This window comes from Bacillus massilinigeriensis, assembly GCF_900111815.1.
Taxonomy (GTDB): Bacteria; Bacillota; Bacilli; order Bacillales; family Cytobacillaceae; genus Mesobacillus_C; species Mesobacillus_C mediterraneensis.
In genome coordinates this window covers 1-57,671 of sequence record NZ_LT630016.1, presented here as the reverse complement: position 1 = coordinate 57,671, position 57,671 = coordinate 1, and the positions used below count along the sequence as shown (strand labels likewise).

53 protein-coding genes and 3 pseudogenes are annotated in these 57,671 nt (G+C 46.7%); 41 read left to right on the top strand and 15 right to left on the bottom strand.

Features of this window, described 5'->3' with window-relative positions; translation table 11 throughout:
- Positions 1 to 144: 144 nt before the first annotated feature.
- Positions 145 to 1,338 carry an MFS transporter gene (locus BQ5796_RS16535; RefSeq protein WP_071461468.1) on the top strand — a complete coding sequence of 398 codons (1,194 nt, stop codon included), beginning with the start codon at positions 145 to 147 and terminating at the stop codon, positions 1,336 to 1,338.
- Positions 1,339 to 1,876: 538 nt separating this feature from the next.
- Entirely contained in the window at positions 1,877 to 2,785 is a 909-nt protein-coding gene (locus tag BQ5796_RS16530) for an NAD(P)/FAD-dependent oxidoreductase (protein WP_071461467.1), read from the top strand.
- 358 nt (positions 2,786 to 3,143) lie between these two features.
- Here BQ5796_RS16530 and BQ5796_RS16525 read toward each other — a convergent pair.
- Positions 3,144 to 3,878, bottom strand: a pseudogene (locus tag BQ5796_RS16525) (transposase); the annotation flags it as partial.
- A gap of 206 nt (positions 3,879 to 4,084) precedes the next feature.
- Entirely contained in the window at positions 4,085 to 5,617 is a 1,533-nt protein-coding gene (locus BQ5796_RS16520; protein ID WP_071461528.1) for an FAD-dependent oxidoreductase, read from the bottom strand.
- 213 nt (positions 5,618 to 5,830) lie between these two features.
- Here BQ5796_RS16520 and BQ5796_RS17750 point away from each other — a divergent pair.
- Both BQ5796_RS17750 and ybaK read left to right on the top strand, forming a co-directional pair.
- A pseudogene (locus BQ5796_RS17750) lies at positions 5,831 to 5,996 on the top strand (UDP-glucose 6-dehydrogenase); the annotation flags it as partial.
- A gap of 251 nt (positions 5,997 to 6,247) precedes the next feature.
- A complete protein-coding gene (ybaK, locus tag BQ5796_RS16515; protein WP_071461466.1) occupies positions 6,248 to 6,724 on the top strand; it encodes a Cys-tRNA(Pro) deacylase in 477 nt (158 codons plus the stop codon).
- Between the two features lie 661 nt (positions 6,725 to 7,385).
- Here the strand turns inward: ybaK and BQ5796_RS16510 are convergent.
- On the bottom strand, positions 7,386 to 7,565 hold the full coding sequence (locus tag BQ5796_RS16510; protein WP_071461465.1) for a hypothetical protein: 180 nt from the start codon (positions 7,563 to 7,565) through the stop codon (positions 7,386 to 7,388).
- A 145-nt stretch (positions 7,566 to 7,710) separates the two neighbouring features.
- Between BQ5796_RS16510 and BQ5796_RS16505 the strand changes: the two genes are divergently transcribed.
- The 3 genes from BQ5796_RS16505 (at position 7,711) to ltrA (ending at position 11,266) form a co-directional block, all read left to right on the top strand.
- Complete coding sequence (locus tag BQ5796_RS16505; RefSeq protein ID WP_071461464.1) at positions 7,711 to 8,817, top strand: PRK06851 family protein; 1,107 nt, start codon at positions 7,711 to 7,713, stop codon at positions 8,815 to 8,817.
- 58 nt (positions 8,818 to 8,875) lie between these two features.
- Positions 8,876 to 9,412, top strand: a complete 537-nt coding sequence (locus tag BQ5796_RS16500) for a hypothetical protein (protein WP_428839326.1) — start codon at positions 8,876 to 8,878, stop codon at positions 9,410 to 9,412.
- A gap of 591 nt (positions 9,413 to 10,003) precedes the next feature.
- On the top strand, positions 10,004 to 11,266 hold the full coding sequence (gene ltrA, locus BQ5796_RS16495; protein ID WP_071461463.1) for a group II intron reverse transcriptase/maturase: 1,263 nt from the start codon (positions 10,004 to 10,006) through the stop codon (positions 11,264 to 11,266).
- Positions 11,267 to 11,343: 77 nt separating this feature from the next.
- On the opposite strand, the gene BQ5796_RS16490 is transcribed toward ltrA, so the two are convergent.
- Entirely contained in the window at positions 11,344 to 12,705 is a 1,362-nt protein-coding gene (locus tag BQ5796_RS16490; RefSeq protein ID WP_071461462.1) for a YjiH family protein, read from the bottom strand.
- Positions 12,706 to 13,120: 415 nt separating this feature from the next.
- Here BQ5796_RS16490 and BQ5796_RS17745 point away from each other — a divergent pair, with 415 nt between their 5' ends.
- On the top strand, positions 13,121 to 14,224 hold the full coding sequence (locus tag BQ5796_RS17745) for an SH3 domain-containing protein (RefSeq protein ID WP_083413204.1): 1,104 nt from the start codon (positions 13,121 to 13,123) through the stop codon (positions 14,222 to 14,224).
- Positions 14,225 to 14,370: 146 nt separating this feature from the next.
- Positions 14,371 to 15,270, top strand: a complete 900-nt coding sequence (locus tag BQ5796_RS16480) for a Cof-type HAD-IIB family hydrolase (protein ID WP_346190303.1) — start codon at positions 14,371 to 14,373, stop codon at positions 15,268 to 15,270.
- A gap of 120 nt (positions 15,271 to 15,390) precedes the next feature.
- On the opposite strand, the gene bshB2 is transcribed toward BQ5796_RS16480, so the two are convergent.
- Both bshB2 and BQ5796_RS16470 read right to left on the bottom strand, forming a co-directional pair.
- The gene (gene bshB2 / locus BQ5796_RS16475; RefSeq protein ID WP_071461461.1) at positions 15,391 to 16,056 is read right to left on the bottom strand and encodes a bacillithiol biosynthesis deacetylase BshB2; all 666 of its coding nucleotides are present in this window, start codon (positions 16,054 to 16,056) and stop codon (positions 15,391 to 15,393) included.
- Positions 16,057 to 16,089: 33 nt separating this feature from the next.
- A complete protein-coding gene (locus BQ5796_RS16470) occupies positions 16,090 to 16,437 on the bottom strand; it encodes a YojF family protein (protein WP_071461460.1) in 348 nt (115 codons plus the stop codon).
- A gap of 258 nt (positions 16,438 to 16,695) precedes the next feature.
- On the opposite strand from BQ5796_RS16470, the gene BQ5796_RS16465 reads away from it, so the two are divergent.
- The 5 genes from BQ5796_RS16465 to BQ5796_RS16445 all read left to right on the top strand — a co-directional run bounded on the left by BQ5796_RS16465 (position 16,696) and on the right by BQ5796_RS16445 (position 21,915).
- Positions 16,696 to 17,058, top strand: coding sequence for a DUF2512 family protein (locus BQ5796_RS16465; protein ID WP_071461459.1), 363 nt, complete (start codon positions 16,696 to 16,698; stop codon positions 17,056 to 17,058).
- Positions 17,059 to 17,549: 491 nt separating this feature from the next.
- Positions 17,550 to 18,821 carry a kynureninase gene (gene kynU, locus BQ5796_RS16460; protein ID WP_071461458.1) on the top strand — a complete coding sequence of 424 codons (1,272 nt, stop codon included), beginning with the start codon at positions 17,550 to 17,552 and terminating at the stop codon, positions 18,819 to 18,821.
- A gap of 23 nt (positions 18,822 to 18,844) precedes the next feature.
- Entirely contained in the window at positions 18,845 to 19,474 is a 630-nt protein-coding gene (gene kynB, locus BQ5796_RS16455; RefSeq protein ID WP_071461457.1) for an arylformamidase, read from the top strand.
- 64 nt (positions 19,475 to 19,538) lie between these two features.
- Entirely contained in the window at positions 19,539 to 20,387 is an 849-nt protein-coding gene (kynA, locus tag BQ5796_RS16450) for a tryptophan 2,3-dioxygenase (RefSeq protein WP_071461456.1), read from the top strand.
- Between the two features lie 184 nt (positions 20,388 to 20,571).
- The gene (locus tag BQ5796_RS16445; protein WP_071461455.1) at positions 20,572 to 21,915 is read left to right on the top strand and encodes a sodium-dependent transporter; all 1,344 of its coding nucleotides are present in this window, start codon (positions 20,572 to 20,574) and stop codon (positions 21,913 to 21,915) included.
- 166 nt (positions 21,916 to 22,081) lie between these two features.
- Here BQ5796_RS16445 and pdxK read toward each other — a convergent pair whose 3' ends face one another.
- The gene (pdxK, locus tag BQ5796_RS16440; RefSeq protein ID WP_071461524.1) at positions 22,082 to 22,894 is read right to left on the bottom strand and encodes a pyridoxine/pyridoxal/pyridoxamine kinase; all 813 of its coding nucleotides are present in this window, start codon (positions 22,892 to 22,894) and stop codon (positions 22,082 to 22,084) included.
- Between the two features lie 577 nt (positions 22,895 to 23,471).
- Here pdxK and fdhD point away from each other — a divergent pair.
- The 12 genes and pseudogenes from fdhD to BQ5796_RS16380 all read left to right on the top strand — a co-directional run bounded on the left by fdhD (position 23,472) and on the right by BQ5796_RS16380 (position 35,671).
- The gene (fdhD, locus tag BQ5796_RS16435) at positions 23,472 to 24,230 is read left to right on the top strand and encodes a formate dehydrogenase accessory sulfurtransferase FdhD (protein WP_071461454.1); all 759 of its coding nucleotides are present in this window, start codon (positions 23,472 to 23,474) and stop codon (positions 24,228 to 24,230) included.
- A 72-nt stretch (positions 24,231 to 24,302) separates the two neighbouring features.
- Positions 24,303 to 24,875 carry a twin-arginine translocation signal domain-containing protein gene (locus tag BQ5796_RS18910; protein ID WP_071461453.1) on the top strand — a complete coding sequence of 191 codons (573 nt, stop codon included), beginning with the start codon at positions 24,303 to 24,305 and terminating at the stop codon, positions 24,873 to 24,875.
- 12 nt (positions 24,876 to 24,887) lie between these two features.
- Positions 24,888 to 27,290, top strand: a pseudogene (fdnG, locus tag BQ5796_RS16425) (formate dehydrogenase-N subunit alpha); the annotation flags it as partial.
- A complete protein-coding gene (locus BQ5796_RS16420) occupies positions 27,290 to 28,102 on the top strand; it encodes a 4Fe-4S dicluster domain-containing protein (protein WP_071461451.1) in 813 nt (270 codons plus the stop codon). The pseudogene fdnG and the gene BQ5796_RS16420, both read left to right, overlap by 1 nt.
- Positions 28,095 to 28,808, top strand: coding sequence for a formate dehydrogenase subunit gamma (locus BQ5796_RS16415; protein WP_071461450.1), 714 nt, complete (start codon positions 28,095 to 28,097; stop codon positions 28,806 to 28,808). The genes BQ5796_RS16420 and BQ5796_RS16415 overlap by 8 nt, the downstream gene beginning before the upstream one ends.
- Before the next feature lie 149 nt (positions 28,809 to 28,957).
- Positions 28,958 to 29,767 carry a formate dehydrogenase accessory protein FdhE gene (locus BQ5796_RS16410; protein WP_071461449.1) on the top strand — a complete coding sequence of 270 codons (810 nt, stop codon included), beginning with the start codon at positions 28,958 to 28,960 and terminating at the stop codon, positions 29,765 to 29,767.
- Positions 29,768 to 29,922: 155 nt separating this feature from the next.
- Positions 29,923 to 30,522: a molybdenum cofactor guanylyltransferase gene (gene mobA, locus BQ5796_RS16405; RefSeq protein WP_071461448.1), complete on the top strand. Its 600-nt coding sequence runs from the start codon at positions 29,923 to 29,925 to the stop codon at positions 30,520 to 30,522.
- A 173-nt stretch (positions 30,523 to 30,695) separates the two neighbouring features.
- Positions 30,696 to 31,928 (top strand): molybdopterin molybdotransferase MoeA, encoded by a 1,233-nt coding sequence (locus BQ5796_RS16400; RefSeq protein WP_071461447.1) that lies wholly within the window; start codon positions 30,696 to 30,698, stop codon positions 31,926 to 31,928.
- 13 nt (positions 31,929 to 31,941) lie between these two features.
- The gene (locus tag BQ5796_RS16395) at positions 31,942 to 33,861 is read left to right on the top strand and encodes a molybdopterin biosynthesis protein (protein ID WP_071461446.1); all 1,920 of its coding nucleotides are present in this window, start codon (positions 31,942 to 31,944) and stop codon (positions 33,859 to 33,861) included.
- Positions 33,862 to 33,880: 19 nt separating this feature from the next.
- Positions 33,881 to 34,345, top strand: coding sequence for a molybdenum cofactor biosynthesis protein MoaE (locus BQ5796_RS16390; RefSeq protein ID WP_071461445.1), 465 nt, complete (start codon positions 33,881 to 33,883; stop codon positions 34,343 to 34,345).
- Entirely contained in the window at positions 34,338 to 34,571 is a 234-nt protein-coding gene (gene moaD, locus BQ5796_RS16385) for a molybdopterin converting factor subunit 1 (RefSeq protein WP_071461444.1), read from the top strand. Before BQ5796_RS16390 ends, moaD begins: the two co-directional genes overlap by 8 nt.
- Before the next feature lie 80 nt (positions 34,572 to 34,651).
- On the top strand, positions 34,652 to 35,671 hold the full coding sequence (locus BQ5796_RS16380) for a thiazole biosynthesis adenylyltransferase ThiF (RefSeq protein ID WP_071461443.1): 1,020 nt from the start codon (positions 34,652 to 34,654) through the stop codon (positions 35,669 to 35,671).
- Between the two features lie 678 nt (positions 35,672 to 36,349).
- On the opposite strand, the gene BQ5796_RS16375 is transcribed toward BQ5796_RS16380, so the two are convergent.
- Positions 36,350 to 36,679: a YflT domain-containing protein gene (locus BQ5796_RS16375; protein WP_071461442.1), complete on the bottom strand. Its 330-nt coding sequence runs from the start codon at positions 36,677 to 36,679 to the stop codon at positions 36,350 to 36,352.
- A gap of 138 nt (positions 36,680 to 36,817) precedes the next feature.
- Between BQ5796_RS16375 and BQ5796_RS16370 the strand changes: the two genes are divergently transcribed.
- The 3 genes from BQ5796_RS16370 (at position 36,818) to BQ5796_RS16360 (ending at position 38,282) form a co-directional block, all read left to right on the top strand.
- Entirely contained in the window at positions 36,818 to 37,492 is a 675-nt protein-coding gene (locus BQ5796_RS16370; protein WP_071461441.1) for a uracil-DNA glycosylase, read from the top strand.
- Positions 37,493 to 37,582: 90 nt separating this feature from the next.
- Positions 37,583 to 37,888, top strand: coding sequence for a YwdI family protein (locus tag BQ5796_RS16365; RefSeq protein WP_071461440.1), 306 nt, complete (start codon positions 37,583 to 37,585; stop codon positions 37,886 to 37,888).
- A 22-nt stretch (positions 37,889 to 37,910) separates the two neighbouring features.
- The gene (locus BQ5796_RS16360; RefSeq protein ID WP_071461439.1) at positions 37,911 to 38,282 is read left to right on the top strand and encodes a DUF423 domain-containing protein; all 372 of its coding nucleotides are present in this window, start codon (positions 37,911 to 37,913) and stop codon (positions 38,280 to 38,282) included.
- Between the two features lie 459 nt (positions 38,283 to 38,741).
- On the opposite strand, the gene BQ5796_RS16355 is transcribed toward BQ5796_RS16360, so the two are convergent.
- From BQ5796_RS16355 to hemQ, 3 genes are all read right to left on the bottom strand, one after another.
- Positions 38,742 to 40,259, bottom strand: coding sequence for an MDR family MFS transporter (locus BQ5796_RS16355; protein ID WP_071461438.1), 1,518 nt, complete (start codon positions 40,257 to 40,259; stop codon positions 38,742 to 38,744).
- A 286-nt stretch (positions 40,260 to 40,545) separates the two neighbouring features.
- The gene (gene gerQ, locus BQ5796_RS16350) at positions 40,546 to 41,100 is read right to left on the bottom strand and encodes a spore coat protein GerQ (protein ID WP_071461437.1); all 555 of its coding nucleotides are present in this window, start codon (positions 41,098 to 41,100) and stop codon (positions 40,546 to 40,548) included.
- A gap of 182 nt (positions 41,101 to 41,282) precedes the next feature.
- Positions 41,283 to 42,026, bottom strand: a complete 744-nt coding sequence (gene hemQ, locus BQ5796_RS16345; protein WP_071461436.1) for a hydrogen peroxide-dependent heme synthase — start codon at positions 42,024 to 42,026, stop codon at positions 41,283 to 41,285.
- A 252-nt stretch (positions 42,027 to 42,278) separates the two neighbouring features.
- On the opposite strand from hemQ, the gene pta reads away from it, so the two are divergent.
- Positions 42,279 to 43,256 carry a phosphate acetyltransferase gene (pta, locus tag BQ5796_RS16340; protein ID WP_071461435.1) on the top strand — a complete coding sequence of 326 codons (978 nt, stop codon included), beginning with the start codon at positions 42,279 to 42,281 and terminating at the stop codon, positions 43,254 to 43,256.
- 119 nt (positions 43,257 to 43,375) lie between these two features.
- Positions 43,376 to 44,206, top strand: coding sequence for an octanoyl-[GcvH]:protein N-octanoyltransferase (lipL, locus tag BQ5796_RS16335; protein WP_071461434.1), 831 nt, complete (start codon positions 43,376 to 43,378; stop codon positions 44,204 to 44,206).
- 148 nt (positions 44,207 to 44,354) lie between these two features.
- On the opposite strand, the gene BQ5796_RS18890 is transcribed toward lipL, so the two are convergent.
- Positions 44,355 to 45,353 (bottom strand): RsfA family transcriptional regulator, encoded by a 999-nt coding sequence (locus tag BQ5796_RS18890; RefSeq protein ID WP_428839325.1) that lies wholly within the window; start codon positions 45,351 to 45,353, stop codon positions 44,355 to 44,357.
- Between the two features lie 215 nt (positions 45,354 to 45,568).
- On the opposite strand from BQ5796_RS18890, the gene BQ5796_RS16325 reads away from it, so the two are divergent.
- The 3 genes from BQ5796_RS16325 (at position 45,569) to BQ5796_RS16315 (ending at position 47,898) form a co-directional block, all read left to right on the top strand.
- Positions 45,569 to 45,790, top strand: a complete 222-nt coding sequence (locus tag BQ5796_RS16325; RefSeq protein WP_071461433.1) for a YuzB family protein — start codon at positions 45,569 to 45,571, stop codon at positions 45,788 to 45,790.
- A gap of 211 nt (positions 45,791 to 46,001) precedes the next feature.
- Positions 46,002 to 47,297, top strand: a complete 1,296-nt coding sequence (locus tag BQ5796_RS16320; protein ID WP_071461432.1) for an HD domain-containing protein — start codon at positions 46,002 to 46,004, stop codon at positions 47,295 to 47,297.
- A 94-nt stretch (positions 47,298 to 47,391) separates the two neighbouring features.
- Positions 47,392 to 47,898 (top strand): YwgA family protein, encoded by a 507-nt coding sequence (locus BQ5796_RS16315; RefSeq protein WP_071461431.1) that lies wholly within the window; start codon positions 47,392 to 47,394, stop codon positions 47,896 to 47,898.
- On the opposite strand, the gene BQ5796_RS16310 is transcribed toward BQ5796_RS16315, so the two are convergent.
- A complete protein-coding gene (locus BQ5796_RS16310; RefSeq protein ID WP_071461430.1) occupies positions 47,895 to 48,107 on the bottom strand; it encodes a hypothetical protein in 213 nt (70 codons plus the stop codon). The two genes, BQ5796_RS16315 and BQ5796_RS16310, sit on opposite strands and share 4 nt — an antisense overlap.
- A 644-nt stretch (positions 48,108 to 48,751) precedes the next feature.
- Complete coding sequence (locus BQ5796_RS16305) at positions 48,752 to 48,937, bottom strand: 2-hydroxymuconate tautomerase (RefSeq protein WP_071461429.1); 186 nt, start codon at positions 48,935 to 48,937, stop codon at positions 48,752 to 48,754.
- A 181-nt stretch (positions 48,938 to 49,118) separates the two neighbouring features.
- Between BQ5796_RS16305 and BQ5796_RS16300 the strand changes: the two genes are divergently transcribed.
- Both BQ5796_RS16300 and BQ5796_RS16295 read left to right on the top strand, forming a co-directional pair.
- Positions 49,119 to 49,748 (top strand): site-2 protease family protein, encoded by a 630-nt coding sequence (locus tag BQ5796_RS16300; protein ID WP_071461428.1) that lies wholly within the window; start codon positions 49,119 to 49,121, stop codon positions 49,746 to 49,748.
- Between the two features lie 17 nt (positions 49,749 to 49,765).
- Complete coding sequence (locus BQ5796_RS16295) at positions 49,766 to 50,278, top strand: YwhD family protein (RefSeq protein ID WP_071461427.1); 513 nt, start codon at positions 49,766 to 49,768, stop codon at positions 50,276 to 50,278.
- 145 nt (positions 50,279 to 50,423) lie between these two features.
- On the opposite strand, the gene BQ5796_RS16290 is transcribed toward BQ5796_RS16295, so the two are convergent.
- On the bottom strand, positions 50,424 to 52,502 hold the full coding sequence (locus BQ5796_RS16290) for a transglycosylase domain-containing protein (protein ID WP_071461426.1): 2,079 nt from the start codon (positions 52,500 to 52,502) through the stop codon (positions 50,424 to 50,426).
- A gap of 736 nt (positions 52,503 to 53,238) precedes the next feature.
- On the opposite strand from BQ5796_RS16290, the gene speE reads away from it, so the two are divergent.
- The 5 genes from speE to BQ5796_RS16265 form a co-directional block, all read left to right on the top strand.
- Positions 53,239 to 54,066, top strand: coding sequence for a spermidine synthase (gene speE / locus BQ5796_RS16285; protein ID WP_071461425.1), 828 nt, complete (start codon positions 53,239 to 53,241; stop codon positions 54,064 to 54,066).
- Between the two features lie 29 nt (positions 54,067 to 54,095).
- On the top strand, positions 54,096 to 54,968 hold the full coding sequence (gene speB / locus BQ5796_RS16280; protein ID WP_071461424.1) for an agmatinase: 873 nt from the start codon (positions 54,096 to 54,098) through the stop codon (positions 54,966 to 54,968).
- A gap of 59 nt (positions 54,969 to 55,027) precedes the next feature.
- Positions 55,028 to 55,441 (top strand): YwiB family protein, encoded by a 414-nt coding sequence (locus BQ5796_RS16275; protein WP_083413203.1) that lies wholly within the window; start codon positions 55,028 to 55,030, stop codon positions 55,439 to 55,441.
- 178 nt (positions 55,442 to 55,619) lie between these two features.
- Positions 55,620 to 55,820, top strand: a complete 201-nt coding sequence (locus BQ5796_RS16270) for a hypothetical protein (protein WP_071461423.1) — start codon at positions 55,620 to 55,622, stop codon at positions 55,818 to 55,820.
- A 268-nt stretch (positions 55,821 to 56,088) separates the two neighbouring features.
- Positions 56,089 to 57,671, top strand: a 1,583-nt coding sequence (locus BQ5796_RS16265) for an RHS repeat-associated core domain-containing protein (protein ID WP_234969408.1), incomplete at its 3' end; no start/stop codon positions are given.

Sequence of the window (57,671 nt, the reverse complement as noted above, 5' to 3'; positions counted from 1 at the left end):
TATTCTGCAGAAGTTAAGAGGAGCTTTTTCGATAAAAGAATGACAAGTGTCAAGACAAGTGTTAGAATACTATTTGCAGTTTAAAGCAGGTATAAAAGAAGAAATATAGAACAGAGATAAAAAACCTGCGAGGGGGTTGTTTGGATGGGAGACGGAAAGGCGATTTCGGACAAGAAGCTGCTTGGCGTTGCCGGAATGGGATGGATGTTTGACGCAATGGACGTTGGTATGCTGGCATTCATCATTGCGGCGCTTCAGGCTGACTGGGGTTTGTCCGTCAAAGAAATGGGCTGGATCGGCAGCGTCAATTCCATCGGCATGGCTGTGGGGGCGCTTGTCTTCGGATTGATGGCAGACCGAGTTGGCCGGAAAAACGTGTTCATGATTACCTTGCTGTTGTTTTCAATCGGCAGCGGAGTCTCTGCGTTTGCCGGTTCGCTCGCCGTGTTTCTGGCGCTTCGCTTTATCATTGGAATGGGACTTGGCGGAGAGCTGCCAGTGGCATCCACGCTCGTCTCGGAAAGCGTGTCCGCAGATAGGCGCGGCCGGGTTGTTGTGCTGCTGGAAAGCTTTTGGGCGTTTGGCTGGCTGCTTGCAGCGTTGATTTCGTACTTTATCATTCCGGAATACGGCTGGAAATGGGCGCTTTTGATTAGCACGCTGCCGGCATTTTATGCGATTTACCTTCGGATCAGCCTGCCTGATTCGCCAAAGTTTCTCGCCGTAAAGAAAGTGGAACGAGGCTCAATTTGGAGTGTTTGGTCGAAAGAGCATGCGAAAAAAACTGCTGTGCTATGGGTGCTTTGGTTTTGCGTTGTTTTTTCCTATTATGGTATGTTTCTTTGGCTGCCAAGCGTGATGGTGATGAAAGGATTCAGCATGATCAAGAGTTTTGAGTATGTGCTCATCATGACGCTCGCCCAGCTGCCGGGCTATTTCACAGCAGCATGGCTCATCGAGAAAGCCGGCCGGAAGTTTGTCCTTGTCACGTATCTTGCGGGAACGGCATTGAGCGCATATTTTTTCGGGTCGGCAGATGCGCTTTGGCTGCTCATCACATCAGGCATCTTCCTCTCCTTCTTTAATCTTGGCGCATGGGGAGCGCTGTACGCGTACACGCCTGAGCAATATCCGACAAGCATTCGCGGAACAGGTGCAGGGATGGCTGCATCCTTCGGCAGAATCGGCGGAATTCTCGGTCCGCTGCTCGTACCCTATTTGATGGCGAACGATGTCAGTATTGGGATGATATTCATGATTTTCACCATCTCCATCCTCATTGGGGTGGCAGCTGTCCTCATCTGGGGAACGGAAACGAAAAATACAGAACTAGCATAATCCAAAGAAAAGTCGAGGTTGCCACAGGCAAACCTGGGCTTTTTTATCATGTGGTGTCGTTATCTGACTGAAAAAAAACTTGTCTCCCGCCAGGATGTGATAGACTTGGCGCTCTACTGTCATGTACACTCCTGTCAGAATATTTAAAAATCATTATTCTGCATTTGGACATGTTGGTGCAAACAAAAATAGGGGGTATTGACACTGTTAGGAAAGGCAATAAAGAAGATACGGCCTTTGTTCTCCCTTCTGCCCTATCCTTTCACTGTTTGACTCTATCGCACTTGGTGTTAAAAGATTCATTAAGAAATTCATATCCTATTAGGTATTTAGCGCATAAATGCAAGAGTGTTTATTTATTAATCGAAGAGTCTAAAAAGATTACAACTATTTGCTTTAAAGGGAAGTAAATCAAAGTCGACTGATCTAATAAAAGGGTGGCTTATTACACTATTAGAGCGGTATGGTGATTACCCTTCCTGAATAAGGGAACTATCTATCATAGGTAGTTTTTTTTACAAAAAGGAGGAACTGGATATTGAGATATGACACGGTGATCGTCGGCGGTGGAATTGCAGGATTGCAGGCTGCAATCCAGCTTGGGCGCTATCAATATAAAGTGCTTGTGATTGATGATGGTGATGGCCGCTCGGCGATTTGCCATAACTATCATAATATCCTCGGTTATCCTAACGGAATTAGCGGGCCGGAGCTTCTTCGCCTTGGTCGAGAGCAGGCTGGCGTGCTTGGAGTGGAGTTCGTGGAGGACACTGCTGTTTCAGTGGAAAAGCGGGAAAGCGATTTTGTCATTGAAACGAAAGAAGGTCAGCGTTACGAATGCAGGCGCCTGCTCTTGGCGACAGGGGTGATGGACCGGATTCCGCCATGGCCTGAACTTAGGCCTTGCCTTGGAAACAGCGTGTATGTTTGTCCTGACTGCGATGGCTATGAAATCTCCGGGAAGAAAACGATTGTCCTAGGGTCCGGCAATCCGGGCGCAAATATGGCAAGAATTCTTAGCTTCTGGTCAAAAGATATTATCTTTGTGAACCATGAAGGTAGAGAGGTGGACAGCGATGTGCGCCGGCGGCTCGATGAAAAAGGAATTCGCTATGTAGAGGAGCTGATTGATCGTATTTTAGCAGATGATACGGCCTTTCAGGGCGTTTTGCTGAAAAGTGGCGAGAAAGTGGAGGCTGAACGGGGCTTCGTTGCATTCGGCGGCAATGAGGTCAAGTCGCAGCTTGCTGAAGGGCTTGGTGTCGATTTGCATACGAACAAGCATATCCTTGCTGACCCACGCACGAAAATGACGAATATCGAGCATGTCTGGGCGGCAGGTGACATTCTTGCCCACTCCGAGCAAGTGACAATAGCCATGGGGGACGGCTCCCAGGCAGGCATCTGGATTCACAAGTCACTAGTTAAGGAAGACAAAGGGGAATAGGGCTGGTTTTTTAGAAGGATTAAGGTTGAGTTTTTCCCCAATTTGTATTTTTGGTAAAATTACCGGATTTTTTGGTCGAATCATCGAAAAACTTGGTCGAATTGTTGTGATTCTTGGTCGAATAACGTTATTTCTCGAGAGATTGCATTATTCCCAGATGCCGATAGTCAAGATTCCCAAGATATTATCCTGTTTATTGGAAAATTTCCCAATCGTTGAATAAAAAAACGGCCCTCGGGCCGTTTTCAGCTTGTGGAGAAAGGCACCTTTATTTCTTCCACAGGCTTTTTTATTTTAATTCCATTTAGCTTTTTTACTGTTTAATATCTCCTTTTCATAAAAAAACAAAGATCGCCACTCACTTTCCTAGCCTTGCTAGGTGTGTGACGATCTTTTTTATATTCTGGCACGCTGCAGTGAGTAGGACCTGCTCACTCGCATTGTGCAATCCCCGTAACCGGCAATAGCGAAGCCCATGCAGTTCTTTTGAATCTGCGAAGCTTCGCTCTACTTTTTCTTTTCTGAACTTATAAAGCATCTTTCCAGAGAGGGAGAGCCTGTTTTGACGAACCTTCTCCTTGAATTCTTCCCACACATGGCGCGTAACGATCTTTTGTGTATTCCTTGATCGGGTACACTCCTTTAGGAGGGGGCATTCGGAACATCTCTTTGGATCTGACTTATATTCACGGTAACCTTCTCTTGTCGTTGTACGATAAACTAACTCCTGTCCATTTGGACAAATGTAAACATCTTTCTCTTTATGATAGGTAAACTTCCATTTAGGAAAAAGTCCTTTTGTCGGCTGGTATCTACGATGGGCGATCACTCCAAAAACCTTACGGTCATGAAGTCCTTTACAAATTGGATTTGTTAAATATCCTGAGTCGAGTGCCACTGCTTCTACCTTAAATCCAAAACGATCCATCTGACGGTCAAGCCTAGAAAGATAAGGGACAGAGTCATGGACATTTCCCGGAGTAACATAAGCATCAGTAATGATATTGAACTTCATATCGGTTGTTCGATGATCAAGATAACAGAACATCTCCTGCTTATTTTCCCTGGACATGAAGCCACAATCTGGATCGGTTGTANTGGGGAACCAAATCCTCAATTAAAACAAATTCTGCTTCTCCTTGTAATTCCCTTTTCGGTTTGAACATCGCATCCACCATCCTAAGTGTCATATTAATAATATTATATCAAATTAACGCGGTGAATGGTTAAAGAAATCGGATAAAAATTAGGCTGTCGAGAGTTTCTCGACAGCCTGAAAACGGCCCTCGGGCCGTTTTTTCATTCCTCTGATAGCTTTTTCAGCGGCAATTCTGCCGGACCTTCCATGACATCTCCTTTATAAGAGAAACGGGAGCCATGGCATGGGCAGTCCCAACTGCGTTCGTCGGTGTTCCAGTTCAGTTCGCAGCCCATATGCGTGCAAGTAGTGTCAACAAGATGGAGGACCCCATCCTTATCGCGATAGGCGCCGGCGCGCTTGCCATCTACTGTCACTGCTGCTCCTTCATCTTTGCCAAGGCTATCCGGATCAGCGGTTGGGCGGTCGAGCTTCCCTTTGATCAAATCTTTTGCCACCCCAGCATTGAACGAGATAAATTGCAATACATCAGGATCTGCGTGGAATCGCTGTGGTTCGAACATTTCAGCATATGGGTTGTCCCTGCCGACAATTCGGTCTGCCAGCATCATGGCGGCATTTGTCCCGTTTGTCATTCCCCATTTTCGGTAGCCTGTCGCAACGAAAATGTTGTCCGTTGATGAGGAATACTTGCCGACGAATGGAACCTTATCAAGCGTAATCGGGTCCTGCGCCGACCAGCGATACGGGATGCTTTTGACACCGAAGTTTTTTTCAGCAAAATCGACAATCGCTTCGTAATATGAATGCGTGTTTTCTTTCTTCCCTGTATCGTGGCTGTCACCGCCAAAAATAATGACTTTTTCACCGTTATAATGAGCCGACCTCATCGAACGTGAAGGAGTTTCCGCATTGATAAACATCCCACCCGGGAACTCTTTCTCCGTCTGAATTGCCATCGCGTATGAGCGGCTCCAGTACATTCTGCTGAAGTAAAAACCTTTCAGGTCATAAAAAGGAGTGTGAGATGCAATGATCATTTGCTGGCATGCTACTCTATGATCGTCCCTTGTCGTGATGACTGGGCGATTTCCTTCTTCCATATCGACAGCTGTTGTGTGTTCATAAATCTGCCCGCCCAACCGCGTGATTTCCTCAACAAGATGCTTCAAGTATCGTAGTGGATGAAATTGCATTTGGTCCTTCATGATAATTGCGGCCTTCGCCTCGACTGGAATCGGAATCTTAGAAACGTACTCCCCAGCAATCCCAAGCTTTTCATATGCCTTGAATTCGTCCATGAGCTGCTGCAGCTTGCTGCCGGAATTCGTATAAATATACGCATCCTCTTCGGAATAATCGCAATCAATGTTGTTGTTTTTAATCAGGTCCTTCATGTATTGCAGTGCATTATGGTTCGCTTGGTAATAGAGCTTGGCTTTTTCCTCGCCGAAGTGGTTAATCAGTTCATCATAAATGATGCTATGCTGCGCGGTCGCTTTCGCTGTTGTATGGCCTGTCGTTCCGTTCAATATAACTCCTGCTTCGAGCAAGACCACCTTCACGCCTTCCTTAGCCAATAGGTAAGCGGCTGTAATCCCGGTAATTCCTCCGCCAACGATGGCTACTTCTGTTTCAAGGTCCTCGGAAAGCTTTGGGAAAGACGGGAGATCAGCTGTCCCGCGCCAGAACGGCTCAGGAAATTGGGGCATCCTTTTATTGTTTTCCTTCATCAATGCATCCTCCTCCAAAATTACTACTCCTGTTAATTTTTACTGATTCGGTGAAAAAATGTATCTCGGACAAAATATCCTGCTCCTTTCACCTTTACCCGGCACTGGCCGATTTATTCAACGGAACTCCCTAGTGGGTTTCTTTTTCCAAAGGAATTTGCTGTTGTTGATGGTAAAATGATAAAAAAGAACGTAAAGAAGGGACAGACATAATTGAACATCACAGTTGCGGGGAAAGGGTACGTCGGCCTAGTGACAGGGGTTTGCTTTGCTGAAGTGGGCCATCGGGTAAGTTTGCTACGATACCGAGGATGGAAAAATAAACCTGCTCAAGGTTGGGCGCAGTCCGATATATGAGCCTGGACTCAAGGAAATGCTGAAACAGATTTGGGGAAAGGCTAGTGTATGCTGTTTCTTCAGAAGAAGCATTGCATGGAGCTGAAATGGCGTTCCTTGTAACAGAGGGGCCTGAAATTGCGGGTCTTACCCTCGAGAGCTATAAGATGTGGATATAATAGCCAGTGCTTTTTGATGGGCGAAACTGCTACACGCCGGTGCTGCTGAGAAGGCAGGTCTCACGTACATCTCCGTTGGCAGGAGAGCGATTATTCAAGAGAAGGAGAGAGAAGAATGGCTGCAAAAACCAATGCAATGAGGCTGCTCGACCAGAAATCGATCCAGTACGAGCTGCTGACTTATGATAACAAGGATGGAAAAATCGACGGCGTCTCCGTTGCGGCAAAAATCGGCCGGCCTGCGGAAACGGTGTATAAGACACTTGTGGCAACGTCAGGCGGAAAGGAAATCTATGTGTTCATCATCCCGGTTGCTGCAGAACTTGACTTGAAAAAGGCATCACAAGCAGCAGGGGAGAAGAAAGTAGAAATGCTGCCCGTCAAAGATATTCAAAAATTTACCGGCTATGTGCGCGGCGGCTGCTCCCCACTCGGCATGAAAAAAAGCTATCGAACCTTCATAGACAAGAGTGCGGGAGAACTAACAGAAATGATCGTCAGCGCAGGGAAAATTGGGCTCCAAATTGCGCTTGCCCCTGTAGATTTAGTACAGGCAGCAGAAGCTGAACTGGCAGAATTGGTGAAAAACTAATATTGGTGTTGGGAAAAGCCTGGATGCTTATCTAGGCTTTTTTATTGGCGAGGACCGGAGTGGAGTGGGGTATCAGGAGTGCCTGGACATGGAATCAAGCATGGTCGGGACGGGATCACCGAGTTGGTGAGAGAATCAACTATTCGGGGAGAGAGATCAACCAAGTTTCGTAGAGAATCAACCACGAGTTGCGAGTTATCCACCATCTTGCTGCGAAAATCAACCACTTTTGGGGAGAAATCAACCAACAATACAATGTTATCAACCAAACGCAGCCGTGGCGCGATTTCCGTGGACGATCCTCCCTCCTCTAGGGCACGTACCCATTAAAAAAAGTCGCTAAGAGAGCTATGTTCCTCGAATCAAGCGACAATGTTGAATGTTAAGCTTCTAATCTAGTACCTCTTTCTCTCCGTGGAGGGCGGAATCAATCAACATGTTGATAGAATCAACCACGAGTTGCGAGTTATCCACCATCTTGCTGCGAAAATCAACCCCTTTTGGGGAGAAATCAACCAACTTCGCGCAGTTATCAACCAACCACAGCTACGGCGCGTTTTCCGTGGACACTCCTCCCTCCGCCAGGGCACGTACCCATGAAAAAAAGTCGCTAAGAGAGCTATGTTCCTCGAATCAAGCGACAATGTTGAATGTCAGGCTTCTAATCTAGTACCTCTTTCTCTCCGTGGAGGGCGGAATCAATCAACATGTTGATAGAATCAACCACGAGTTGCGAGTTATCCACCATCTTGCGGCGGAAATCAACCACTTTTGGGGAGAAATCAACCAACAATACAAAGTTATCAACCAAACGCAGCCGTGGCGCGTTTTCCGTGGACACTCCTCCCTCCTCCAGGGCACGTACCCATTAAAATAGTGGCATTTCCTACAAATTAAAAAATGGGCATTCACCCAGCGGGGAGCTGCAGCATAAATTGAACTGAAGCGAAAAAGCCGCCGGCTGGCGGACGGAGGGAGTGTCCTGTATGACAGGAAAAGTGCTGAATTATTTTGCAGGCGGCAACACGGCGCGGGGGTTCTATAGCTTGTATGATTCCAATCTGGCGGGACTTGACCGTGTTTTTATCCTTAAAGGGGGACCAGGAACTGGCAAGAGTTCTTTGATGAAGCGGCTTGGCAAGCAGTGGAATGCCAAAGGCTACAATCTGGAGTATCTCCACTGTGCCTCGGACAATGACTCAATTGACGGCCTTATCATCCGCGAGCTTGGCTTCGGAATCGTCGACGGAACAGCGCCGCATATTATTGAGCCTAGAGTACCGGGGGCAGTTGAGCAATATATCAATCTTGGAGAGGCTTGGGATGCAGCCAAGCTAAGGGAAAAGCGAAAGGAAATTGAGGGTCTCTCAACTCAGATCAGCCGAGCATTCTCGGACGCGTATGCCTGTTTTGCTGAGGCACTCAAAATCCATGATGAATGGGAAAGATTTTATATCGAAAACATGGATTTCAAGGCAGCGAATGCACTGACAGAAGAGCTGCTAGCAGCTTTTTTTGGAAAAAAAGAATTGGAAAAAAAGTCTACAGTCCGCCACCGCTTCCTCGGTGCTGCAACCCCGATGGGTGCAGTTGATTTTGTTCCAAACCTGACAGAGGGACTTGCGAAGCGATACTTAATTAAAGGAAGGCCGGGTTCTGGCAAGTCAACGATGCTGAAAAAGATTGCATCTGAAGCGGAACGGCGCGGCTTTGACGCCGAGGTTTATCATTGTGGATTTGATCCAAACAGTCTCGATATGGTGATTGTGCGGGAGCTTGGTTTCGCAATTTTTGACAGCACCGCGCCTCATGAGTACTATCCTGATCGGGAAAGTGACGAAATCATCGACATGTATTCTCGGACCATTGCACCGGGTACCGATGAGCTGTATGAAGAAGAGATCGATTCTGTTGGTAAAAGGTATAAAGCAAAGATGGCGGAGGCTACTTCCTTTTTAGCGAAGGCGAACAGCCTGCATGATGATCTGGAAGATATATATGTGGAAGCAATGGACTTTCTTCTTGTTGAAAAGATGGCTGAAAAGATACATGAGGAGCTTGCAGCAAAGGCTGCCTCGTTAAAACATTCATAGGCTAAGCACCAAAAAATCAAGGGGTGCATATCTTACAGCGAGAGAAGACAGAAAGGGGATGCTCTTTGTGAATTACTATCCTTATCCGTACAACGGCCAGTATCCAGCCGACGCGGATTCTATGGAAAATATGTATACGACTGGTGAAAATTATTACGATAATTATTTGGATCCATATGGCGAGGCATATATGGATCCTTATGGCTACCAGGGTGAAGTGTTTCCTGGACAGCCGCCAGGGCAAGGTGGGGGATTTCCGGGTGGAGGAGGCTTCCCAGGAGGCTTCCCAGGAGGATTTCCGGGTGGAGGAGGCTTCCCAGGAGGGGGCCAAGGTGGAGGACCGCCATCTTCGCCACCGCCAGGGTATGTACCACAGTTTGCTTCTTCGCCATCACTCTATGCGGTTGACCCGGGCGGAATTAGACGCTGTCTCTACCGTTTCACCTATGTTTGGCTCAACAACGGGAATAGCTTTTGGTACTACCCGACCTTTGTCGGCCGCAGATCGGTTGCTGGCTATCGTTGGAGACGCCGCAGCGGATGGGTATACTTTGGAATTGACCTGAACCGAATCCGTTCCTTCCAATGTCAATAACAGAAAGAAGAGCTGGTCTCCTTTGGGGAACCAGCTCTATTTTGTGTGCCCGGCATGGGTACAGGCTCTAAGGTGAAAGTCCTGAACAGTGAAGGCAGTAGTAGCTGTAGCTCAAGACAAGGGTATAAGGGGCGACCCTTATATCTGAAGGAAGTCGGCGGCAAACTTCCGCTCCGAGGAACACGAACCTCATATAAGGCTAGGTGGCATTGGGTGAGTCTGCAAAACAAGACAAAGCCCTTACTGCCGAAGGTGCCACAGAGTAAATGAGGCGGAGACGTGGAAGGAAAGTCTGTACTCTTACCCGGGGAGAACCTGTCGGAATGCCGTACTCATGCGGTAAGCCTATCCGTGAGGGTAGGTTGAACGGCAGGCGTCAGCAGAAGCCATAGTACTTGTCCGCTTAAGAGGATAAGGAAGGGCTGAACCAGTTATGGAAAATAGGGGCTAGGCGAATCTTGCCATTCAGTGAAACAGAAAACAGAGAAACCTGTCTATTGAAAGAAATGGTGAATCCATGGGGGTCAATAGGACAGGGTGGAGAATGGAAGAACACAAACAGAAACCCTATTTACGCAGGAGGTTATATCAATGTTAATGGAACGAATCCTGTCACGGGAAAATCTACTTAACGCGATTAAAAGAGTAGAAAAGAACAAGGGAAAGCATGGAGTGGACGGAATGCCCGTCACCGCTCTGCGCGCACATATCGTGGATAACTGGAGCGAACTGCGCAAATCCCTTGCCGAGGGAACCTATGTCCCTTCCCCCGTCCGTCGAGTCGAAATCCCGAAACCAGACGGCAAAGGGAAAAGGAAATTAGGAATCCCGACCGTGACGGACCGTTTCATTCAACAGGCAATAACCCAGGTGCTTACCAGAATGTACGACCCAGGCTTTTCTGAAAGTAGTTTTGGGTTCCGGCCGAACAGGCGGGCGCACCAGGCAGTCAAACTAGCGCAAAGCTACATGGAAGAAGGATATAGATGGGTGGTAGACATTGACCTCGAAAAGTTCTTCGATAAGGTTAACCACGACAGGTTAATGAGTAAATTAGCCGGGAGAATAGAGGATAAATCCTTACTCCGTTTGATTCGACGATTCCTAACCGCGGGTGTTATGGAAGGCGGACTTCTCAGTCCGAACCAGGAAGGCACTCCGCAAGGAGGACCATTAAGCCCCCTCCTGTCCAATATAGTCCTGGATGAATTGGATAAGGAATTAGAGCGCAGAGGACACAGGTTTGTCAGGTATGCGGATGATTGCAACATCTATGTGAAATCCAAAAGGGCTGGAGAAAGAGTAATGAGAGCAATGACTCATTTTATAGAGGGGAAGCTTAAGCTGAAGGTGAACAAGGAGAAAAGTGCCGTAGACCGACCGTGGAAGAGAAAATTTCTCGGCTTCAGTTTCACAAGCAACCTAAAACCGAAGGTGAGAATATCACCTCAAGCAATAAAACGGTTTAAGGATAAAGCTAGGAAATTGACTAGCAGGCGAAGTTCAATCTCTATGGAGACAAGGATTCATATCCTAAATGAATATCTAGTGGGGTGGGTCAACTATTACCACCTGGCTGATACCCGGTCAGTAATTGTTAGCCTGGAAGGCTGGCTAAATCGAAGAATGCGAATGATTAGGTGGAAGGAATGGAAACTTCCTCGAACCAAAGTCAGGAAACTCATCGAACTGGGTGTACCAAGAGGAAAAGCTTACGAATGGGGAAATACGAGGAAAGCCTATTGGAGAATATCCAAGAGCCCAATTCTTCATAAAACCCTAGGGAAAGCCTACTGGCTTTCCCTAGGGTTAAAAAGTATTTCTGCAAGATATGACATACAGCGTCAGACATAACTGGAACCGCCGTATACGGAACCGTACGTACGGTGGTGTGAGAGGGACGGAGGTTAGTCACCTCCCCCTATCTCTATTTAAAAAAGAAAATGGGCAACGAGCACGATGACTGGCAGCGTAATCAAGGTTCTGAGAAGGAAAATGACGAAAAGTTCCCAGAATTTAATCGGAATTTTCGAACCGAGCAGCAGCCCGCCAACTTCCGACATGTAGATCAGCTGAGTAACAGAAACACAAGCAACGACGAATCGAGTCAGCTCACTGTTGATATCTGCACCCATGAGCGACGGAAGGAACATATCGGCAAAGCCGACCATCATGGTCTCAGATGCAGCTGCTGCTTCCGGCACTTGAAGAAGCTGCAGCAGCGGAATGAATGGAACGCCTAGCCATTGGAAAAATGGGGTGTATTCTGCGACGATTAGTGCTAGTGTTCCGAGCGCCATGACAATCGGTGCGACGCCCATCCACATATCGAGTACATTTTTTGTGCCGGATGCGAAAAAGTCTTTTGCACCTTTATTTTTTCCAGCCTTGTCTAACGCTTGGACAAGTCCCCACTTGAAAGGAGTAAATCCTGGTGGGATATTGTCTTCCGAGTAGTCTTCAGATTTTTTATTATAGTAAGAGTCTTCCTTGCGAGAAAGCGGTGGAATTCGCGGAAGCACGATTGCCGCAATAATTCCTGACAGGAGCACGGTTAAATAGAACGGCACAAACATATTCCCAAGTTTTACAGTATTAATGACTACGAGACAGAAGGTAATCGAGACGACGGAAAAAGAAGTTCCAATGATGATTGCTTCCCGCTTCGTATAGAAGCCTTCTTCGTATTGCTTGCTAGTTAAAAGAACTCCGATGGTTCCGTCACCAAGCCAAGAGGCCATGCAGTCTACAGAAGAGCGTCCTGGCAGTCGGAATATCGGGCGCATAACTTTCGCAAGGAGTGTTCCGCATAGCTCAAGCAGGCCGAAATCCAAAAGAAGCGGCAAAAGCAGACCAGCCAGCAGAAAGACGGAAAACAATATCGGGAGGAGGCTATTAAGCAGCAAACCGCCTGTAGCGTCCGACCAAATTTGTTTCGGACCTATTTTAAATAATGCACAGACGGCAAAAACCGCTCCGATCAAACGCGCGATAATCCAGACAGGAGAAACGTCAAATAAATTTTTCAGAAAAGTATTTCTATTTAATATTTGTGGACGCATTACTTTTGCTGCCAACGTTCCAATTAAGGTTAAGCAAACGATTGCGGTCATGATTTCCGGCAAATACGGCTCAAGGCCTTTTTGGATCATTCCTGATAAAACCGCGATTGGAATCGTGATATCTCCTTTGTACATTACGGGAGCCATAAACAGGAATAGGCCGAGAAAGGACGGTATGGCAAAGATAAAAAAGGTTCCAAGAGACTTCTTCTTCACTAAGACTGGTTCCAAGTAAATTCACCCTTTAAGTTACATATTTATAAGTAGTTTTTAATTTTAATTCAAAACAGTAAATTTGCCAACCCTTTTTTATTAAGGGTTTGATTCAATGTGATGAATTCGTTGGTGAAAAATTATACTTCTATAGTGAAAGGCTCTTTTTTAAAAGGCGGCATGGTTAGCTCCATGTGCGTTCTTATTCCAGTCACTCGGCTGTAATAAGACGATGACAGCTATGTATAACGAATGCATATGATGATAGGGTAATTTTTAAGCGTAACCTTAAAAGAGAGCGAACTTATGGGAGGTTTCAAAATACGGAGTCTCTTTTTTATTATTTAAAATCTTTACGCTCCTAAATCTTCAATATATTAGGTGAAAAAGCCGATAAAGTTAAGGGGAGTTAAATTTAGAGGAGTGGAAAGGTATGAATAACAAGCTTCGGACAATGTTGGTTAAACTAGCTGTGGCTTTGATGTTGGTGCAGGTATTAGGAGAAACCCCGTTGCTTCAAGCAACTGAGGTGGAAGCGGCATCAGTAGAATATGTCACTACTGACAATTTGAACTTGAGAGCCGGCGCGTCAACAAAAACTAGTATTTTGACTACTATACCAAAGGGAAAAAGAGTTAGATATATTTCTCAATCTGGTTCATGGTTCAAGGTCGCTTATGGAAATAGAACAGGATTTGTAAGTTCGGTTTATCTAAGAAAAGTGGCGGTAAGTGTTGTCGAATATCAAACAACGGATAACTTAAACATGAGAACGGGCGCTTCAACGAAACATCGAATTTTGATTACCATTCCACGCGGGGAAAGAGTTAAATTTATTTCAAGCTACGGTATTTGGTATAAGGTTTCCTATAAAAATAGAACAGGATTTGTAAGTTCTGCTTTTTTGAAAAAGCCGGGAACCGCTCCAGGTCAAGTTGCTGATCCGAAACCTGCTACCATGATGAATGTTCCAGTGATAAGGCAAAGACCAATGCTCCCATCCGGCTGCGAAGCGGTAGCGCTGACGATGGCATTGAATTACTATGGTGTGAGAGTGGATATGAGAACGATTGCAAGGCAAATGCCATACGATAAAACTGCTTTGATAAGAAACAAAGATTGGTCCATCCGGGTTTGGGGAGACCCAGAAGTAGGCTATGTTGGGAATCCATTTGGAACAGGTTTCACCATTAACCCGAACCCGTTGAAAAGAGTAGCGGACAAATATCGGAAGGGAAATCTCGCTCTTTATGGGAAAGACTTCAGGGTGATTGAAGACTATGTAAGGAAAAGAAAACCAACACTTGTGTGGTTCACTATCAACTATCAAATGCCAAAAAACCGCACATGGAAAACATCTAAAGGTAAAACCATCTATGCCCCTAGACCGCTTCATTGTATCGTGGTAACGGGTGTAGATAACAACTATGTATATTTCAATGACAGTGAATCTGGTGGGAAAAATGTAAAAGTGGCAAAGAGCCAATTTATCAAAGTCTACAATGCCATGGGCAGAAGAGCATTAGTTGTAAACTAGAAGAATATATTTTAAGACTCCTTATTAAAGGGGTTTTCTTTCTTTTGTTTAGCTGGATTGGTTTTGATTAGTGGTGGAATGATGCAATTAGAATAAGGAATGGAGCGTAGAGGTGGAATGCTAGTCAATGCGAAAAAGGGATAGATATGGTAAAATGCTGGAATACGATATGGCGAATGGATGGTGTGAAAATAATGAAAGTAATTGCCAGCGATATGGATGGGACTTTGCTTACCCCTGCACAGGAAGTAACAGCAGAGAACAAGGCAGCAATATTAGAGGCCCAATCGAAGGGCGTGGAAGTCGTGATTGCAACGGGCCGCTCTTATGAGGAGGCACGGTATGTGTTGGACAAGGCTGGGATTGAGTGCCCAATTATTTGCGCGAATGGTGCGGAGGTGCGTTCAAAAGAGGGGATCGTGCTTGAGGCGAATCCATTGAGCGATCAGGAAGCGCGGGAGGCAGCGGCGTTGCTGTTGCAAAATGGTGTCTATTTCGAGGTGTACACGAATAAAGGGACATATACGAATGATGAAGATAAGGCTGTGACGATTATTGCGGACATTATCTTTAGCGCGAACCCCGAGATTCCGATGGAGAAAGTGATGAAAGGCGCTAAGCAGCGGGTCGAAGCAGGGCTTGTACATAAGGTGGAAGATTACGAAGACTTATTTGAGCACTCGGAGTACAAGATTTATAAACTGCTTGGATTTTCATTTGATCGAAAAGCGCTAGGTGCGGCACATGACCAAGTAGGTGCACTTGTAGGGCTTGAGGTCACTTCCTCTGGAAGGGAAAACATCGAGATTACGAGCAGGCATGCGCAAAAAGGAATTGCGCTGGAGGCATTTGTGAAAGGGATGGGCTACTCCTTAGAGGAGACAATGGCCATCGGCGATAATTTCAATGACGCCTCGATGCTTCGAATTGCAGGCAAGAGTGTGGCCATGGGCAATGCGGCAGAAGAAATCAAAGCAATGTGCGATGAAATCACCGGAACGAATGAAGAAAGCGGTGTCAGCAAGGCAATACGTGCAGTGCTGTAATAGAGTGGATTAGTGCAACAGTGAATCAATGAAGCAATGAATCAGTGAATCAGTGAATCGTGCCTGACCCCCAGCGCGGTAACGCGTTACCGCGCTGGGGGTCAGGCACTGTTTAGTGCGTTAATGCTTGTATGTCCAGAATCGCTCGATGTTTAGCCAAGCCAAGGCTTGGGGATCCTTTTGTTTCAGTTTCTCTCCGAGTTCTGCCACCATGAGTTCTGTTTGGGAACGGTGGGCACGGATGGCGTCCAGTTTGATATCAGCGACTGCGCTAATATCATGGATAGTATCCGGCTCGCCGAGCTCTTCTTTAGTATTTTTCGAAAATGCGACGCAATGCAGTTTAGTGCGTTGAGCTTCCGGTATTTTTCCTACTGCTCTAACGACTGCTTCTCCTGTTGCTTCATGGTCTGGATGGACTGAATATCCAGGGTAGAAAGTAATGATAAGAGAAGGATTTAATTCTTGAATCAGGGAGCTGATTTCATCAGTCAATTTATCCGGATCCTCAAATTCAACCGTCTTATCTCTGTATCCGAGCATGCGCAAATCGGAAATTCCAAGCACTCTTGCCGCTTCTCGAAGTTCATGCTTTCTGATAGCGGGAAGGGTTTCTCTATTGGCAAAAGGGGGATTTCCCATGTTCCTGCCCATCTCGCCGAGTGTCAGGCAAGCATATGTGACGGGAGTACCCATATTCACATGCGAAGCAATCGTGCCAGAGACGCCGAATGCTTCGTCATCCGGATGCGGGAACACCACTAATACATGACTTTCTTTCTCCATTATTGATGATCTCCTTTCGATCTTGCGATAGGCTTATTGAAATGGCGTTTCGCTGATTTCTAGCGCTACCGCAAGCCTGCCTTCGAAATCGTGGCCAGCTAGCAGCAGTCTTCCTTTGCTGTCTATTTCGTAATGGGTAATTCCCTCTGCGTACACCCAGCCTAGCGGAATCTTCAAACCTGTACGGAATGGCCCGATTCCTGTTATTTTAGCTCGCTCGTATACCACCTTTGCATTACGGATATAGGCACCGGAAGAGAAAAAAGCTTCGTTCTTATGTGATGCATATGCCCCGTTCGTCGTTTCAAGATGAATATATACTTCTTTATTTTGGAAGCTGTCTAAAGCTTCCTGTACAGCCTCTAAATTGACTGGATCCATCTTTCTTCCTCCTTCTAAAGCCCGGTACTGATCATGAGTTTCCAACATACAATGAAAAGAAAAGATAAATCCATTTTACTAAAATAGGAGACTAAAAGCGAAGGGAAAGCTTTTGGACACTACCAAACAAAAGCGTGCCTGACCCCCGGCGATTCACCGCGGTGAATCACTGGGGGTCAGGCACGCGTTCAGTCGAGTGCGACAATGGGTTTACTTTTCTTTTTTTGGTGGAATGATATTGGCAAAGGAGGAGAAATAATGGAACATTTTAAAGCATTCGCGATCAAGGGTGTTATGACACTCGTCGTTCTGTATCTCGTCTTAGGTCTCGGCTTCGCTGCCAGCCCCGGCGACTTGCTGGTCATCACCATGTTGCTTGGATTGCTTTCCTATATTGCGGGCGACCTGATGATCCTCCCGAAAACAAGCAACCTGACCGCAACCGCAGCAGATTTTCTATTAGCATTCTTTATGATTTGGGGACTTGGAATGATCCTTTTTGAAAATACAAACTCCCTGTTAGCGGGCTCTCTGTTTGCCGCATTCCTTATCGCCATGGGAGAATGGTTCTTCCATAGTTATATGGCAGACAAAGTGCTCCATATAAATCGTAAAATATAGAATAAATCGATCCGAATGAGTGAAGGAGCAATCCTTCACTTTTTATATATGTCTATGCAGTAATTTTCTCTTCTTGGAACGATGAGTTTATTTTACAGAGAAATAGGTACGAAGTCTAACGTCTCCTCGTGTTCCGGGTACAGGTGGCCCACCTTGCGGGAACTTGAGCCATTTCCGCTGAAAATCTTCCCCTCGGCACCTGTTTAATAATAGCAATCCAATAGTGTTTATGGATGAAACCGCTAATCCCAATGGGCAATAATTTAATCGTGATAGTACCTCTTTTCCGATGAAAAAAGGATGTTATGTTTTTTACCCGTTACATTAGAATGATAAACCTAAAAATCCTTATTAATATAAAAAAATTATGATAAAAATGAGAGAGGGATTTGTTGAGATTGCCTAAATAGCTGATTTCCGTTTCTGGACAGGCTCCTTAGCGGTCCGCTATAATCTTTTTACAAATAATAATTTTCTGAAAGGTTGATATGATGGTTTTTTCATTGGAATATGCACGAAAGCTGGATAGCCAAGATTCACTAGCGTCCTACCGGGAGGAGTTTTATTTAAAAGAAGAGCGAATATACCTTGACGGGAACTCTCTAGGACTCTTATCAAAGCGCGCAGAGAAAGCGCTTCTAGAACTGCTGGATTCGTGGAAAACTTATGGTATTGATGGCTGGACCGAAGGGGTGCATCCATGGTTTTATCTTGCTGAAAAGCTTGGTAAGGAGCTTGCGCCGATTGTAGGGGCAGGGCAGGAGGAAGTGATTGCAACGGGATCAACGACGGCAAATTTACATCAGCTTGTCGCAACATTTTATAAACCGGAGGGCAGCAAGACGAAGATACTTGCTGATGAACTAAACTTTCCAAGTGATATTTACGCCCTCCAGAGCCAGCTTAGGATAAAAGGGTTAGACCCTGACGAACATCTTGTTAGAGTGGCGAGCAAGGACGGACATATGTTAGATGAAAAAGATATCATCGCTGCAATGACGGACGAGATTGCGCTTATCGTTCTCCCGTCTGTCCTGTACCGGAGCGGGCAGATTCTTGATATGAAATTGCTGACAGAGGAAGCACACAAGCGCGGAATTCTCATTGGATTTGACCTTTGCCATTCCATTGGTTCAATTCCGCATCGTTTGAGCGAATGGGGCATTGATTTTGCTTTTTGGTGCAATTATAAGCATTTGAATGGCGGACCGGGAGCGACTGGTGGCTTGTTCGTAAACCGCCGGCATTTCGGAGAGCTGCCGGGGCTGGCGGGTTGGTTCAGCTCACGTAAAGATAAGCAATTCGACATGGAGCATGTGCTGTCTGCGGCAGAGGATGCAGCAGCCTATCAAATGGGCACACCGAACATTTTCAGTATGGCGCCGCTCGCAGGCTCTCTATCCATGTTTACGGAAATTGGAATGGAGCGAATCCGTGAGAAATCGCTGAAGCTGACAGGATATATGCTCAGCTTAATTGATAAAGAACTGGAAGGGCGAGGCTTTGCTGTACGTAACCCGCGCGATGAAAACAAGCGCGGCGGGCATATTTATCTTGAGCATGAAGAGGCAGCGAGAATTTGCAAAGCGCTGAAAGCAGATGGCATCATCCCGGATTTCCGTGCGCCAAAGGGCATTCGTCTCGCACCTGTTGCTCTCTACAATACGTTTGAGGAAGTATGGAAGACTGTTCAAATTTTGAAGAGCATCATGGACGAGGAAAAGTACAAGAAGTTTGAAAACAAGCGCGGCATAGTAGCATAACGCACTGATAAGGGGTGGCATTGATGGGGGAGAAAAAGTGGATGGATATTTCCCAGCCTTTGAGCGATAATATTGGCCATTGGCCCGGGGATACGCCGTTTCGATATGAAACTGCTTTTACAAAGGAAACAACGGGTTCAGTGAATATTGGCAGGATGATGACAAGCCTCCATACTGGAACGCATGTGGATGCACCTTTTCACTTTGATAATGATGGGGAAAGAATTTTGGACATGGATATCGGCGTGTTCATTGGGCGTGCGAGAGTGGTCGATGTTTCTACTGCAGATGTGATTGATGCCAAGCTGCTTGAAAATCTGCAGATTGGTGATGTTGAGCGGCTGCTGTTAAAAACAGCGATTCCTAACATTCCGGAAAGGTTTCCTGAACGAATTCCGTTGCTGGCACCGGATCTTGCTCCATTTTTAGCAGAAAGAGGGGTCGTATTGCTCGGTGTGGATGTACCGTCTGTCGACCAGCTTGACAGCAAGGATATGGAGACGCATCACGCGCTGTATGCCAATGGCATCAGCATCCTGGAGAACCTTATGCTTGATAAGGTGGATGAAGGAGAGTATGAATTGATAGCGCTGCCTCTTCCCCTGAAGGATGGAGATGGGAGTCCAGTTCGTGCAGTAATCAGGCCGTTATAGGTTGTGGAGGGGTAGTCTGTGTAGCCGTCGGATTAAACAGAAAAAAATAAAAGGGGACTTTTTTATGATTGAAAAAAAAGATGTGAACGCAACAACTTCCGAAAAAAATATCCATACTGATTTTTCCAATAATATGACGTACGGGGAGTATCTGCAGCTTGATAAAATATTGGATGCACAAAACAGGCTTTCGGGCCATCATGATGAAATGTTGTTCATTGTTATCCATCAGGTGAGCGAATTATGGATGAAGCTGATTCTTCACGAAATGGGTGCGGCCATCCAATCGATTCAGGATAATGACCTTTCCGCAGCGCAAAAACGGCTTTCAAGGGTATCAAAAACGCAGTCACAAATCATTCAGGCATGGGATGTGCTTTCAACGCTGACGCCATCTGAGTATATGGAATTCCGCGGATCGCTCGGCCAGGCCTCAGGTTTCCAGTCTTTCCAATACCGTTTGGTGGAATTTGCGCTAGGCTACAAAACCCCGCATGTCTTGAAAATTTATGAAAAAGATCCCGAGCTCCATGCTCGTTTGAAGAAGGCGTTTGAAGCACCGGGGCTGTATGATGTGAGTATACAGGCGCTCCAAAAAGCGGGACTTCCGATTGATGAAGAAGTACTTGACCGTGATGTGACACGAACATATAGTTCTAATGACTCTGTCCGCGCTGCCTGGATGGAGGTATATAGAAACACAGATAAATATTGGGAATTGTATGAGCTGGCGGAGAAGCTTGTCGATATTGAAGATTGGCTGCAACAGTGGAGGTTCCGCCATATGAAGACTGTTGAGAGAATCATAGGATTTAAGATGGGAACAGGGGGATCGTCGGGTGTTGCCTACTTGAAAAAAGTACTCGACCAGCGTTTCTTCCCTGAGCTTTGGGATATTCGGACGGAACTTTAAGGTTGGTTCTTCGAACGAAAGTGGACTTTTTACGGTAAAATGGTATTGTAAAATAGCTATATGTCCCGGGAAATAATCTGATTGGCTGTGATTATGGGGGATGCCAGCCTAGGTGATAGATTGTAATGATCAGCTTAGAAGTTCGACAAGTTTTTAGAAAATAAACGTTCACCCAGGGGGATATATGAGTACAAAGAGAGAACAATGGTCATCTAAATTTGGGTTCATTATGTCATCGGCAGGGGCAGCGATTGGCCTTGGTGCGATTTGGAAGTTTCCTTATGTCACGGGGATAAGTGGCGGCGGGGCTTTTCTTATTTTATTTATCGTTTTCACTATTCTCATCGGGTTGCCGATGTTAATTTCCGAATTTATTATCGGTAGGGGTGCGCAAAAGGAAGCAGTCTCGGCCTATCGAAAGCTTGCCCCGGGTACTTGGTGGACAAGCACCGGCCGGCTTGGTGTAGTGGGCTGCTTTTTGCTCCTTTCTTTTTATGCGGTTGTTGGAGGCTGGGTGTTGATTTATAGCGTTATGGCACTTGGCGGGCAGATTATCGAGCCTGGGGTGGATTATGCAAGGCTGTTTGGCAGCATTACCGGCACGCCTTCTATTGCGCTGCTGGGTTTGGCGCTATTTATGCTTGCGAATATCGTGGTGATTTCTTCCGGGATCCAGAATGGGATTGAAAAAGCGAGTAAGTACATGATGCCGCTATTATTTATCTTTTTCATCGTGCTCGTCCTTCGTTCCTTGACGCTTGATGGAGCAATGGAAGGTATTCGCTTTTTCCTGAAACCGGATTTTTCTGAGGTTACCGGGGAGGCTGCGCTCTATGCTCTGGGCCAATCCTTTTTTGCCCTTGCGGTTGGTTTTTCATGCATGGTGACATACAGCTCTTATCTTGATAAGGGTGTTAGCATCCCATCATCGGCGGGATCAGTCGTCGTCATGAATATCTTCGTTTCAATACTGGCAGGGCTTGCGATTTTTCCGGTTGTGTTTGCTTTCGGAATGGAGCCGGCGGAGGGTCCAGGACTGCTGTTTATGATCCTGCCTGCTGTTTTCTCGCAAATGCCGTTTGGTGAGCTGTTCCTGGCAATTTTTCTTGTGCTGTTTTTGTTTGCGACCCTGACATCTTCATTCAGCTTGCTGGAGATTATTGTTTCTGCATTCATTGAGGATGGGAAGAGAAGCAGGAAGAAGATTTCTTGGGTTTCAGGCATCATCGTTTTTGTTGCTGGGGTTCCAGCAGCGCTGTCGTTTAGCACGCTTTCAGGTTGGCAGATAGATGGAAAAACAGTTTTCGACCTAACAGATTATCTTGTGAGCAATATTTTGCTGCCACTCGGCTGTCTGCTGATCGCATTGTTTATTTCATGGAAAATGGATGAAAACGTTGTGCGGGAAGAGTTCGCCCAAGGTGCCTCGCTGCCTGCCTCAGCGTATACTGTTTGGCGGTTCCTGATGAAAGTGATTGTTCCAGTAACCATCCTTATCGTTTTCCTAAGCACCATCACCAACTGGTAATGCACCGCTTTAAAGCACCGGGGGACAGGCACGCTGCGTTGGTGTGAAGCATCACCGCACCGGGGGACAGGCACGCTTCATTTGTTTAATGCGATGGCGCACAATAGAGAAAGCCCCAGGTTTCCGCTCGCGGAAACCTGGGGCTTTTTGCTGTATAGGCAGATTGTTATTCTGCGTTTTCCGTACCGCGGTATGCGGAGTGCATTGTCGGGCCGACATATTCGTTCAGGCGGAAGCCGTGGCGAATTGCTTTTGTGATGAATTCTTTTGCAGTGTCAACCGCATCTTCAACAGACTTACCTTTCGCGAGACCGGCAGTGATGGCAGCCGCGAAGGTGCAGCCAGCGCCGTGCGTGAATGTAGTTTTGACTTTCTCTGATTCATATAGCCTGAAGTCTTTTCCATCGTATAGGATGTCTACTGCTTTTTTGTGATTCAGTTTGTTTCCGCCTTTTATCATGATATATTTTGCACCAAGGTCGTGGATTTTTACCGCGGCCTCTTTCATGTCTTCAATTGTAGAGATAGGGCCAGTGCCTGCAAGCTGTCTTGCTTCGAACAGGTTCGGTGTTACGATCGTTGCCCGTGGAAGCAACAATTCCCTCATCGCATCCGTATTTTCTGGCTGAAGCACTTCATCTTCGCCTTTGCAAACCATAACAGGGTCGATGACCACTCTTTCGAGCTTGTGCTCATCCATCTTGCGGGCAGAAAGCTTGATAATATCGACAGAGCCAAGCATACCTGTTTTCATTGCATCGATGCCAACCGAAAGGATCGTATCCAACTGCTTTTCCACAAGCTCTACAGGCTGTGGAAATACTTCGTGGTTCCAGCCTTTTGGAGACATTGTCACAATTGTTGTTAGGGCGGTCATTCCGTAAACCCCGAGTTCTTGGAACGTCTTAAGATCAGCCTGGATTCCGGCGCCTCCGCTTGTATCCGATCCGGCAATTGTCATCACTTTTTTCATGGTCATTCCTGATTCCTCCCCGAAGGTGATTGTCCCTGCTGCCATACAGATATCCTCAAATGAAATACCTGCATTAAAAACAGCCGGAAATACAGAATTGTCAACCTTCTTATTATAACAAGAACAATAAAAACTAAAAAGCAGGCAAGCCATCTGAAAAAAGTTCTATCAAATTAACAGGTACTTTATGGGAAAAGTGAAGGGTTGAGGGGGAATTCCTTCATATGAAAAGTAATGGGTGAACTTTTTGTGTTGAAGGGTGAGAAATGTAACTGCCCTAGTTCGGAAGATATATTAATGTTTGTTTGGAGATTTTATGTTTTCTTTTATTTGGCCATTACAAGTCAAAATAAAATGTTCAAAAAATGTTCTAATTTTTGACAAGAAACCGCTTTCTTTTTGTAACAAATTTTGCTTTTTTACGCCCGGATATCCTGTACATTTAAATTGAGAACACTTTTACTAATATATCAATATTGCTATGTATTGTAACCATCGTTACTGAATTTGTGAAAAGCACTAGATTTGCCAGCTTCCCCTTATATCGAAGGAATAATTGGGAGCGCAGAAGGGGTGGGAAAAAATGAACAGAAAAGGGTGTCCGGATGAGTATCCCGTTAATCTGGTCCTCAATGGATTTGAAGTAGCCGTCTTCCAGCTCACAAAGCATGACTTGGAAGACTGGGCATATGGATACCTCTATTCCGAAGGGTGGATTGAAAGCGCAGTCGACGTCCATACCATCACTTTTGACGAGAAAACTGGCTCGCTTCACGTTTCTTTAGGAAACGGCTTTGACCCCGAGCAAATGTTTTCGAAAAAAAAGCATTACACTGCCGGCTGTGGCCGGGGTGTCACTTTTTTTTCCATGACCGATGTGAAAAACTTCAAAAAAATAGATTCCCGTGCAACTTGCACGCTCAGCTACATGCTGAAAAAAAGAAGTGAGTTTGCACAGAATTCGCCTTTTTATCTTGAAACAGGCGGTATGCACGGCGCCTGCATTATTAAGGAGGACGGCAGCATGGAAGTCCGGGAAGATATCGGACGCCATAATGCAGTCGATAAAATCATCGGCTATGCCATCCGGAACCATCTGAAGGCAGACAGTCTCGTTCTGCTGACAACCGGAAGGATTTCATATGAAATGCTCTCAAAGGCCGCGAGATTCGGGTTTCCGATTATCGGATCACGCACAGCAGCAACAAAGCAGGCTATCCAGCTTGCAAAATTCCTGAATATAGAGGTAGCCGGCTATTTGAGAGGCAAGATGGCCACCATTTACACTTCGGCTGGCAGGATTATCCCTGATCTCACCCCAGCCTGCCCTAATAACATTTGAAAGGAGTGAAGCAGAGAAGATCTTCAACTGACTCACAAAAAAAGACTTCACTATAGGGAAGGAGAGAACATCATGGTTGAAATGAACATAAATCGCCGGCAGTTTCTGAAACTGACTGGCGCCACTGCTGCTACCCTTGCAATTGTGGAACTCGGCTTCAACGAAAAGGAAGTATACGCTTCCTCCAAAGAACTAAAGATTGCAAAATCGACCGTAACCCCAACCATTTGCTGCTACTGTGGCGTAGGCTGCGGGATACTTGTCCACACGAAGAACAATCAGGTCGTCTATACAGAAGGAGATCCGGATCACCCTGTTAACGAAGGCAAGCTATGCAGTAAAGGGACAACAATCCGTCAGCTTTATACGACGGAAAAACGTGTATTGAAGCCTCGTTACCGTGCCCCTGGCAGCAGTGAATGGGTGGAAAAAGATTGGGAATGGATGTATGAAAGAATCGCAAAACGTGTGAAAGAAACACGCGATGCCTCTTTTATTGAAAAAGAAGGCGGTATAGTCGTCAATAAGACGGAGCGAATCGCCAGCCTTGGCGGCGCTGCGCTCGATAACGAAGAAACCTACCTTCTCTCGAAGATGATGAGGGGACTCGGCATTGTCTACCTCGAACATCAGGCCCGAATATGACACAGTTCAACGGTTGCCGGTCTGGCACCTACACTTGGTCGTGGAGCAATGACAAACCACTGGAATGACCTCCAGAATACAGATTGTGCTTTAATTATGGGCGCAAACCCTGCGGAAAACCATCCAATCAGTTTCCGCTGGCTCTTGAAAGCAAGGGAAAATGGCGGGAAAATCGTTTCTGTTGACCCGCGCTTTACAAGATCATCCTCCCAGGCGGATATTTATGCACCGCTTCGCTCGGGGACGGATATTCCATTTGTTGGCGGCATGATTAAATATGCCATCGACCATAAACTTTTTCACAAAGAATATGTCGCAAAATATACGAATGCAGCTTTCCTTGTTAAAGAAGGCTTCGATTTCAAAGACGGGTTATTCAGCGGCTACGACGAGGCAACTCGTTCTTATGATAAAACAAAATGGGAATTCGAAACTGCGGAAGACGGCACCCCGAAGAGGGATGAAACGCTCGAACATCCGCGCAGCGTATTCCAGCTCATGAAAAAGCATTACTCCCGTTATGATGTTGATACAGTCGTCAACGTAACCGGAACGCCGAAAAAGGACTTCTTAAAAGTTTGCGACGCTTTCTGCTCAACAGGAAAGCCGGGCAAAGCCGGAACGATCATGTATGCCATGGGTACAACCCAGCATACTGTTGGGACGCAAAACGTCCGGGCGTTCGGAATCCTTCAGCTTCTTTTAGGCAATATCGGGCTTCCTGGGGGCGGAATCAATGCGCTCCGCGGTGAATCCAACGTACAGGGTTCAACCGATTTCGGACTCTTGTTCGGAGATTTGCCAGGCTATGTCGGCGCGCCGAAAGCCATTCCGGAGCATGCGACTTTGAAAGGCTACCTGGAAAAAGAAACACCAAAAACAAGCTACTGGACCAATAAGCCAAAGTTTCTTGTCAGCATGCTGAAAGCTTGGTACGGTCCTAATGCAACGAAAGAAAATGAATTTGGCTATCAGTATTTGCCAAAAGGGAACAAGAACTACTCGCATATGATGCTCTTTAATACGATGCATAAAGGCGGACTTGATGGTGCGTTCCTGTTCGGGACAAACCCTGTTGTCGGCGGACCAAACGCCGGTAAAGAAAAAGAAGCTTTGAGCCATTTGAAATGGATGGTAGCGGTTGACCTTTGGGAAACGGAAACATCGGCATTCTGGCAGAAGGAAGCCGGAAGTGACCCATCTAAGATTGATACAGAAGTATTCTTGCTGCCAGCATGCTCTTCTTTTGAAAAAGAAGGAAGTGTTTCTAACTCTTCCAGATGGATGCAGTACCGCTGGAAGGCAATCGAGCCGAAAGGTGAATCGAAAGCGGACCTTGAAATCCTCAATGGTCTGGCAACGCGCATCAAGAAGCTCTATAAAAACGAATCGTCACCTGCAGCGGAAGCGATCAATGCGCTGCATTGGGAATACGGCGGTCATGGCGACCATCCAGACATCGATGTTGTTTGCCGCGAAATCAACGGGTATGACGCAGTGACTGGAAAGCTAGTGGAAAACTTCAATGCGCTGCTTGATGATGGTTCCACTGTGTGCGGCAACTGGATCTACTCCGGTTTTTACCCTGAAGAGGGAAAAAATCTGTCAAAAAGGCGCGATAACAAGGATACGGGCGGTGGCAATTTCCTAAATTGGTCGTATGCTTGGCCGATGAACCGCAGAATTCTTTATAATCGTGCTGCCGCTGATCCATCCGGAAAACCATGGAGCAAGGATAAGGCTGTCATCTGGTGGGATGGCGTCCAGAAAAAATGGACAGGCTACGATGTTCCGGACTTCAAGGCAGTTGTAGCGCCTACAGAACCGGGCGGCCAAAGTCCGTTCATCATGATGAAAGATGGTGTTGGCGGCGTATTTGCTCCATCTCTGAATGACGGTCCATTCCCTGAACACTACGAACCATACGAGAGTCCTGTTCCAAACATGTTCTCGCGCCAGGAAAGCAATCCGACGATCATGATTTTCGGAGGAAGCTTTAACAAGCGCGGTGATAGGAGTAAATTCCCGATTGTCGGGACGACTTACCGTGTTAGCGAGCACTGGCAGTCCGGGAGCATGACGCGTAACCAAGAATGGCTATCTGAGCTTTCTGCACATATGTTCATTGAGATGAGCGAAGAACTTGCTGAGGAAAAAGGAATAAAAAATAAAGATAAAATCATTGTCAGCTCTGCACGTGGCGAAATCACTGCATATGCGATGGTGACAAAGCGATTCAAGCCGCATATCGTTGACGGCAAGAAAATTCATCAGATTGGAATGCCTTGGCATTTTGGCTACAAAGGATTCGCGACAGGTGATACGGCAAACCGCCTGACACCGCATATCGGGGATGCAAACACGACGATACCGGAGTACAAGGCATTCCTCTGTAACGTAAGGAGGGCTGACTGATGGCGGAATATGCAAAGTATGTCGATGTGACAAAATGTGATGGCTGCCGTGCCTGCATGGTTTCCTGTAAAAACTGGAACGACCTCCCGGCAGAGCCTGAAGACTTCCAAGGCAGCAACCAATCGCATGCAAAAGTGACTGCCAATACTTGGAACGTGCTTTCTTTTATCGAGCATGAGAATGCAAGCGGCAACTTGGAATACCTTTTCCGCCACTCAGCCTGCTTCCACTGCAAAGAAGCTGCCTGTGTGAAAGTTTGTCCGGAAGATGCGATGCATTACTCGGAGCTAGGAACAGTTGTTGTAAACGATGAAAAATGTGTCGGCTGTGGCTATTGCGTGCAGAACTGCCCTTTTGATGTCGTATCCCTTGCGACCTACAAGGATAAGCACGGCAAGGAATACAAGAAGGCGCAAAAGTGCACTTTGTGCACAGACCGCATTGAAGAAGGTATGCAGCCAGCCTGCATTTCTGTCTGCCATACCGGTGCGATGGAATTCGGCGATCGCGACAAAATGATTCAAAAAGCGGAAAAACGTCTTGCAGAGATCAAAGGCAAGTTCCCGAATGCGGTTGTTTACAACCCACCAGGTGTCGGCGGTACGCAAACGATTTATGTGTTGGCAGAAAAGCCTTCTGTTTATGGCTTACCGGAGAATCCGAAGGTACCGACATCTGCTGTTGTCTGGAAGGACTATGCGCAGCCAATTGGAAAAATGATGCTTGGCGCAACGACGATGGCTGTTATTGGTGCCTACATTTCCAATAAGATTTTTTACAAAGAAGATGAGGGGGACGGCGGCCATGAGTAAAGCGAAGAAATCTACCTTGCAAGTACGCCGTTTCTCAATGGCATTCGTTATTGCGCATGCGGTAAATGCCTTTGCATTCTTTGCGCTGTATGTTACGGCTCTTCCGATGTACACGGAGTTTTTTGACTGGCTGTATCCTGTTCTCGGCGGCCCGGAAAATGCACGATTGCTACACAGAATTTTCGCCGTGTTGTTCATGACGCCAACTTTCATTTGGGTGATTTTTGACCCAAAAGGCTTTAAACGTTGGCTAAAAGAGCTTGTTACCTGGAAAAAACGGGATTTAGAGTTTTTTACTGAGTTTGTGAAGGAGCTGTTCGGTTTTAAGTTCAAACATGTAAGGCAGACTTTCTTCAACGCAGGTGAAAAAATCAACTCTTTTATCCAAATCATTACAGCATTGATTGTTATTGGATCAGGCTTCACCCTTTGGTTTCCGGAGTTATTTCCGAAGTTTCTTGTTCAGTGGGGCTATTTTCTCCATAATGTTGGCTTCGGACTGGCAATTGCAGTAGTCGTCGGACATATCTACCTTAGTGTTGTCCACCGTCATTCAAGTCCAGGATACTCTGGCGTTGTGACTGGCAAGGTTCCTGCGTGGTGGGCAAAGGGTCACTACCCAGATTGGTATGATGAGGAAGTAGAAAAAGGGAACTTCCCGGATATTGACCACAATGGGAATCCAAAAGGCAAAAAAGGTGCCTGATCGGCGATTGAATAAATAATGAATGGGAGGGGGAATGGCTGTCAGAAATGAAGTCATTCCCTTCACCATTAAGATGTGTTTTGGTTTTGGAAGCAAGGTCGCCCAAGTATTAGGAAAGCAAAGCATACTAGATAAAGGGGGCAGCAAGAATGAGAAAGTCAGCCGTTTCAAAAGAGTATGTAAACCTGCAGAAGGACATTCTCAGGTTGCAGGAACAGTGGAAAAAAGGTTTGGATACTAGCTGCATCAGGCTTCAAGGAAAGACAGCAGGTGTTGCCGAAAGTGTTCCGGCAGCTGCTTTGGCGGAGATTGATTTTGATATTTCCCTATTTTTACAGTGGATAAAGGATGTTGGAGAGCTGCTTGGAGCGAAGAGTGCGGAGCTCGGCATAAAGGTGGAACGCTTGGTAACTGGCCTTGATGAAAAAGGGACACGCCGTTGGATTGATGAAGCTTGTGCTTTAAACAATCTTTATTTTGACAGCTTTGCACAGGAGCATGGTGTGGAGGCTTGGATTCCGCAATTTCTTGCGGAAACAGCACTGCGGCCTTATCTTCAGCTTCTCGCAGAAGTCGTTGAAAATGATGATGGCATAGTCAAGGATGCTTCAGCGGGAGCTGGATGCCCTGTCTGCGGTGAACCAGTCCGCCTTGCGCGGTTGGAAGGAGAAGGAAAGAAGTTGTTATGCTGTCCGCGCTGCCTTGCAGAATGGAATGAAAAACGAGTATACTGTGCGCATTGCGGGAACGATGACCACGAAACCATCTCTTTCCTCACAGTGGAAGGCGATGAAACAGCACAAATCCAAGCATGCGAAAAATGCAAAGGGTACACAAAAGTAATTGATACAAGGCAATTCATTTCCAAGCCATCATCTGCTATGCTAGATTTAACAACAATTCACCTGGACTATATCGCCCAGGAAAACGGATACGTAGCAGCAGGAGCAACAAGATAAGTGGCCATACCATACTAAAGCGCTACAGCGTGTAGCGTGCCTGTGTAGCGTGCCTGACCCCCGGCGCGGTGATAAGGTGAAGCAGCGAATCACTGCAGCGTGCCTGACCCCCGGCGCGGTGGCGCGTTAACTTAATGATAAAGAAGGTGCTTCGCATGAAGGCCGGAGCAATTATTCTGGCAGGCGGCAAATCAAGCAGGATGGGTACAAACAAAGCTTTGTTACCATTGAACGAGAAAATGAACATTGAGAGAATCAAAGACGAACTGCAATCAGTTTTCGATGATATCATCCTTGTGACCAATGACCCTGAGACGTATGAATTTCTAAATATTAGAACGGTGCCGGACGCCTACCCCGGCCAGGGGCCGCTTGCCGGCCTCCAAGCCGGTCTCCACGCTTCTCACTATGAAGAAAATATAGTAGTTGCGTGCGATATGCCATTCATCACGGCTGAAATCGGAATGAATATAGTTAAAGGTTTGAAGCACTTCGATGCTGTGATTCCTGTTATAGATGAGAAGCAGCATCCTCTGTTTGCCGCCTATCAGAAGCGTACAGCAGCTGTCGCAAAAAGCTGCTTAGAGGAAGGCCATCTTCGCATGAAAGATTTTCTGAGGAATTTAGACGTCTTCTATTTAAATGAAATCGCGTTGGCAGCATTCGGAGATGTGGACACAGAAAAGGCTTTCTTTAATATGAATCACCCTCACGAATATGATGAAGCAAAAAAGTGGACCGAGAACAGAAAGTAAAAGTGAAATCTGTTCAAGTGGGTGAGAGTTTCCGACACAGAATTTATAATGGCAAATAAACATTTTGAAATTAGACAATAAAAAGTCGAGAACGGACAATAAAGCTTCGAATTGGCAAATACCCGTCGCGAAACGATACAAAAATGAACTCCAGCCAGGAAGGGGTGCACATCTTGAAATTTTTCAATGTGAAAACGGTCGAAGAAGCGTTCGCGCTAATCGATGAAAAAGTAGGGATCGTAACCGACACGGAAAGCTGTCCGTTGGAGAAAGCGCTGCACCGCGTCCTGGCGGAGGACATTATCGCAGCTGAGAATGTCCCAGCATTCGACCGCTCTACGGTGGACGGCTATGCGGTTTTCGCGAAGGATACATACGGTTCATCCGAGTCGATGCCTGGTTTCCTCACAGTGGACGGCGAAGTAAAAATGGGAGAAAAAGCTGCCCATCCGCTCTCAAGGGGCAAGGCAATCTACGTCCCTACAGGCGGTATGCTTCCTGCGGGAAGCGACAGCGTCCTCATGATAGAGCATTGTGAAGAGCTGGCCGGGCTCCTGAATACCTATCGCCAAGTGGCGCCAGGTGAAAATGTCATCAGAAAAGGAGAAGACATCACCGAAGGAGAACGAATCCTCCAAGCCGGAAAAAAGCTTCGCCCGCAGGAAATCGGAGCGCTTGCTTCGCTTGGCATCAAAAAAATGAAAGTATACCGCAAAGTGAACGCAGCGTACTTATCAACAGGTGATGAAATCGTTCCATTTCACACGGAAAAGCTTGAAACGGGTCAAATCCGCGACATAAACTATCTGACTGTTGCCAGCCTCGCGAAAGAATGGGGAATCGATGTCCTGTACGGTGGAATCACTGCCGATGACTACCACGAATTCTCAACGCGTGCAAAAGAGCTCTATGAAAAGGCCGACTGCCTGATCCTATCCGGCGGCAGCTCCGTTGGGGCCAAAGATTACACAACAGAGGTCATCCAGTCCCTCGGCGAGCCGGGAGTTTTCGTCCATGGTATTTCCATCAAGCCTGGCAAGCCGACAATCCTCGCAATGGCGGATGGGAAGCCAATCATTGGATTGCCGGGCCACCCCGCTTCCGCGATGATTATTTTCAAGCTATTCGGCGAGCGGATACTGAAAAAAAGGACTGGAGAAAATAGCGAAAGAAAGCCAGACCGAATTTTTGCCCGGATAGGTAAAAATATCCCTTCTTCACCAGGAAGGTCGGACTATATCAGAGTCCAGCTGTCTGAAAAAAATGGAGAATGGTGGGCTGAGCCAATCATCGGAAAGTCGGGACTCATCACAACACTTGTAAAAAGCGACGGCATCGTTGAAATCAGCTCGGCAAAAGAAGGAATCTCACAAGGGGACTACGTACCCGTCATCCTGTCGACATAAGGAGGACCGCAACATGGCCGGAAAAAGATACAATCGGAAAGTTTACCTCGAGGACAAGCCCCGCCAAGAAGCGAAGGAAGAAATCCTCACAGCCTTCACGTTGAATCCAGAGCATGAAACGATTCCGGTTCCTGAAGCGCTCGGACGGGTCACATCCCAGCCGGTTTATGCCAATATCTCGATGCCCCATTACCATGCTTCCGCAATGGACGGCATCGCAGTGCTTGCCGAGGAGACATATGAGGCGCATGAACAGCGCCCGCTCCAGCTGAAGCTAGGAGATCAGTTCGTTTATGTCGATACCGGAAACAACATTCCTTCGCAGTTTAATGCCGTGATCATGATTGAGCACGTCCAGCAATTAAATGAAGAAACAATTGAAATCATTGAGCCCGCGACACCATGGCAGCATATCCGCCCAATCGGAGAGGACATCGTTCAGGAGGAAATGCTTTTCCCGCAAGGACACACCTTAAGGCCTCCCGATCTTGGCGCAATGCTGGCATCAGGCGTAACGGAAGTTCCCGTGGCAAAAAAGCCCGTGGTTGCTATCATTCCAACAGGCAACGAGCTCGTTGCCTCAGATGCAGGCTCGGCCCCTGGCAGGATCGTTGAGTTCAATGGCACCGTCTTTGCCAACTATATTAAAGAATGGGGCGGGGACCCGAGGCTTTCAGCAGTCGTCCCGGACGATCCGGAAAAAATTTCTGCGGCGCTTCTCGAAGCTGCCGAAACTTCTGATGTCATCGTCATCAATGCCGGTTCGTCAGCAGGTTCGAAGGATTATACCGTCCATATCATCGGGGAGCTCGGCACTGTTTTTACCCATGGGGTAGCTACAAGGCCGGGCAAGCCCGTCATCCTTGGAAAAATAAACGGCAAAATTGTTGTTGGCGTTCCCGGATACCCTGTTTCCGCCTATCTGGCACTCGAATGGTTCGTGCGGCCGCTCGTTTGCAAGTATTTGCAAATCCCTGAACCATCCCGTCAAAAAGCAGAAGTAACGCTCGGCCGCAGGATCGTCTCCACAATGGGCGCAGAAGACTTCATTCGCATGAACATCGGATTTGTCGACGGCAGGCTTATTGCCAATCCGCTGACAAGGGCTGCTGGCGTCACTATGTCTCTCGTAAGGGCAGACGGTTTGCTCGTTATTCCTGCCAACCTGCTCGGCTACGAACAGGGCGATAAGGTCGAGGTTGAGCTCTTGAAGCCATTAGAAGAGATTCATAACAGCATCGTGTTCAGCGGGAGCCACGACATGACAATTGATTTGCTCTCATCGCATATGAAACGAAAGCGTGCTGACAGGAAAATTGTATCCTCCCACGTCGGAAGCATGGCCGGTCTCATGGCCATCAGGAAAGGCGAGGCGCATGTTGCTGGCATTCATATGTTGGATCCCGAAACAAAGGAATACAATCTAACGTATGTGAAAAAAATACTTGCAGGCAAAAAAGTAGTGCTCTATCCATTCCTTAAGCGGACGCAAGGCTGGATGGTTCCGAAAGGAAATCCTCTCGGCATTAACGATGCCGCTGATATTGCGCGAACAGGTGCAGAGTATGCGAACCGGCAGAAAGGAGCCGGTACAAGAATTCTCTTTGACCTCCTTTTAGCAGAAGCGTGCCTTTCACCAGAACAGATCAATGGCTATGACCGTGAAATGTTCTCGCATCTTAGTGTTGCTGCTGAAGTAAAAGGGAATATAAAAGCAACGGGGCTTGGCATTTTGCCCGCAGCGAAAGCAATGGACCTTGATTTTATTCCTGTTGCCGATGAATCGTACGATCTATTGATGACCCAGGAGTTTTTTGAAAGCGAAAAAGGCAGAGAGCTTCTCGCTGTCATCCAATCGGAACCGTTTCGTAACGATGTAGCCCGAATCGGCGGGTACGCCGTTGTCACGAATCCAAAGCCGACTTATTTTTAAAAAAAAGAGGGGGCCAATCATGAACTATGAAATCTCCAAGACTCCAATTGATACGCAGGCAGTGATTGACAAGGTAATCCAAAGAAATGCTGGTGCGATTACAACGTTCATTGGCACCGTTCGCGAGCTGACGGCAGGCAAAAAGACGCAGTATCTTATTTACGAAGCGTACGAGTCGATGGCTGTGAAGAAGCTCCAGCAGATTGGCGATGAAATTCAGCAGCGTTGGGAAGGTGCGGAAGTCGCAATCACCCATAGGGTTGGCAGGCTCGATATCACCGATGTTGCTGTCGTCATAGCTGTCTCGACACCGCATCGGGCGGATGCATACGAAGCCAACCGCTATGCGATTGAAAGAATTAAAGAAATCGTGCCAATTTGGAAAAAAGAGCATTGGGAGGATGGCCAAGAGTGGGTTGGCAACCAGCTCGAAACCGTTGCCTATCCAACAGGGAAACCGGAAGGAGAGGATCTCGGTGAATAAAGTGCTGTTTTTTGCACATTTGCGTGATGAAGCCGGCGCGGAGTCCGTCATGATGGATGCTGCCGGCAAGACTGTTGCAGAACTAAAAACACTCATTGCGAAAAAGTACGGCGTTACTCGGCTTGACACGGCGATGGTCGCAATCAATGAAGAGTTCGCGCCAGACGCTGACCGCATTGGTGATGGCGACATCATCGCATTCATCCCGCCGGTAAGCGGAGGCTGATGAGTGTAGGGCGCTGTCATTGAATGAAAATCATTAGGAGGCGCATGCCTCCTTTTTAACATTGGAAGGAGGGCGATAGCATGTCTGAAAGATATTCCCGCCAGACGCTGTTTCCGGGCATTGGGCCGGAAGGGCAGGAGAAAATCGGCCGGAAGCATGTGCTGATTGTCGGAGCAGGCGCGCTGGGCTCTGGAAATGCTGAGGTTCTCACTCGCGCCGGGGTTGGAAGACTGACAATTATTGACCGTGACTATGTGGAAGAAAGCAATCTTCAGCGCCAGCAGCTGTATACAGAAGAAGACGTCGCGGAAAAGCTGCCGAAAGCAGTGGCGGCGAAAAAGCGTCTCGAAAAAATTAACTCCGAGATCAACATCACAGCGATCGTCGGAGACGCAACGCCTGAAGTACTGGCTGAATTCGCAGGAGGAATAGACCTTATCCTCGATTCCACTGACAATTTCGAAACGCGGATGACGATTAATGATATTTCGCAAAAATACAACATACCTTGGGTTTATGGTGCATGTGTGGCGAGCTTTGGCATGAGCTTCACGATTATCCCCGGTGTGACTCCTTGCTTGAACTGCCTGTTGAAGGCTGTTCCGCTCCAAGGATTGACTTGCGATACGGGCGGCATCATCGGTCCAGCTGTCCAGATGGTCATCGCGCACCAGACAGCCGAGGCACTCAAAATCCTTTCAGAGGATTATGACGCAGTAAGGCCGTCTCTCGTCAGCTTTGATCTTTGGCGGAACGATTATACATCCATGAAGATGTCCCGGGCAAAGGATCCAGGCTGCCTTAGCTGCGGGGAAAATCGGGAGTACCCTTATCTTGATGAAGAGAACAGGATGAAAACAGCCGTGCTTTGCGGCAGGGATACAGTCCAAATCCGGCCGCCACATGCAGGAAGCTTTAATCTTGAAGAACTCGCTGGCAAGCTGAGCGCGTTAGGCTATGCTGTAAAAGGAAATCCCTATTTACTTTCGGCAGAAAACGGGGAGAGTCGCTTTGTTCTTTTTCAGGACGGACGGGCTCTCATTCACGGAACGAAGGATATTGCCCAGGCAAAAAGCCTTTATCAGCGGCTTTTTGGGTAAAACCTTCATGTGCTACTGGATCAAACGGAGCGGGAAAAACTATTAATGGTAAGATGAATATTAAAATGGGGTATAGTTTTGTCTAATAAAATAGTATTAATAATTTTGAGTGTTTTAAGTCAAATTATGTTCGTTATCGGAATGATTAATGCTACTGGATCTATTGTATGGATGGTCATTGCCTTTTTAAGTTTTGTTGTATTTATTTTTAGTATGTTTGGATTCTTTTATAAAAATTTGAAAAGATAATACTAAAATTTGTAGCAATTATAGTGTTGTGAGTCCGCATCAATAAAACAAAACCGCGAGATTATTCCGGATTAAAGTAAAAATGGAATCTTGTGGGATCTACTGTAGATAAATTGCTGATTACCGTAGATAAACTGATATTTACCGTAGATAAATGGACGATTACCGTAAATATCTATCGGAGGGAAGCATTATATCAAGGAGAAATCTTGTGTGTAATCGGTTACGCAAGCACGCGATTGCAAAAGTTCACCCTGTCTCATCAAAAACACTCTATTCCTCACAAAAAAATCAACCAAAATGACAATTTTTAAGGTTTTGAGCACGATTTTTGGAAGCTGAGCCTACACTTCATTTTTTCCTGCAGCTCCTTTTAACTTCAAACAAAAAACCCTGGCAAAAAAGTCTGCCAGGGTTTTTGTTAATGCCTTATTTTTTCATATCGCAAGCAACAAGGACCAAGCGGCCTTTGTCGAGCTCCATTTCGTACTGCTCCGCTTCCTGTTTGGTCATGCCGAGAGATTCGAACTTTGCGCGAAGCTCGTCGCCGCGGGAGCGGAACATGTTGCCGATTGATTCAAAGAATCCTTGTTCTTTGAATCCGACTTCGCCGGTTTCCGTAGCTTCTGTCAAGTGTTCACTGCGGTCAGTACTGTGTGCAAAGATATAGATATTTTCTTTCGTAAATCCTTCAGTTTCAAGCATTTTGATTTTTTCAGTGGCTTGTACGCCGTTTTCTACAACAAGTGCTTTATACATAGACCATCCTCCTAGAAAACTTTTTTATCCTCGGAACTCGTCGTTCCCTGTCCCCATTTATATAACCTCTTTTGCGATAGATAAACATCATGAAAAAGGGTAGGGTAGTAGTAGAAGAAAGAGAGAAAGGTGATCATCATGGAAAAAAAGATACTGCATAACGGCTGGGCTCCGCTTCTTGATGAAGAATTCGAAAAGCCATATTACAGAAATCTTCGCAGCTTTCTAAAAGAGGAGTACGAGCGGGAGACGGTCTATCCTGCTAAGGAGGATATTTTCAACGCTCTACACTATACGGATTATGAGGATGTGAAGGTTGTTCTGCTAGGCCAGGATCCTTATCATGGTCCAGGACAAGCCCACGGACTCAGCTTTTCTGTGAAACCTGGAGTACGTATTCCCCCGTCGCTACGGAACATTTTTAGGGAGCTGCATGAAGATGTTGGCTGTCCCACCCCTGACCACGGCTATTTGAAAAAATGGGCAGATCAAGGCGTGCTTATGCTTAACACTGTTTTAACCGTGAAGGAAGGGAAAGCGCACTCCCACAAGGGGAAAGGCTGGGAGACATTCACCGATAGAGTCATCACGCTGTTGAATGACCGCGAAAAACCAGTCATTTTCCTGCTTTGGGGCAAGCCTGCACAGGAAAAAATAAAGCTGATCGACAAGGAAAAACATATCATAATCACTTCCGCCCACCCGAGCCCGTTATCGGCAAGGCGTGGCTTCTTTGGCAGCCACCCGTTTTCGCGCATCAACGAGCATTTAGGCAAGCTTGGCGAGGTGGCGATAGATTGGGAAATTGAGTAATTTTTTTGCGGAGCCGGCAATTCGAAAAAATGAATTTAATACGTTACAATGAATGGAGAATAGACTTAATCTAACAAAGCAGGTGAGTTTGTGGATATTTCACTACAAAAATTGCTTTTAAAAATGGAAGAACAGATAAAAGGTGCCCGAGCTGCTTCGGCCGAGTCTGAAATGAGGGAAAAAGTGCATTCTATCCGTACACTTTGCGAGCTGGTGCTGGAAGAACAGAGTGAGCAGGGTAGCGTTAATTTGACTGGCAGCGTTCAGCCTGCTGTTGCATGGCAGCCGCAAATTGCTGCATCTCAACAGAATGCGGTAATTCCTGCTCCAATCGGGCAGCCTAAGCCGCTAAAAACAGAAGAAGGGGCTAACGGAGAGTCCCTGTTCGATTTTTAAAAGCTAATGGGGGATGAGAAACATGAAAACATTTATTATAATCGGTGCGATTAATGCTTTCTTGGCAGTAGCGCTCGGAGCGTTTGGCGCGCACGGCCTTCAAGGCAGAGTAGAGCAAAAGTTTATCGAGAACTGGCAAACTGGTGTCACCTACCAAATGTTCCACGCAACTGGTTTGCTTGTGATTGGCATTTTAATGGGGAAACTGCCGGCAAGCTCACTCCTGTCATGGTCCGGCTGGCTTATGCTAATCGGAATCATCCTGTTCTCGGGAAGTCTGTACGTGATGACATTGACGAAAATCACCATGTTGGGTGCAATCACGCCAATCGGCGGTGTATCATTCCTAGTCGCATGGGTACTAATTATCATTGCAGCAACAAAAATTTTGTAAAACAGAAAAAGGGCGGCTGAAAATGCTGCCCTTTTTTCGTGCGGCACTGGAAAGGTCCGCTAGGCTTGCTGGACCACCAGTTTTTAGTGAAAAGTGACTGTTTTTAATCTAAAGTAGCAATTTTGGGGTTGAAATTTGAGAATTAGAGCTGTTAAAGATAGAGATGTGCTGTGTGTAATCGATTACACAATGGCTTGAGGGGCAGCAAGCTGCAGCTGAGTAGAGGATATCTCCGGTAAATGGCAATATATCTACGGTAATCGCCTAATTATCTACGGTGACGAGTCAGGTATCTACGGTAATCCGCAATATATCTACAGTAGCTGTAAGTAAATTTCTTTTAATACATATAATAGGAATTGAAAGTTACCCTCAAGTTCAGTTCGCGGAAAACACCCGCTAATTATCGGAAAATCAAAAAAAGCAGATCCCGCACCTTTTCCCAGGACCTGCTTTTTCTCAATCTGTCTTAGATTCTTGATTCACGGTAACTCCTTCTTTACCCATGAATAGGATGGTGACTGCCGCGAGCGCAATCGGGATGAGCGAGAGCATGAAAATGAAAGTGATCGAGTCGGACATGGCGAGCACAATCTTATCGAGTACAAAATCAGGCATTTGAGCGCGCTGCCCTGACTCGAATAGCTGCTGGGGATCGCCAAGGTTCATATTCGGCGCCCCGCCGCCCTGCACACCGGAAAAAGCGTCTTTCAGCTCGCTTGTAAAAAACTTGTTCTGGATCGTTCCGAAAATCGTGACGCCAAGTGTCATGCCGAGCGAACGGAGAAACGAGTTCGTCGAATTCGCAGAGCCGCGGTATCTTGGGTCGAGATTGTGAATCGAAGCTGTCGGAAGGAGCGAGAAAGAAAATCCGACGCCGAAACCGACAAGAATCATATAAAGAGTCAACGAAAGCCTTGTTGTTTCAGGTGTCATCGAGCTTAGCATGTACATCCCGGCAAAATAAGAGACAATCGAAACAATCATCAAGTTGCGGAAGCTCGTTTTAGTTTGGAATCCTCCGCCGATTCCGCTGCCGGCAACAGAGCCAAGCATCATTGGCATCAAAATCAGGCCGGCATTTTTGGCGGTTCCGCCGTACACTGCCTGCACAAAAATCGGAATGAACACGGCGAGAATTACGAACGTCGCGCCATAAAGAAATGCGAGTATTTGCGATGTTGCGAAAAGCCTGCGCTTGAACATCCAGAAAGAGATAATCGGCTCTTCGGCCTTTCTTTCTGCAAAAATAAACACGAGGAAGAAAAGAAAGAATGCAGCGAAAAGGCTAATGATTTGCATCGAATCCCAGCTGTACTCTTTCCCGCCAAGCTCCAGCGCAAACATAAGGCTGACAACTGCGAGAACGAGCGTTGTCGCACCGGTCCAATCAATTTTCTGCTTCGTATGCTGCGGTGATTCCTGATAATAACGCCAAATAAGAATGAACGAAACGAGGCCAATTGGAACGTTAATGTAAAACACCCAATGCCAGCTAAACAAATCGGTTATATATGCACCAAGCAAAGGACCAAGGACACTGGAGGTTCCAAAAACGGCACCAAGCAGGCCGGTCATCTTTCCTCTCTTTTCCGGAGGGAAGACATCGAAAACAATCGTGAAGGCGATCGGCATCAAGGCGCCGCCGCCGATTCCCTGGATGGCGCGGAAAATACTGAGCTGCACCATGTCCTGCGCGAGGCCGCAAAGTGCTGAACCGACAAGGAACATCATTAAACCAAATATGTAAAATCGCTTTCTGCCATACATATCAGAAAGCTTCCCGAAGATGGGCATGCCTGCCATGACCGTAACCATGTATGCGGATGTTACCCAGACAAATTTGTCAAAGCCGCCAAGGTCTGCGACAATCGTTCCCATTGCCGTAGCTACAATGGTGTTGTCCATTGCTGCCATTAAAATCCCAAGCAAAAGGCCTGTTACGACGAGCTTCAAATTACTGTTAGCAGAATCCATCAAATACCTCCTGAGAAATGGTAGCTTAAGTGTAGTGATGCGAACAGAAGGTTGTCAATACCTTTCCCCTCAAGAAAGTGTTCCCTCTTTGGCCGCTAAAAACTATAGAAGACATCATTCAGGAGATTTGGTCTGATTTGAATGTAAAAAATAAAAAATGAGGAAGAGCTCGCCCTGCATGAAGCAGAAACAGCTCTTCCCCATTATTGCTGCCTGATGACAGGCAAATTTGATCATTTAAGTGCGTTGTATGTCATTGCTTGAAGGAAGCGTCCATCCCATCACTTCAGCGCGGAGGAAAGGACACGAGACCTTGAGTACCTGCGCCGCCAAAAGGATACTGGTATTCAATTTCTTCATCGAAAGTGATGTAGTCAAGGTAGACCATTGGAAGCAGGTAGCGAGTGCCGCTCTGCGGGTCGCTGATGATAATATGGTCGCGGCCGGCTGCCTCGATCGTTCCTTTGAAAATTTTAGCGTTCCATTCGCGGTTGTTCTCGAACGTCATATAAATCGTTGCGAGCTTTCCTTTGTTCAGGCGGAGAATGTTTTCAATATACGATTCCTCCGCAGGAAGCATGCCTGGTACATTGATGCCGCCGCCAGACGTTGGCCCCATCGGAATGCCGCTGCTCGCTGTTCCAGCGCCAGCTGCAGCACCAGGCATTGCCCCAGCGCCAGCTGCAGCACCAGGCATTGCCCCACCCATCTGCTGTTGATAAGGATACGCCATCCCCGAGCCCTGGTAGCCAGTCTGGACCTGACCCTGGCCTCCAGTACCCATGCCTTGCTGATAGTTTTGCTGAACCCTATAACCGTATGGATAATGCTGCTGTGTCATGTTTTTTACCTCCTTGAGAATGAAAAAGTAGGAAAACGGATCCGGCTGCAGATTGCCGGTCCCATTTTGTTGAACGCTCGTCATGATGGTGGGACGTTACTCACTAATTCATTCTTATGAAGGCTGTTCAGGAATATGACAAAAAGCCTCCGGAGAACGGGAGGCTTTGCAGATAAAAATTTTTACACATGCAAGAAGGATGCAATCTTATCTTGCTCAAGAATGTTCCCGACAAAGAAAGATCCGAACTCGCCATAGCGGGCACTGACTTCGTCAAAGCGCATTTCATAGACGAGTTTTTTGAATTGGAGGACATCATCCGCAAATAATGTAACGCCCCATTCGTAATCGTCAAAGCCGACGGAGCCTGTGATGATTTGCTTCACTTTTCCAGCGTACTGGCGGCCAATCATGCCGTGTGAGTACATCATTTTCTTCCGCTCTGCCATTGGGAGCATGTACCAGTTATCATCACCTTGGCGGCGCTTGTCCATTGGATAGAAGCACACATGCTTCGCTTTTGGAAGCTCAGGGTAGAGCCTTGCGCGAACTTGTGGGTTTTGATATGGATCTTCTCCATCCGCAAGGTAGTTGCTGAGTTCCACGACAGACACATAGGAATGGGCAGGAAGCGTAAATTCAGCAAGCTTCGTCTTATTGAATTCGTTTTCAATTACATTTAGTTCTTCCATCGTAGGCCGGAGGATCATCATCATGAAGTCCGCCTTCTGACCAACGATTGTGTAAAGGGCATGACTGCCTTCTTTACCGTTCTGGGTGTTATTCCATTTATCAAGAAGGTCGTGTAACTCATGGATGGCTGCCTGACGCTCGTCGCTGGACAGCATCTTCCAAGTAGTCCAGTCTATCGTGCGGAAATCGTGCAGACAATACCAGCCCTCAAGCGTTTGTGCTGCTTCACTCATTGTTTTCACTCCTAATCATTCAAAAATGTACACATATACTATAACACAGTTTTACTCGCCAACCTGTTTTAGCGTCTCGCAATTGTTTAGCACAGTGGGAAAATGGTTATTCTTTATAGGGGTTGATTTTTATTGTTGAGGGAAAATTTTAAAAAAAAGAAATTATTTATTGTAAACGCCATCACTTTGGTTTTTTTCCGTTTGTGAAGTATTCTATATGATGTAGAGATTTAAAAGGAGGAACATAACCACATGAGCGATTTATTTACATCCCTTAAGGAGAAGGTGAGCGGTCAAAATTTGCGCATCGTCTTTCCTGAAGGAAGTGACGAGCGGATTCTGAAAGCAGCAGGGCGTCTTGCAGTGGAAGGCATCCTTACACCAGTTTTAATAGGCAATATTGAAAAAATCCAGGCGTTGGCGGAGGAATTTGGCGTTTCCCTTGAAAAAGCGGAGATTTACGATCCTGCCCAGTTTGCAATGATGGACGAGCTTGTGGCAGCTTTCGTCGACAGAAGAAAAGGCAAAGTAACAGCTGAGCAGGCTCGCAACATCCTGCTTGATGAAAACTACTTTGGCACGATGCTGGTCTATTCCAGCAAAGCGGATGGACTCGTAAGCGGCGCAGCGCATTCTACGGCAGATACGGTAAGACCAGCGCTGCAAATCATCAAAACGAAGGAAGGCGTGCGCAAGACTTCTGGTGTCTTCATCATGGTTCGTGATGATGAGAAATATGTATTCGCAGACTGCGCAATCAATATTTCCCCTGACAGCCAGGATCTTGCTGAAATTGCGGTTGAAAGCGCAAAGACAGCGAGAATGTTTGATATCGAGCCGCGCGTTGCAATGCTGAGCTTCTCGACAAAAGGCTCCGCTGTTTCTCCGGAAACGGAAAAAGTAGCAAAAGCAGTAGAGGCGGCCAAGCTTCGCGATCCGCTTTTGACTCTTGATGGTGAGTTCCAGTTCGACGCAGCTTTTGTTCCATCTGTTGCAGCAAAAAAAGCGCCCGATTCCCCGATTCAAGGCGATGCGAACACCTTTGTTTTCCCTAGCCTTGAAGCAGGCAATATCGGCTATAAAATTGCTCAGCGCCTTGGCGGCTTTGAAGCGGTAGGTCCTATCCTGCAAGGCTTGAATGCACCAGTTAATGACTTGTCGCGCGGCTGCAGCGAGGAAGATGTATACAAGCTTGCACTCATAACTGCGGCGCAGGCTATGTTTAAGTAATACTTTTTAGTGAAATATGAAGCCGGACTCTTAAGGGAGTCTGGTTTTTCGTATGCCGGGAAATATCATCATTATGCTATAATAACGTCATAAATATGGACGTAAAGGGGAAGTTGACAATGGAAGACCTACTGCGCCAGGAGCGCTGGCGGCTGATTGACCAGTCGGCGGTAGGGCCGCATTTTCATGCGCTGCAATCATTCGCGACCGACGACACGCTGTGCGCTTCGGTTGGCTCGGGGGAATCGCCCGCTGCAGCCCGGGCTTGGGTGCATCACAATACCATCGTCCTCGGCATCCAGGACACAAGGCTGCCCAGCCTGCAAGAGGGCATTTCTTTTTTAAGAGAAGAGGGCTGGGACGTGATTGTGCGCAATTCGGGCGGGCTTGCGGTCGTACTTGACGAAGGAGTGTTAAATCTCACGCTTGTTTTTCCTGAAAAAGAAAAAGGAATTGACATCAATCGCGGCTACGATGCCATGATGATGATGGTTAAAGAGGTGTTCGCAGACTTTGGAGCGATAATCGAAGCGCGCGAGATTGAAGGATCTTATTGTCCGGGAAGCTATGATCTTAGCATCGGCGGGAAAAAATTCGCCGGCATTTCACAGCGCCGTATCCGCAAAGGAGTAGCTGTCCAAATCTATCTTTGTGTTAGCGGAAGCGGCAGCGAGCGCGCGGAACTCATCGGAAAGTTTTACGAGCTTGCTAAAAAAGGAGAAGTGGCGAAGGGAGATTTCCCTGATATCAGGCCGGAAGTGATGGCATCGCTATCCGAGCTGCTCGGAACACCGTTAACCATCCAGGATGTTATGCTTCGCTTTCTCTTGTTCCTCAGCAAAAATAGTGAGCATCTCGTGCAGGGACAGCTTGAACCCGAAGAATATCCATTATTTGATAGCTATTATGACCGCATTATTGAACGAAACAGCCGATTTCTTGGCCGATAGAGTGTAACAAGGCTGCCGACTCCGGAAGCATGCAACGCAGGAAACCCTAGGCGCACTCTCCAGAAGGAATGCGCCTAGGGTTGGGAAGGTTCTTTTTCAAAAAAGGTGAAACGAATCTTTAAAGGCCGAGCTGATGAGAACGTTGTACCTATTCGGCCATTTTCTCAAGGTTGCCGTTGCGGTCCATTTTAAAGGTGGTCGAGGAACGGTCCTCTTCTTCAAACAGCACAAGCTTGCGGGCACGGTTCATAATTTTCATGAGTGTCTCGTAATCTTCCTGCATCGTGTGAGACTTTTGCTCGAGTTGCGAGACTTTCCGCTTCAGATCATCGTTTTCCCTGCGGAGGCCTAGTATTTCTCTTTTCAATCTTTCATTCTCAGTCTTGTATACATCCTGATAGAGTCCGGAAGCGTTCAAGCTCTGCAGGAATGTGATAACTTGCGGGAGCGTCAAACGCATGCTCTGCTGGCCGGTTGCTCCAACAGCAATGCTTGTCCCAGTGGAATGCTGTCCAGAAAGATATGCAGCATTGTTCTGCGATGCGGTACTGCTTACAACATCCGATGCTCTTTCGGTAACGACTTCTTTGTTTGAGTCTGTTTTCCCATCTGTTCCATCAGACGGAGCTTCTGGCACAGGTTCCGCATTACCTTCCCTATCGGCAATGTCAGCATCTGCCTTGCTGTCTGCCGCGACATCTTGCCCTCCGCCTTTGATCAAGAGTTCTTCCAGTTTGTCCATCGATTCCGGCGAACCTAGTGAGTCCAATAAATTCATTGATTGAAAGTCTGAAGGAACGTCTGCAGTAAGTTCCGCTGAAGCTTCTATTGATGCCGGTAATACGCCGATTTCCTCAAAGGTAGGAACAGGCGGGTTGTATAGCAGCTTTTTCTTTCCGGACTGTTCCTTTCCAAGGATTCGCTGACGCTGTTTCCGCTGTTTTTTAGCAAGCTGCAGCGCCTTTTCATACTGATGGCGGACAACAGCATTCCAGCGAAAGCCGCAAGCAGCGGATGTCCGGTCAAGCCTGTCTCCTACTTCTTCGAAAGCATTAAGCTGGGTGCTTCCTTCTCTAACGTGCCGCAATACTGTTTCAGCTAGCAATAAATCATTTTCATCCGTCCAGGCATCCTGGCGTACTTTCATTTGCCTCAACTCCCAGTATAATTTATGAGATTCCCAAAGCGCTTCATAGTCCAAGCATGCCCTGTTTGAAAAATGTTTATACCATTCTGATAAAAAAAGAAAGCAGGCTTCATAGATAGGTAATAGATTCCGCCCGCTTGCATTCGTCCACGGGAAAATGTAAAATACCCTGTAGCAGTTATGTGCATTTTTAAATATAGAAAGGGTTGTAAACCATGGCAAACGAATTCCGAGTTTGCGACGATTGCCAAGCCGTGAACCTGAAAACGCTCATTCCGAAGCTGAAACAGCTTGATCCTGACGCACCGATTGAAGTTGGCTGCCAGTCTTATTGCGGGCCAGGACGGAAGAAGACGTTCGCGTTCGTCAACAACCGACCTGTTGCAGCGCTGAGCGAAGACGAACTAATGGAAAAAATAACGAAAAAGCTGAAATAATATCACCTTTAAAGTTTTCCTTTTTAAAGGTGATTTTTTATTTTAGTTTTTCCTGATTCTTAAAAAATATTGTTTGAGCCTCAGCCCATGGAGGGTAAGTTTTTTACAATAGTTTATGGGGAAAATTGAAGATTTTGCGCAAAAATCTGGATGAATATGACGAAGAAACGGTCTATAATAGAAGCATGCCTCATTAGGAAGAAGGGAAGTCATGGAATACTCGGCGGAAAAACTTCATGAAGAGAAAGTGTTCAAGGACCCGGTCCACCGGTATGTCCATGTGCGCGACCGGGCGATTTGGGATTTGATCGGGACGAAGGAATTCCAGCGTCTCAGGAGGATTAAGCAGCTCGGCACAACGTATTTGACCTTCCACGGGGCGGAGCACAGCCGTTTCAACCATTCGTTGGGCGTCTATGAAATTGTGCGCCGAATTGTTGACAATGTATTTGCCGGCCGGCCGGAATGGCACGAAGAAGAGCGGCTGTTAAGCCTGTGCGCGGCATTGCTTCATGACCTTGGCCATGGGCCATTCTCGCATTCTTTTGAAAAAGTGTTCGACCTCGATCATGAAAGCTTCACGCGGATGATTATTCTTGGCGATACGGAAGTGAACGCTGTTCTGACGCGTGTAGCGGAAGATTTCCCTAAGAAGGTGGCAGAGGTCATTGCCAAGACATACAGCGACAAGCTTGTCGTGAGCCTGATATCGAGCCAGATTGACGCGGACCGGATGGACTATCTGCAGCGTGATGCCTTTTTTACCGGCGTTAGCTACGGTCACTTCGATATGGAACGCATCCTGCGCGTCATGCGTCCGACCGATGACCAGGTTGTTTTTAAGCACAGCGGTATGCATGCAGTGGAAGATTACATAATGAGCCGTTACCAAATGTACTGGCAAGTGTATTTCCATCCTGTCACCCGGAGTTCCGAGGTGATTCTCACTAAGATTCTGCACCGCGCTAAATACCTTTACGAGCAAAACTATTCTTTTAAACATAAACCGCACCATTTCTATTCGCTTTTTGAAGAGAATGTGACTGTGGAAGACTACTTGAAGCTCGATGAGGCTGTTTTCCTCTATTATTTCCAAATCTGGCAGGAGGAAGAGGACAGCATCCTGAAGGACCTGTCATGCCGTTTCCTCAACCGGAATTTGTTCAAGTATGTGGAATTCGATCCGGCAAAGGAATATAAAAAGCTTGCGCGCCTTTCCGTCCTTTTCGAAAAAGCAGGGATCGATCCGGAATATTATCTTGTCGTTGATTCCTCTTCCGATCTTCCGTACGATTTTTACCGTCCGGGGGAAGAGGAAGAGCGCCTGCCGATTCATCTGTTGTCGAAAAATGGCGAGCTGCGCGAACTGTCGCGTGAATCGGATATTGTGGATGCCATTTCGGGTAAAAGAAGAACGGACCATAAGCTGTACTTCCCGGCGGACTTCATCGAGAAGGGGAGAGGGGACAGCGCTATCACGGAAATTGCCGCACTGCTGGAGCTATAGCGAGTCGCGGCATCACTGCAAACAAAACCGCCTCTTTGACCCGCATGATGCGCGGCTTCAAACGGGGACCATTCGAAACAGGAGTTGACATGCTTTGTTAAAAGACCACGCAAAAATCATTCATGCCATTGCAGTCTCAGGTGAGGTCATCGGACGGAAAAAGCTTCAGAAAATGATCTATATCGCAAAAAAAATGAATTTCCCTTTCCAGGAAAGATTCCAGTTTCACTTCTATGGTCCGTATTCCGAGGAGCTGACACTTCGAGTCGAAGAGCTTTGCAATATGGGATTTTTAAATGAAGTGAAGGAGAAGAAGGGCGGATACTGCCAATACCGCTATACGCTCACGGAAGCCGGCGAGGAATTCCTTGGCGTTAATAGTATTGAAATGCCAAGCCTTAGGGATTGCCTTGCGGACATCAACACGCAAAGTGCGCGGTTCCTCGAGCTTGTTTCCACCATGCTGTTCTTCGACGACCTCCCAGCAGAAGAGGTTGTTGAAAAAGTGCAAACGCTCAAGAAAAGCCAGCGCTTTACAGAAGAAGAAATCGAAAATGCATTTAAATATATTGATAGCTTGAGAGGAATGTCCCGGCACTAAAGAGTGCCGGGATTTTTTTGTTCAGCGGCACTATTAAAGAGAAAGGCGCGCTCAGTCATGATAAAACCCGCGTCGCAGCGGCGTTTGGTTGATTTTTGCGGAAAGTTGGTTGATAACTGAGCCGGATTGGTTGATTTCCGCTGCAAGCTGGTGGATAACTCGTGATTTGTGGTTGATTTCTCCCCAAACCTGGTTGATTTCGCCCCCAAAGGGGCCTACCACCCTGCAAGATTAGCAGCGCAACATTGCTAGAATGAGGAAAAAACAAACAAAGCGAGCACTTTTAATGGGAAAGCGCTCGCGCGGAGTGGGGTTGTCATGGAGAGGGAGAGGAGGGGCACTGCAAAACCCGCGTCGCAGCGGCGTTTGGTTGATTTTTGCGGAAAGTTGGTTGATAACTGAGCCGGATTGGTTGATTTCCGCTCCAAGCTGGTGGATAACTCGTGATTTGTGGTTGATTTGTCCCCAAACCTGGTTGATTTCGTCCCCAAAGGAGCCTACCACCCTGCAAGATTAGCAGCGCAACATTAAAAATAGTCGCTAGAATGAGGAAAAAACAAACAAAGCGACCACTTTTAATGGGAAAGCGCTCGCGCGGAGTGGGATTGTCATGGAGAGGGAGAGGAGGGGCACTGCAAAACCCGCGTCGCATCGGCGTTTGGTTGATTTTTGCGGAAAGTTGGTTGATAACTGAGCCGGATTGGTTGATTTCCGCTCCAAGCTGGTGGATAACTCGTGATTTGTGGTTGATATCTCCCCAAACCTGGTTGATTTCGCCCTCCACCTAAAATGACGCACAGCCTAAAAATAAAAAATTCGCAGCCTCCGCAAAAGTGGCTGCGAGTCTTGCTTTTTATTGGTCACTGAGACGCTTGCCAGCGACACCGTAGTGGTTTTTGGTCATTTCCTCAATGAAAACAACGATGGCTTCCTTCGGTGCTCCGGTTGTTTCGCTGACGGCATTTGTCACTTTCTCGACGAGTGCTTTCTTTTGATCTTCGTTGCGGCCTTCGAGCATTTTCACTGTTACGTATGGCATGGCAGTACCTCCAGAAAAAGTTTTTTTGGTATATCTTTCTTGAGTTTCACATAGTTTAAAAGAATCTGCAAGGGAACGGAAAAAGTTCCTTTTTTCACATTGTTGCAACAATGCTGTATACTTGTATCAATGGAAAATGGAAAAGATGCACTTAATGCATCTGTAAAAAAGGAGAAGTAAGATGAGCCTCGCGTATTCATTGCAGGAAATTCCTTATGTGGCGATTACGCTGATTATTGCGTTTACCGTCCACGAATTTGCTCACGCATTTGTCGCTTGGAAGTTCGGCGACCCGACTGCCCGGAATCAGGGCAGGCTAACGCTGAACCCGATTCAGCATCTTGACCCGATCGGCACGATTTTAATCTTTCTTGTCGGCTTCGGGTGGGCACGTCCGGTACCTGTCAATCGGTTCCACTTTAAAAATCCCAGGCTTGCTGGTGTACTCGTTTCTGCGGCAGGTCCAATAAGCAACCTGTTGTTGGTGATTTTAGCCTTCATCTTCTGGTATGGATTCAGCCCTGACAGCATCATGGTCGAAACGTTCATCAACATATTCATCAGCCTAAATACGGTGCTGTTTGTGTTCAATCTGCTGCCGTTGCCGCCGCTTGACGGCTACCGGATTATCGAGGACCTCATGCCGGTAGACGTTCGCGCAAAGATGACACAGTGGGAGAATTATGGTGCGCTGATTTTCCTCATTATCGTCATCACGCCTCTTAACGGCTATGTCATCCAGCCTATCTTCAGCACAGTGGTGCCGTTTATTTTGGATAATCTGAGCAACTTCTTTTTAAATACTTTTTAACAAGGGAGGAATGACTCTTGGAAGAAAAAAAGAAAAAAAGCATTGGCTTCAATATTATTAAAAATGACCCTATGGATAAGCACCGTGGATTTGGAAAAGGTGTGCTCACCCTTGATAACGTCTCGCCTGTCATCATTGACGTAGAAGCGGGGGAAGCGGAGGTCGACATTGGTGCAATGCATGCGAGAAGCGCCGTGGAGAAGGGGATTAAGTTTCTGCCGAATCGTGATGAAGTGCCTGATGCGAAGCTTTATTGGCTCGTATGGGTAACTATCGACCGGAATGAAGAAGGCCCGTATTATGCCGGTGTGGCAGCTTGTGAAATGACGGTCAACAGGGAAATAAGGCGGGGCTATAAATCGCTTCCCGAGCATGTGAACCGGATGGACAAATCAATTAAACGCCATATCATTGTCAGCCATATGGATGATAAATCGAAGGGCATTCTCGCAGATTATTTAAAGAAGCACGACGCAGGAATGTGGGAGCGTACATCTGAGCAATTAAAAAAAGATTTGGAATTGCAATAGAGAAAATAGTACAATTTTGTGAAAAAAGTGTGTTTCGACTTGCCCAATAGTTTGAAAAAAAGTAAACTAGGTAACAGTGTGAACGCATGTTTATACTAGGACAGGAAAAACCCCTGAGAGAAATCTTGGGGGTTTTTCCGTATATTTAATGATGGAGCCATTTCTTATACCAAGGGAAGTCTTTTTCTTCTTTCTTTTTCGGGCGATGTTTTTCTTCCTTTTTGCCGCGATGTTCTTTTTCCAAATGCGCCGTGCATTGCTCTGTTGGCTCGGTCCCTTCGACAAAGTACGTCATCCGGGACACAGGGCAGCCTGGACCTGCTAATTTCCCTGTTTCTGGATCGACTTTTACCCCGACCGTCCCTTTTTCACGCTTAAATTTCTCAGCCGACTTGCCGTCTAGCGCCCTTTCCATGAACTGGAACCAAATATTCTTGCTGTACACTTGCTCGGTGCTAAGTTCAAGCGGCTTCCCTTTGTCATAGCCTGTCCAGACGGCAGTAACAAGCTGCGGAGTATAGCCGATCATCCAGCTGTCCGTACCCGTTGTGCCTGATTTTCCAGCATATGGCCTTGATTTGATTTTTGCCATCGAACGCCCTGTCACAGATGTATAGCCGTCGAGCTTGCGGTCGAACATGCCTGTCATCATATGCGTCATGACAGAGGTGAGCTCAGGGTTTAAGGCTGTTTTCGCTTCTTCGTTATGGTCATAAATCACTTCGCCGTTATGGTTCTCGATCCTTTCGATCAGGACAGGCTCGACTTTCCTGCCGCCGTTTGCCAGCATGCTATAGGCGCCGGCCATCTCGATTACTTTCACGCCCGAAGTACCGAGTGCTAGTGACGGGACTTTTTCCATCGGTGTTGTCAGGCCGAATTCCTTAGCGGTCTCTATAAGCTCTTTTTCACCGAGAAAAAGGTGCGTCTTCACGGCGTAAATATTATCGGAAAGCGCAAGCGCCTGGGCCATGGTGATTTCCTTGTCCGCATATTTATTGTTGAAGTTATGCGGTGTATAAGGCTGTCTGCCATCTTCGAAACGGAAGGTGGTCAGCTCGCTTTTCATCATGGTCACAGGGGTAAATCCCTGTTTAAGTGCTGCATAGTACAGGATTGGCTTCAGTGTCGAACCAGGCTGGCGGACCGCTTGTACCGAACGATTGAATGGGCTTGCTTTGTAATCCCGACCGCCGATCATTGCCTTTACATGTCCGGTCTTCGGGTCCATTGCAATAAAGCCAGCCTGGATGTCAGAGTCTTTTGAGATGCCTTGATTTATCACTTCTTCGGCAATCTTTTGCTGCTTCAAATTTAGGGTCGTGTAAATCTTCAGCCCTCCAAGTGCTAATGCCCGCTCATCGAATTTCATCCTGTTTTTCAGGGCGTTCTTGACTGCATCCTGGAAGTACGGGGCGATGCCAAGGTGGGGATTCTCTTCTTTCCCTAAAAATTTCAACGTCTTCGCTTCCGCTTTTTTTCGCTCAGTCGCGCTGATATATCCGTTGTTTTCCATTGCTTTAAGAACGGTTGCCTGGCGTGCTTCCGCTCTTTCTTTTGAGACGAGCGGGGAATACAAGCCAGGACCTTTTGGGATGCCGGCAAGCATGGCGGACTCTGCAAGATTGAGATCTTTCGCGTCCTTGCCGAAATAGTAACGGCTTGCGGCTTGAACGCCATATGCTCCGTTGCCGTAATAAATCGTATTAAGATAACCTTCGAGAATTTCGTTTTTGCTATAGTTGCTTTCAAGTCTCAGCGTGTAAAATGCTTCTGACAGCTTCCGCTTCCACGTTTTATCATGTCCTAGGTAAAGATTGCGCGCATACTGCTGCGTAATCGTGCTCGCTCCTTGGACCTTGGCCATCGCCCTGAGATCAGCTAACGCTGCTCCTGCAATCCGCTTATAATCCAAGCCATTGTGGCTATAAAACTTTTTATCTTCGATGGCAATAGCTGCTTCTATTAGAGCGGGAGAAATGTCTTTCAGCGGCACCCAGTAGCGCTTTTGCCCGTTGTTGCTCTCGCCGATGACCGTGCCATTATCAGCAAGATACAACGTCGACTGCGTGACGGCGAGCTGGGGCGGCCCAAGAAGCTTCGCGTAACCAATCATGGAAAAATAAAGCAGTGCCGCTAAAGCGACGGCGCCGCCCGCGATGAACAGGATGGCCCGTAAGTACTTTTTCGTCCGCTTGAAACGCTGATTCGTGATGATTTCCATACACCTTCCCCCTCCCTTGAATCTCATTGTTCTTAGAATGGAAAAAACCGGACAGTTTTATACATTGAAGGGCCATTTTCCTATAATGACCACTGCAAATATACTCCGTGAAAAAAATCCGCTTGCAATTTTGCAAAATTCCACTATACTTTTTCTGATGTTTGTAATTATCGTGTTAGGGAACTATAGAAAAGCGAAGGCGCCTGTTTGGCGTCGTACGGGCTGGAGTTCTTCGACAAAGATAAAGGAAACACGGTGAGCGAAGCGAGCCGATGTTGACTTATCGAATGGAGGAGAGCGAAGGCCGCTAGACGCTAGGCGACGCAGCTAGACAATGGAAAAGCGAAGGCGCCTGTTTGGCGTCGTACGGGCTGGAGTTCTTCGACAAAGATAAAGGAAACACGGTGAGCGAAGCGAGCCGATGTTGACTTATCGAATGGAGGAGAGCGAAGGCCGCTAGACGCTAGGCGACGCAGCTAGACAATAGAAAAGCGAAGGCGCCTGTTTGGCATCGTACGGGCTGGAGTTCTTCGACAAAGATAAAGGAAACACGGTGAGCGAAGCGAGCCGATGTTGACTTATCGAATGGAGGAGAGCGAAGGCCGCTAGACGCTAGGCGACGCAGCTAGACAATAGAAAAGCGAAGGCGCCTGTTTGGCGTCGCAGCAAGCCTGCTTTGAATTTGCTTTCTACCCTTCCATGTGAAAATTTTTTTTGCCGAAAGGATGGATCAACAATGGGTATGTGGTTTACAGAGAAGCAAACTGAGAATTTTGGCATTACAATGAAGGTCAACAAGACGTTACATACAGAGCAAACGGAATTCCAAAAGCTTGATATGGTGGAGACAGAAGAGTGGGGCAATATGCTTTTGCTTGATGGCATGGTCATGACTTCGGTTAAAGATGAGTTTGTATACCATGAAATGGTGGCGCACGTGCCATTGTTCACGCATCCGAACCCTGAGAACGTGCTTGTTGTTGGCGGCGGCGACGGCGGTGTTATCCGTGAAGTGCTGAAGCACCCAAGCATCAAAAAGGCGACGCTTGTCGATATCGATGGCAAGGTCATTGAGTACTCCAAAAAGTTCTTGCCTGAAATTGCCGGCAAGCTTGACGACCCTCGTGTCGACGTACAAGTTGGCGATGGTTTCATGCATATTGCTGAGAGCGAAAACGAGTACGATGTAATCATGGTGGACTCTACAGAGCCTGTTGGTCCTGCGGTGAACCTATTCACAAAGGGCTTCTATGCCGGTATTTCAAAAGCGTTGAAGGAAGACGGCATTTTTGTCGCGCAATCGGACAATCCTTGGTTCAAGGCAGATCTTATCCGCAACGTTCAAAAGGATGTTAAGGAAATCTTCGCGATTACTCGACTATATGTGGCAAACATCCCGACATACCCAAGCGGTCTGTGGGCGTTCACAATCGGTTCGAAAAAATACGATCCGCTTGAAGTAAGCGAAGATCGTTTCCACGAAATCGAAACAAAATATTATACAAAAGAACTTCACAAAGCAGCATTCGTACTGCCGAAATTTGTAGGCGACCTTGTAAAGTAAAAATGCCGTTCGGAAAGAAGGTTTAATAAATGAGATTTGATGAAGCATACTCTGGCAATGTGTTTATTGGCAGCCATTCTAATTTTATGGAATCAAAAGCGGTCCTTTATGGGATGCCGATGGACTGGACTGTTAGCTATCGTCCTGGTTCCCGCTTCGGCCCAACAAGGATTCGCGAAGTTTCAATTGGACTCGAGGAGTACAGCCCGTATCTTGACCGCGAGCTGGAAGAAATCCAGTATTTTGACGCTGGAGACATTCCGCTTCCGTTCGGAAACCCTCAGCGCAGCCTCGATATGATCACGGAATTTGTCGAAAAACTGCTGGCTGCAGACAAATTCCCGCTTGGCATGGGTGGAGAGCATCTTGTTTCCTGGCCCGTCATGAAGGCATTTTCAGAAAAATACAAGGACCTTGCGATCATCCATATGGATGCGCATACGGATCTGCGCGAGCATTACGAAGGAGAGCCGTTGTCGCACTCCACGCCAATCCGCAAAATTGCGGAACATATTGGACCGAAGAATGTTTATTCTTTTGGCATTCGTTCCGGAATGAAAGAAGAATTCGAATGGGCAAAGCGCGAAGGCATGCACATTTCTAAGTTTGAAGTGCTAGAGCCGCTCAAAGAAATCTTGCCGACACTAGCAGGGCGTCCAGTATACGTGACGATCGATATTGACGTCCTTGACCCTGCGCATGCACCTGGAACTGGCACAGTGGACGCAGGAGGAATTACTTCAAAAGAGCTGCTCGCTTCCATCCATGAGATTGCCCGTTCCGAGGTGAACGTCGTCGGTGCAGACCTCGTTGAAGTCGCGCCAATCTACGATGTTTCTGAGCAGACTGCCAACACGGCAAGCAAGCTGATTCGCGAAATGCTTCTAGGTTTTGTAAAATAGTAATCATCCTCCGGCCCAGTGTCCATGGGCCGGTTTTTTTCATGGAAGGAGATTAGAACATGCATATGCCTGTAAAAGTGAAAGTGGTGACAGTAATCGAGCGCGGGGAAGAGCGAGATAGACTGGAGCTCTCTGCTGCCGGAAAAATGTTTCGAAAAGGGGATAGCGTCTATCTTCAATATGAAGAAAAGCTGGAGGAAGGCATCGTCAACACGACTGTGAAAATGAAGAAGGAAGACGTGCTCATTCTTCGGTCAGGCGCAGTCAAAATGAGGCTTCATCTCCTTGCGGAAAAAGAAACTCCCGGTACTTATCAATCTCCATATGGACTCTTGCAGACAACCGCAGCCACAAAGCGTCTCACGCAAATAGCCGACAATACCGCCAATAGAGGCGTCATCGAGGCGGTCTACGACTTAAGCCTCGGCGGCGACCATGCGGGAACATACCATTTGCGGATTGATTATAAGTGAGGGATAACATGATTTATCTTGAAGAAGGAGCAGCCACATGGTTGCTCCTTTTGCTATATGTGCAACGATCCATTCTCTTTAAACGGAGGAATATCATCATGAAAGAACCTGTCAGCCTAAATGGAACCATGTCCGTATGCCGAAATTTAATTTATTGTAATGGAATAGGAGGTTGCATATGTCTGAAATTATATTTTTAGCTTCATCCAAACCTTATATAATACCTGATGAAATCGAAGACTTTAACAATCGTACTATCTTTGAACGAATGGGGTATTTTGGCGAGTTATGGGTGAATGAAGTTGATCCAGTTAGATGGGAGAAATTTGTAGAGGGACTCTTTTCTCTGCCATACATCCATGAGATTTCTGGTGATTGAGAGATATAACTCACATATTCTAAAAATGCTGCTTAAATAAACTTTTTAAGAGAGTTTTATTTGGCGTGCAAACAATCGTTTAAATTTATAAAAAGGGTACTTCTGTCGCAAAGGGTGAAACATTTGCAACCTATGATGAGTGGAACCGACAGATAACGGAAACGGACAATACTGGGAATCGTAACGTACTAACTATGATTAACACTTACGATTCAGAAAACCAATTGGCAATGAGAATGACCTGGCTGAAAAAGTGTTGACTCCAGGGATGGAACAGTTCCAATTTACGTACACAGCATCAGAGTTAATAGACAAAATTAGAGGACCTAGATTAACAGTAGATCACGATTATGGACTTAATGATAAACTGACAAAAATTCAAACTCTTAAGAAGGACAGTACAACTGAAGTTTATTCAGAATCGTATACTTATAATGCTGAGGAGCAAATCGAGACAGCTACCAATCCTTTAGATGGGAAAAAGGCTTACTCGTATACTCAAGAGGGATTTTTGAAGAGTGTAACGAAAGGGTCGGAAATCCTAAACTATTCTTACGATAACTTTGGGAACCTTTTGAAGAGTACGGATCAATCCGGGAAAATCCTAACAGATAATCAGTATGGCCAAGGAAACCGGATTACATCGTCGATTCAATTCGACCAAGCAACCCAGAAGTATAAGAAAGTAACATATTCTTTCAGCCCAGACGGATCGCTTCTTAAGGAATCGATTAGTAAGGCTGCGGATACGTATGATTCCGCTAAAACTGCTTCGGAGGAGACGGTAAAGGAATATAGGTATGGAGCCATCAACATGCTCCTTGGAATTACGACAAAGAAAAACGGTACTGTGACCGAAAAAATCGAATTCACCTATGATAGCGAAGACAATAGATCCTCGAAAAAAGTTACGACTTCTCAAGGTGAGAGGACTGAATTTTATTATTATGATGCCAATGGCGACCTGTCAGGGGTTTCGGAGAAAAATGGCATCGACAATGTGCAGCAGCTGTCCAACTTTTATCGTGATGCAAACGGGCAGTTATTGAATTTTAAGTACAAAGGCAAAGCGTATGACTATGTTTATAACCAGCGCGGAGATATTGTTGCCATCACTAACGAGCTGCAGGAAACGATTGCTCGCTATACCTACGATGAGTGGGGGAATCTGTTAAAGATAGATGCGCCGACTCCGCTTGGCGTTGAAGTGGCATCAGCCAATCCGTTCCGCTATGTTGGAAAGTATGGAGTGCAGTATGATAATGATACAGAGCTTTATTTCATGGGATGGAGGGACTATGATTCCAAAGTAGGCCGCTTTATTGTGGCGGATGAGTATGAAGGGGAGGATGACAACCCTATTTCCTTCAACCGCTACCTGTATGCCGAAGCTGATCCTGTTAATAACATCGACCCGGATGGCTTAGCGCCGAAGTGGCTAAAGAAGCTCAAAAAAGGGATTAAAAAAGCATCAAAGGCAGCCTATAATTATGCCATCGGAGATGATATCCGAACGATTAGGAGCAAGAAGACGAAGTGGTACCAAAAAGCGGGTGCAACTGTCTTCATCGCCTCGAACTTCATTCCTGGAGGAGGGGTAGTTTCCAAGCTAGCTAAGGCAGCCTACAAAGGAACTTCAAAGGCAGTCAAGGCATACAGGACGGTCAAGATAGTCTCTAAAAAGACATACCGTTCAACAGCCAAGCGTGTAGCCGCAAAGGTATACAAGAGGCCGAAAACAGTGCCGGCAAGATCCATTAAGAGCAGTCCGAGAAAAGAAAGCCGCTCAGCCGCCAAAGTAATCCGGACAACGAAGAAAGCAAAGCCGAAAGTGGCCAAGCGAGCCCAGCA

Bases quoted from the DNA above. Each gene is read 5' to 3' on its own strand.
- BQ5796_RS16535 (WP_071461468.1), top strand. From the start codon at position 145: ATGGGAGACGGAAAGGCGATTTCGGACAAGAAGCTGCTTGGCGTTGCC.
- BQ5796_RS16520 (WP_071461528.1), bottom strand. From the start codon at position 5,617: ATGAAGGAAAACAATAAAAGGATGCCCCAATTTCCTGAGCCGTTCTGG.
- ybaK (WP_071461466.1), top strand. From the start codon at position 6,248: ATGGCTGCAAAAACCAATGCAATGAGGCTGCTCGACCAGAAATCGATC.
- BQ5796_RS16505 (WP_071461464.1), top strand. From the start codon at position 7,711: ATGACAGGAAAAGTGCTGAATTATTTTGCAGGCGGCAACACGGCGCGG.
- BQ5796_RS16500 (WP_428839326.1), top strand. From the start codon at position 8,876: ATGCTCTTTGTGAATTACTATCCTTATCCGTACAACGGCCAGTATCCA.
- ltrA (WP_071461463.1), top strand. From the start codon at position 10,004: ATGTTAATGGAACGAATCCTGTCACGGGAAAATCTACTTAACGCGATT.
- BQ5796_RS17745 (WP_083413204.1), top strand. From the start codon at position 13,121: ATGAATAACAAGCTTCGGACAATGTTGGTTAAACTAGCTGTGGCTTTG.
- BQ5796_RS16480 (WP_346190303.1), top strand. From the start codon at position 14,371: ATGGTAAAATGCTGGAATACGATATGGCGAATGGATGGTGTGAAAATA.
- bshB2 (WP_071461461.1), bottom strand. From the start codon at position 16,056: ATGGAGAAAGAAAGTCATGTATTAGTGGTGTTCCCGCATCCGGATGAC.
- BQ5796_RS16470 (WP_071461460.1), bottom strand. From the start codon at position 16,437: ATGGATCCAGTCAATTTAGAGGCTGTACAGGAAGCTTTAGACAGCTTC.
- BQ5796_RS16465 (WP_071461459.1), top strand. From the start codon at position 16,696: ATGGAACATTTTAAAGCATTCGCGATCAAGGGTGTTATGACACTCGTC.
- kynU (WP_071461458.1), top strand. From the start codon at position 17,550: ATGGTTTTTTCATTGGAATATGCACGAAAGCTGGATAGCCAAGATTCA.
- kynB (WP_071461457.1), top strand. From the start codon at position 18,845: ATGGGGGAGAAAAAGTGGATGGATATTTCCCAGCCTTTGAGCGATAAT.
- kynA (WP_071461456.1), top strand. From the start codon at position 19,539: ATGATTGAAAAAAAAGATGTGAACGCAACAACTTCCGAAAAAAATATC.
- BQ5796_RS16445 (WP_071461455.1), top strand. From the start codon at position 20,572: ATGAGTACAAAGAGAGAACAATGGTCATCTAAATTTGGGTTCATTATG.
- pdxK (WP_071461524.1), bottom strand. From the start codon at position 22,894: ATGACCATGAAAAAAGTGATGACAATTGCCGGATCGGATACAAGCGGA.
- fdhD (WP_071461454.1), top strand. From the start codon at position 23,472: ATGAACAGAAAAGGGTGTCCGGATGAGTATCCCGTTAATCTGGTCCTC.
- BQ5796_RS18910 (WP_071461453.1), top strand. From the start codon at position 24,303: ATGGTTGAAATGAACATAAATCGCCGGCAGTTTCTGAAACTGACTGGC.
- BQ5796_RS16420 (WP_071461451.1), top strand. From the start codon at position 27,290: ATGGCGGAATATGCAAAGTATGTCGATGTGACAAAATGTGATGGCTGC.
- BQ5796_RS16415 (WP_071461450.1), top strand. From the start codon at position 28,095: ATGAGTAAAGCGAAGAAATCTACCTTGCAAGTACGCCGTTTCTCAATG.
- BQ5796_RS16410 (WP_071461449.1), top strand. From the start codon at position 28,958: ATGAGAAAGTCAGCCGTTTCAAAAGAGTATGTAAACCTGCAGAAGGAC.
- mobA (WP_071461448.1), top strand. From the start codon at position 29,923: ATGAAGGCCGGAGCAATTATTCTGGCAGGCGGCAAATCAAGCAGGATG.
- BQ5796_RS16395 (WP_071461446.1), top strand. From the start codon at position 31,942: ATGGCCGGAAAAAGATACAATCGGAAAGTTTACCTCGAGGACAAGCCC.
- BQ5796_RS16390 (WP_071461445.1), top strand. From the start codon at position 33,881: ATGAACTATGAAATCTCCAAGACTCCAATTGATACGCAGGCAGTGATT.
- BQ5796_RS16380 (WP_071461443.1), top strand. From the start codon at position 34,652: ATGTCTGAAAGATATTCCCGCCAGACGCTGTTTCCGGGCATTGGGCCG.
- BQ5796_RS16375 (WP_071461442.1), bottom strand. From the start codon at position 36,679: ATGTATAAAGCACTTGTTGTAGAAAACGGCGTACAAGCCACTGAAAAA.
- BQ5796_RS16370 (WP_071461441.1), top strand. From the start codon at position 36,818: ATGGAAAAAAAGATACTGCATAACGGCTGGGCTCCGCTTCTTGATGAA.
- BQ5796_RS16360 (WP_071461439.1), top strand. From the start codon at position 37,911: ATGAAAACATTTATTATAATCGGTGCGATTAATGCTTTCTTGGCAGTA.
- BQ5796_RS16355 (WP_071461438.1), bottom strand. From the start codon at position 40,259: ATGGATTCTGCTAACAGTAATTTGAAGCTCGTCGTAACAGGCCTTTTG.
- gerQ (WP_071461437.1), bottom strand. From the start codon at position 41,100: ATGACACAGCAGCATTATCCATACGGTTATAGGGTTCAGCAAAACTAT.
- hemQ (WP_071461436.1), bottom strand. From the start codon at position 42,026: ATGAGTGAAGCAGCACAAACGCTTGAGGGCTGGTATTGTCTGCACGAT.
- pta (WP_071461435.1), top strand. From the start codon at position 42,279: ATGAGCGATTTATTTACATCCCTTAAGGAGAAGGTGAGCGGTCAAAAT.
- lipL (WP_071461434.1), top strand. From the start codon at position 43,376: ATGGAAGACCTACTGCGCCAGGAGCGCTGGCGGCTGATTGACCAGTCG.
- BQ5796_RS18890 (WP_428839325.1), bottom strand. From the start codon at position 45,353: ATGAAAGTACGCCAGGATGCCTGGACGGATGAAAATGATTTATTGCTA.
- BQ5796_RS16325 (WP_071461433.1), top strand. From the start codon at position 45,569: ATGGCAAACGAATTCCGAGTTTGCGACGATTGCCAAGCCGTGAACCTG.
- BQ5796_RS16320 (WP_071461432.1), top strand. From the start codon at position 46,002: ATGGAATACTCGGCGGAAAAACTTCATGAAGAGAAAGTGTTCAAGGAC.
- BQ5796_RS16305 (WP_071461429.1), bottom strand. From the start codon at position 48,937: ATGCCATACGTAACAGTGAAAATGCTCGAAGGCCGCAACGAAGATCAA.
- BQ5796_RS16300 (WP_071461428.1), top strand. From the start codon at position 49,119: ATGAGCCTCGCGTATTCATTGCAGGAAATTCCTTATGTGGCGATTACG.
- BQ5796_RS16290 (WP_071461426.1), bottom strand. From the start codon at position 52,502: ATGGAAATCATCACGAATCAGCGTTTCAAGCGGACGAAAAAGTACTTA.
- speE (WP_071461425.1), top strand. From the start codon at position 53,239: ATGGGTATGTGGTTTACAGAGAAGCAAACTGAGAATTTTGGCATTACA.
- speB (WP_071461424.1), top strand. From the start codon at position 54,096: ATGAGATTTGATGAAGCATACTCTGGCAATGTGTTTATTGGCAGCCAT.
- BQ5796_RS16275 (WP_083413203.1), top strand. From the start codon at position 55,028: ATGCATATGCCTGTAAAAGTGAAAGTGGTGACAGTAATCGAGCGCGGG.
- BQ5796_RS16270 (WP_071461423.1), top strand. From the start codon at position 55,620: ATGTCTGAAATTATATTTTTAGCTTCATCCAAACCTTATATAATACCT.